This window comes from Rhodococcus sp. 66b (assembly GCF_002076325.1).
Lineage (GTDB): Bacteria > Actinomycetota > Actinomycetes > Mycobacteriales > Mycobacteriaceae > Rhodococcus_F > Rhodococcus_F erythropolis.
The window spans coordinates 519,043-576,713 of record NZ_MUZB01000001.1; the positions used below are offsets into that span (position 1 = coordinate 519,043).

The 57,671-nt window shown below is 64.0% G+C and carries 50 protein-coding genes, 2 pseudogenes and 1 riboswitch (2 of these 53 only partly in view); of the genes and pseudogenes, 25 read left to right on the forward strand and 27 right to left on the reverse strand.

Annotated elements, in window-relative coordinates; genetic code table 11:
* The 4 genes in view from B0E55_RS02320 to B0E55_RS02335 are tightly spaced (at most 28 nt apart) and all read left to right on the forward strand, a layout consistent with a single transcriptional unit that may run on beyond the window.
* Positions 1 to 83, forward strand: partial view of an AI-2E family transporter gene (locus B0E55_RS02320; protein WP_019747101.1) — the 3' portion only. The gene continues 1,096 nt to the left of window position 1, outside the view; only the last 83 of its 1,179 coding nucleotides appear in the window; its start codon lies off the left edge, out of view; its stop codon occupies positions 81 to 83.
* Positions 76 to 1,299, forward strand: coding sequence for a MacS family sensor histidine kinase (gene macS / locus B0E55_RS02325; protein WP_003945490.1), 1,224 nt, complete (start codon positions 76 to 78; stop codon positions 1,297 to 1,299). The genes B0E55_RS02320 and macS overlap by 8 nt, the downstream gene beginning before the upstream one ends.
* Before the next feature lie 28 nt (positions 1,300 to 1,327).
* Entirely contained in the window at positions 1,328 to 1,960 is a 633-nt protein-coding gene (locus tag B0E55_RS02330; protein WP_047269712.1) for a response regulator, read from the forward strand.
* Between the two features lie 17 nt (positions 1,961 to 1,977).
* The gene (locus B0E55_RS02335; protein ID WP_042950911.1) at positions 1,978 to 2,697 is read left to right on the forward strand and encodes a DUF1707 SHOCT-like domain-containing protein; all 720 of its coding nucleotides are present in this window, start codon (positions 1,978 to 1,980) and stop codon (positions 2,695 to 2,697) included.
* 4 nt (positions 2,698 to 2,701) lie between these two features.
* On the opposite strand, the gene B0E55_RS02340 is transcribed toward B0E55_RS02335, so the two are convergent.
* Both B0E55_RS02340 and B0E55_RS02345 read right to left on the reverse strand, forming a co-directional pair.
* Positions 2,702 to 3,154 carry a MaoC family dehydratase gene (locus tag B0E55_RS02340; RefSeq protein WP_019747104.1) on the reverse strand — a complete coding sequence of 151 codons (453 nt, stop codon included), beginning with the start codon at positions 3,152 to 3,154 and terminating at the stop codon, positions 2,702 to 2,704.
* 35 nt (positions 3,155 to 3,189) lie between these two features.
* The gene (locus B0E55_RS02345) at positions 3,190 to 3,717 is read right to left on the reverse strand and encodes a cupin domain-containing protein (RefSeq protein WP_020968577.1); all 528 of its coding nucleotides are present in this window, start codon (positions 3,715 to 3,717) and stop codon (positions 3,190 to 3,192) included.
* A 150-nt stretch (positions 3,718 to 3,867) separates the two neighbouring features.
* Between B0E55_RS02345 and B0E55_RS02350 the strand changes: the two genes are divergently transcribed.
* Positions 3,868 to 4,440 (forward strand): TetR/AcrR family transcriptional regulator, encoded by a 573-nt coding sequence (locus B0E55_RS02350; RefSeq protein WP_019747106.1) that lies wholly within the window; start codon positions 3,868 to 3,870, stop codon positions 4,438 to 4,440.
* 137 nt (positions 4,441 to 4,577) lie between these two features.
* The gene (locus tag B0E55_RS02355) at positions 4,578 to 6,425 is read left to right on the forward strand and encodes a DUF2339 domain-containing protein (RefSeq protein WP_080909007.1); all 1,848 of its coding nucleotides are present in this window, start codon (positions 4,578 to 4,580) and stop codon (positions 6,423 to 6,425) included.
* Here B0E55_RS02355 and B0E55_RS02360 read toward each other — a convergent pair.
* From B0E55_RS02360 to trmB, 3 genes are read right to left on the reverse strand one after another with little or no spacing between them, the layout of a single operon-like run.
* Positions 6,400 to 9,321: an MMPL family transporter gene (locus B0E55_RS02360; protein WP_021343022.1), complete on the reverse strand. Its 2,922-nt coding sequence runs from the start codon at positions 9,319 to 9,321 to the stop codon at positions 6,400 to 6,402. The two genes, B0E55_RS02355 and B0E55_RS02360, sit on opposite strands and share 26 nt — an antisense overlap.
* A 10-nt stretch (positions 9,322 to 9,331) precedes the next feature.
* The gene (locus B0E55_RS02365) at positions 9,332 to 10,039 is read right to left on the reverse strand and encodes an NYN domain-containing protein (RefSeq protein WP_003945733.1); all 708 of its coding nucleotides are present in this window, start codon (positions 10,037 to 10,039) and stop codon (positions 9,332 to 9,334) included.
* Entirely contained in the window at positions 10,036 to 10,794 is a 759-nt protein-coding gene (gene trmB, locus B0E55_RS02370) for a tRNA (guanosine(46)-N7)-methyltransferase TrmB (RefSeq protein ID WP_019747110.1), read from the reverse strand. The genes B0E55_RS02365 and trmB overlap by 4 nt, the downstream gene beginning before the upstream one ends.
* Before the next feature lie 199 nt (positions 10,795 to 10,993).
* Here trmB and B0E55_RS02375 point away from each other — a divergent pair, with 199 nt between their 5' ends.
* The 6 genes from B0E55_RS02375 (at position 10,994) to epsC (ending at position 17,503) form a co-directional block, all read left to right on the forward strand.
* The gene (locus B0E55_RS02375; RefSeq protein ID WP_070386327.1) at positions 10,994 to 11,890 is read left to right on the forward strand and encodes a GTPase domain-containing protein; all 897 of its coding nucleotides are present in this window, start codon (positions 10,994 to 10,996) and stop codon (positions 11,888 to 11,890) included.
* 181 nt (positions 11,891 to 12,071) lie between these two features.
* Positions 12,072 to 13,223, forward strand: coding sequence for a hypothetical protein (locus tag B0E55_RS02380; RefSeq protein ID WP_241895989.1), 1,152 nt, complete (start codon positions 12,072 to 12,074; stop codon positions 13,221 to 13,223).
* A 133-nt stretch (positions 13,224 to 13,356) separates the two neighbouring features.
* Positions 13,357 to 13,695: a DUF6802 family protein gene (locus B0E55_RS02385; protein ID WP_080909009.1), complete on the forward strand. Its 339-nt coding sequence runs from the start codon at positions 13,357 to 13,359 to the stop codon at positions 13,693 to 13,695.
* Between the two features lie 277 nt (positions 13,696 to 13,972).
* A complete protein-coding gene (locus B0E55_RS02390; RefSeq protein WP_080909060.1) occupies positions 13,973 to 15,802 on the forward strand; it encodes a phosphoenolpyruvate carboxykinase (GTP) in 1,830 nt (609 codons plus the stop codon).
* A 181-nt stretch (positions 15,803 to 15,983) separates the two neighbouring features.
* Positions 15,984 to 16,919 carry a cysteine synthase A gene (gene cysK / locus B0E55_RS02395; RefSeq protein ID WP_019747115.1) on the forward strand — a complete coding sequence of 312 codons (936 nt, stop codon included), beginning with the start codon at positions 15,984 to 15,986 and terminating at the stop codon, positions 16,917 to 16,919.
* A 5-nt stretch (positions 16,920 to 16,924) separates the two neighbouring features.
* Complete coding sequence (gene epsC / locus B0E55_RS02400; protein ID WP_019747116.1) at positions 16,925 to 17,503, forward strand: serine O-acetyltransferase EpsC; 579 nt, start codon at positions 16,925 to 16,927, stop codon at positions 17,501 to 17,503.
* A 58-nt stretch (positions 17,504 to 17,561) separates the two neighbouring features.
* Here the strand turns inward: epsC and B0E55_RS02405 are convergent, their stop codons facing one another.
* The 3 genes from B0E55_RS02405 to B0E55_RS02415 are packed head-to-tail and all read right to left on the reverse strand — an operon-like array spanning position 17,562 to position 19,801.
* Complete coding sequence (locus tag B0E55_RS02405) at positions 17,562 to 17,864, reverse strand: hypothetical protein (protein ID WP_020906413.1); 303 nt, start codon at positions 17,862 to 17,864, stop codon at positions 17,562 to 17,564.
* Between the two features lie 28 nt (positions 17,865 to 17,892).
* Positions 17,893 to 18,852 (reverse strand): cation diffusion facilitator family transporter, encoded by a 960-nt coding sequence (locus tag B0E55_RS02410; protein ID WP_019747118.1) that lies wholly within the window; start codon positions 18,850 to 18,852, stop codon positions 17,893 to 17,895.
* A 10-nt stretch (positions 18,853 to 18,862) separates the two neighbouring features.
* On the reverse strand, positions 18,863 to 19,801 hold the full coding sequence (locus tag B0E55_RS02415; protein WP_021333143.1) for an alpha/beta hydrolase: 939 nt from the start codon (positions 19,799 to 19,801) through the stop codon (positions 18,863 to 18,865).
* Positions 19,802 to 19,949: 148 nt separating this feature from the next.
* Between B0E55_RS02415 and B0E55_RS02420 the strand changes: the two genes are divergently transcribed.
* From B0E55_RS02420 to B0E55_RS02440, 5 genes are all read left to right on the forward strand, one after another.
* The gene (locus B0E55_RS02420) at positions 19,950 to 20,462 is read left to right on the forward strand and encodes a TetR/AcrR family transcriptional regulator (RefSeq protein ID WP_021333144.1); all 513 of its coding nucleotides are present in this window, start codon (positions 19,950 to 19,952) and stop codon (positions 20,460 to 20,462) included.
* Positions 20,463 to 20,478: 16 nt separating this feature from the next.
* Positions 20,479 to 20,614: riboswitch (cobalamin riboswitch) on the forward strand.
* 117 nt (positions 20,615 to 20,731) lie between these two features.
* On the forward strand, positions 20,732 to 21,739 hold the full coding sequence (locus tag B0E55_RS02425; protein WP_003945625.1) for a FecCD family ABC transporter permease: 1,008 nt from the start codon (positions 20,732 to 20,734) through the stop codon (positions 21,737 to 21,739).
* Positions 21,736 to 22,554 carry an ABC transporter ATP-binding protein gene (locus tag B0E55_RS02430; RefSeq protein WP_019747122.1) on the forward strand — a complete coding sequence of 273 codons (819 nt, stop codon included), beginning with the start codon at positions 21,736 to 21,738 and terminating at the stop codon, positions 22,552 to 22,554. The genes B0E55_RS02425 and B0E55_RS02430 overlap by 4 nt, the downstream gene beginning before the upstream one ends.
* Positions 22,551 to 23,612 (forward strand): ABC transporter substrate-binding protein, encoded by a 1,062-nt coding sequence (locus B0E55_RS02435; protein WP_080909011.1) that lies wholly within the window; start codon positions 22,551 to 22,553, stop codon positions 23,610 to 23,612. The genes B0E55_RS02430 and B0E55_RS02435 overlap by 4 nt, the downstream gene beginning before the upstream one ends.
* A complete protein-coding gene (locus B0E55_RS02440) occupies positions 23,609 to 24,310 on the forward strand; it encodes a (2Fe-2S) ferredoxin domain-containing protein (RefSeq protein WP_046378019.1) in 702 nt (233 codons plus the stop codon). The genes B0E55_RS02435 and B0E55_RS02440 overlap by 4 nt, the downstream gene beginning before the upstream one ends.
* Before the next feature lie 330 nt (positions 24,311 to 24,640).
* Here the strand turns inward: B0E55_RS02440 and B0E55_RS02450 are convergent, their stop codons facing one another.
* The 5 genes and pseudogenes from B0E55_RS02450 to B0E55_RS02470 form a co-directional block, all read right to left on the reverse strand.
* Positions 24,641 to 26,086, reverse strand: coding sequence for an aldehyde dehydrogenase (locus B0E55_RS02450; protein WP_080909012.1), 1,446 nt, complete (start codon positions 26,084 to 26,086; stop codon positions 24,641 to 24,643).
* A gap of 4 nt (positions 26,087 to 26,090) precedes the next feature.
* A pseudogene (locus B0E55_RS02455) lies at positions 26,091 to 27,261 on the reverse strand (hypothetical protein).
* Between the two features lies 1 nt (position 27,262).
* A complete protein-coding gene (locus tag B0E55_RS02460) occupies positions 27,263 to 28,450 on the reverse strand; it encodes a phosphotransferase family protein (RefSeq protein ID WP_029537623.1) in 1,188 nt (395 codons plus the stop codon).
* 139 nt (positions 28,451 to 28,589) lie between these two features.
* Positions 28,590 to 29,477 carry an ROK family protein gene (locus B0E55_RS02465; RefSeq protein WP_080909013.1) on the reverse strand — a complete coding sequence of 296 codons (888 nt, stop codon included), beginning with the start codon at positions 29,475 to 29,477 and terminating at the stop codon, positions 28,590 to 28,592.
* A gap of 4 nt (positions 29,478 to 29,481) precedes the next feature.
* Positions 29,482 to 30,252, reverse strand: coding sequence for a class I SAM-dependent methyltransferase (locus B0E55_RS02470; RefSeq protein WP_003945692.1), 771 nt, complete (start codon positions 30,250 to 30,252; stop codon positions 29,482 to 29,484).
* Between the two features lie 173 nt (positions 30,253 to 30,425).
* Between B0E55_RS02470 and B0E55_RS02475 the strand changes: the two genes are divergently transcribed.
* Positions 30,426 to 31,640, forward strand: a complete 1,215-nt coding sequence (locus B0E55_RS02475; protein ID WP_019747129.1) for a glycosyltransferase family 4 protein — start codon at positions 30,426 to 30,428, stop codon at positions 31,638 to 31,640.
* Here B0E55_RS02475 and B0E55_RS02480 read toward each other — a convergent pair.
* Positions 31,587 to 33,326: a hypothetical protein gene (locus B0E55_RS02480; protein WP_080909014.1), complete on the reverse strand. Its 1,740-nt coding sequence runs from the start codon at positions 33,324 to 33,326 to the stop codon at positions 31,587 to 31,589. The two genes, B0E55_RS02475 and B0E55_RS02480, sit on opposite strands and share 54 nt — an antisense overlap.
* 33 nt (positions 33,327 to 33,359) lie before the next feature.
* Here B0E55_RS02480 and B0E55_RS02485 point away from each other — a divergent pair, with 33 nt between their 5' ends.
* Entirely contained in the window at positions 33,360 to 34,586 is a 1,227-nt protein-coding gene (locus B0E55_RS02485) for a lipopolysaccharide biosynthesis protein (protein ID WP_031331334.1), read from the forward strand.
* On the opposite strand, the gene B0E55_RS02490 is transcribed toward B0E55_RS02485, so the two are convergent.
* Positions 34,567 to 35,523 (reverse strand): ABC transporter substrate-binding protein, encoded by a 957-nt coding sequence (locus tag B0E55_RS02490; RefSeq protein WP_029254588.1) that lies wholly within the window; start codon positions 35,521 to 35,523, stop codon positions 34,567 to 34,569. The genes B0E55_RS02485 and B0E55_RS02490 overlap by 20 nt on opposite strands.
* Positions 35,524 to 35,692: 169 nt before the next feature.
* Entirely contained in the window at positions 35,693 to 36,826 is a 1,134-nt protein-coding gene (locus tag B0E55_RS02495) for a DUF3068 domain-containing protein (protein ID WP_019747133.1), read from the reverse strand.
* Between the two features lie 216 nt (positions 36,827 to 37,042).
* Here B0E55_RS02495 and B0E55_RS02500 point away from each other — a divergent pair.
* A pseudogene (locus tag B0E55_RS02500) lies at positions 37,043 to 38,092 on the forward strand (acyltransferase family protein); the annotation flags it as partial.
* A gap of 23 nt (positions 38,093 to 38,115) precedes the next feature.
* Here the strand turns inward: B0E55_RS02500 and B0E55_RS32525 are convergent.
* The 4 genes from B0E55_RS32525 to B0E55_RS02520 all read right to left on the reverse strand — a co-directional run bounded on the left by B0E55_RS32525 (position 38,116) and on the right by B0E55_RS02520 (position 44,398).
* Positions 38,116 to 42,450, reverse strand: coding sequence for an alpha-(1->3)-arabinofuranosyltransferase (locus tag B0E55_RS32525; protein WP_080909015.1), 4,335 nt, complete (start codon positions 42,448 to 42,450; stop codon positions 38,116 to 38,118).
* A gap of 43 nt (positions 42,451 to 42,493) precedes the next feature.
* Entirely contained in the window at positions 42,494 to 42,667 is a 174-nt protein-coding gene (locus tag B0E55_RS02510) for a DUF2613 domain-containing protein (RefSeq protein ID WP_003945488.1), read from the reverse strand.
* A gap of 129 nt (positions 42,668 to 42,796) precedes the next feature.
* Complete coding sequence (locus B0E55_RS02515) at positions 42,797 to 43,885, reverse strand: isochorismate synthase (protein WP_080909016.1); 1,089 nt, start codon at positions 43,883 to 43,885, stop codon at positions 42,797 to 42,799.
* Between the two features lie 45 nt (positions 43,886 to 43,930).
* Positions 43,931 to 44,398 (reverse strand): universal stress protein, encoded by a 468-nt coding sequence (locus tag B0E55_RS02520; RefSeq protein WP_003945900.1) that lies wholly within the window; start codon positions 44,396 to 44,398, stop codon positions 43,931 to 43,933.
* 101 nt (positions 44,399 to 44,499) lie between these two features.
* Here B0E55_RS02520 and B0E55_RS02525 point away from each other — a divergent pair, with 101 nt between their 5' ends.
* Positions 44,500 to 45,678 (forward strand): glycoside hydrolase family 3 N-terminal domain-containing protein, encoded by a 1,179-nt coding sequence (locus B0E55_RS02525; protein ID WP_019747138.1) that lies wholly within the window; start codon positions 44,500 to 44,502, stop codon positions 45,676 to 45,678.
* A 72-nt stretch (positions 45,679 to 45,750) separates the two neighbouring features.
* A complete protein-coding gene (locus B0E55_RS02530; RefSeq protein WP_003945885.1) occupies positions 45,751 to 46,350 on the forward strand; it encodes a TetR/AcrR family transcriptional regulator in 600 nt (199 codons plus the stop codon).
* A gap of 101 nt (positions 46,351 to 46,451) precedes the next feature.
* Here the strand turns inward: B0E55_RS02530 and B0E55_RS02535 are convergent, their stop codons facing one another.
* Positions 46,452 to 47,315 carry a MaoC/PaaZ C-terminal domain-containing protein gene (locus B0E55_RS02535; RefSeq protein ID WP_030534637.1) on the reverse strand — a complete coding sequence of 288 codons (864 nt, stop codon included), beginning with the start codon at positions 47,313 to 47,315 and terminating at the stop codon, positions 46,452 to 46,454.
* Positions 47,315 to 48,661: a 3-oxoacyl-ACP reductase gene (locus tag B0E55_RS02540; protein WP_003945596.1), complete on the reverse strand. Its 1,347-nt coding sequence runs from the start codon at positions 48,659 to 48,661 to the stop codon at positions 47,315 to 47,317. The genes B0E55_RS02535 and B0E55_RS02540 overlap by 1 nt, the downstream gene beginning before the upstream one ends.
* A gap of 130 nt (positions 48,662 to 48,791) precedes the next feature.
* On the opposite strand from B0E55_RS02540, the gene B0E55_RS02545 reads away from it, so the two are divergent.
* On the forward strand, positions 48,792 to 50,147 hold the full coding sequence (locus tag B0E55_RS02545; RefSeq protein ID WP_019747140.1) for an acetyl-CoA C-acetyltransferase: 1,356 nt from the start codon (positions 48,792 to 48,794) through the stop codon (positions 50,145 to 50,147).
* Positions 50,148 to 50,441: 294 nt separating this feature from the next.
* A complete protein-coding gene (locus tag B0E55_RS02550; RefSeq protein ID WP_080909017.1) occupies positions 50,442 to 52,751 on the forward strand; it encodes a VanW family protein in 2,310 nt (769 codons plus the stop codon).
* A 4-nt stretch (positions 52,752 to 52,755) separates the two neighbouring features.
* On the opposite strand, the gene B0E55_RS02555 is transcribed toward B0E55_RS02550, so the two are convergent.
* The 3 genes from B0E55_RS02555 to B0E55_RS02565 form a co-directional block, all read right to left on the reverse strand.
* On the reverse strand, positions 52,756 to 53,739 hold the full coding sequence (locus B0E55_RS02555) for an LLM class F420-dependent oxidoreductase (protein WP_197941691.1): 984 nt from the start codon (positions 53,737 to 53,739) through the stop codon (positions 52,756 to 52,758).
* Positions 53,740 to 53,824: 85 nt separating this feature from the next.
* Positions 53,825 to 54,313, reverse strand: a complete 489-nt coding sequence (locus tag B0E55_RS02560) for a hypothetical protein (RefSeq protein WP_019747143.1) — start codon at positions 54,311 to 54,313, stop codon at positions 53,825 to 53,827.
* The gene (locus tag B0E55_RS02565; RefSeq protein ID WP_019747144.1) at positions 54,310 to 54,555 is read right to left on the reverse strand and encodes a helix-turn-helix transcriptional regulator; all 246 of its coding nucleotides are present in this window, start codon (positions 54,553 to 54,555) and stop codon (positions 54,310 to 54,312) included. The genes B0E55_RS02560 and B0E55_RS02565 overlap by 4 nt, the downstream gene beginning before the upstream one ends.
* A gap of 65 nt (positions 54,556 to 54,620) precedes the next feature.
* Between B0E55_RS02565 and B0E55_RS02570 the strand changes: the two genes are divergently transcribed.
* Complete coding sequence (locus tag B0E55_RS02570) at positions 54,621 to 55,199, forward strand: nucleotidyltransferase family protein (protein WP_020968602.1); 579 nt, start codon at positions 54,621 to 54,623, stop codon at positions 55,197 to 55,199.
* On the opposite strand, the gene B0E55_RS02575 is transcribed toward B0E55_RS02570, so the two are convergent.
* Together B0E55_RS02575 and B0E55_RS02580 are read right to left on the reverse strand one after the other, a co-directional pair.
* Positions 55,196 to 57,208 carry a YhgE/Pip domain-containing protein gene (locus B0E55_RS02575; RefSeq protein ID WP_019747146.1) on the reverse strand — a complete coding sequence of 671 codons (2,013 nt, stop codon included), beginning with the start codon at positions 57,206 to 57,208 and terminating at the stop codon, positions 55,196 to 55,198. The genes B0E55_RS02570 and B0E55_RS02575 overlap by 4 nt on opposite strands.
* Before the next feature lie 5 nt (positions 57,209 to 57,213).
* Positions 57,214 to 57,671, reverse strand: partial view of an ATP-binding cassette domain-containing protein gene (locus B0E55_RS02580; protein ID WP_019747147.1) — the 3' portion only. 265 nt of this gene lie beyond the right edge of the window; 458 of the gene's 723 nt are visible here — the last part of the coding sequence; its start codon lies off the right edge, out of view; the stop codon is at positions 57,214 to 57,216.

Sequence of the window (57,671 nt, forward strand, 5' to 3'; positions counted from 1 at the left end):
CGGAGACCCCACTGTTCCCCGCCGAACCCGACGAGCCGCGCGCCGAGCCTCGCATCGTGAACCCCACTCCTCCCGATGACTGAGCCCACCCGCCGTCGTCGGCTGCACTATCAGCCGACCGTTCGCGAGGCGTCGGGCGTCGACACCGACCCTGATGCCCCGCTGTGGCGGGCGGCGCAGGCATTTCGCCTCGTCACGCTGGTGTACGCGATCAGCTACCAGTTCGCTTCGGCCTCCGACTACACCAACTCCCGGCTCAGCTGGTTCTTCGTCGCTCTGATGGCCGTGTGGACCGGGGTGTCGGCGCTGTTGCTCGGAACTTCCGGTGCTCTGTTCGGTAAGAAGCTGCCGAGGTACCAGGTGGTGATCGCCGATCAGGTGGTCGTCATCTTGCTGATGGCGTCGACGAGGCTGGTCTCCGACCACGAGTGGTATCAGAATCACCAGACGCTCCCCACCACGCTGTGGGCCACCAACGCGGTCATCTCCGCGGCAATTCTCGGCGGGCCGTGGCTCGGTATGGCGTCCGGAGTTGTCATTTCGGCGGCCAGCGCGATCATCCGCGATCAGGTCAACCTGGATCTCTGGCGCGATGCGACGGCTCCCGTTCTCGTATCGGTCGGTCTGGCGTTGGGCTTGGCCACCACCACCGCTCGGCGCTCGCATCGGCAACTCGAACAAGCCGTACGTCTGGCCGCGGCAACGGAAGAGCGCGAACGCTTGGCACGCGAAGTACACGACGGCGTTCTGCAGGTGCTGGCGATGGTGCGCCGGCGAGGAGCCGCACTCGGCGGCGAGGCAGCTGAGCTGGCCGCTCTGGCCGGCGAGCAGGAGGTCGCGTTGAGAATGCTGATTTCCGAGCAGGTTTCGGGTGCCGCGGCAGATGTCGGCGGACAGACAGTGGATCTGTGTCCGCTGCTGACCACGCAGGCCAGCACGTCGGTGTCGGTGTCGACGCCCGCGCATCCGGTCGTGATCGAGCGCGATCGAGCAATCGAACTGGCAGCCATCGTCGACAATGCCCTGTCCAATGTCGGGCTGCACGCCGGTCCTGCGGCGAAGGCGTACGTATTGCTCGAAGATCTGCCGGACGAGGTGATCGTCAGTGTCCGCGACGACGGCGTCGGAATCCCCGAAGGTCGCTTGGCGCAGGCCGAGGCCGAAGGCCGCATGGGAGTATCGAAGTCCATTCTCGGTCGAGTACAGGTGCTCGGCGGAACTGCAGTCCTGCAAACCGGGCCGGGGGAGGGCACCGAATGGGAGATCAACGTTCCGAAGGGGAAGAGTGAGCGTGGCTGACGAAAAGGGCGAGAATCCGGTGACGGTGATGGTCGTCGACGATCACCCGATGTGGCGCGACGGTGTCTCCCGGGACCTCGAAGCCGCCGGCTTCACCGTGAGCGCCACGGCGGAGGGCGTCGAGAGTGCGCGCCGCCGAGCCGCCGCCGTGCAACCGGCCGTGGTTCTGATGGACATGAACCTGCCGGACGGAAACGGTGCCGACGCCACCACCGCAGTGCTCGAGGTTTCGCCGAAGAGCAAGGTACTGGTGCTTTCGGCCTCCGCCGAGCGTGACGACGTCCTCGACGCGGTCAAAGCCGGAGCGTCGGGTTACCTGGTCAAGAGTGCTTCGGTGGCGGAACTACTCGAGGCCGTGCGAGCGACTTTCGACGGACAAGCTGTCTTCACACCCGGCCTCGCCGGATTGGTGCTCGGCGAGTACCGCCGGATGTCGACGGCACCGGCCGACGATCGCGCACCCGAGCTGCCTCGGCTCACCGACCGTGAGACCGAAGTGCTCCGTCTTGTCGCCAAGGGGCTGAGCGCAAAACAGATCGCCACGAGGCTCTCGCTCAGCCACCGGACCGTCGAAAACCATGTGCAGGCAACGCTTCGGAAGCTTCAGTTGGCCAATCGCGTCGAGCTCACGCGATACGCGATAGAACAAGGTCTCGAATAACGTTTATCCTGGAAATCATGGAGGCCAGGAATTTACGCGTATCCGATGCCGAACGAGAGCACGTCGGCGAGCTGCTGCAGAAAGCTGTCGGTCAAGGGATGCTCTCGCTCGGTGAGTTCACCGAGCGCATGGACACTGCCTTGGCTGCAAAGACGCGAGGTGAGCTCAACTCGGTTCTCGCCGATCTTCCGGGCATCACGCTGATCTCCGACTACGACCCACCCGCGTATCCCAATGCAGGTCAGCCGATGTACCAAGGCCAGCCGTATCCTGCGCCGACGTACCAACCCCAACCGCCGCCGGTTCACCCGAGCCTGCCTTACCGCGCACCCGTCGGGGCTCCGGTAGTCGGTAACTACGGAACGGCAAATGCTGCCGTAATCCGTGGACGAATGGCGACGGTGACGCGAAACGGCGCATGGATCGTTCCTCCCTCTGTCGTGGTCGATACCAGAATGTCCAGTGTGACTATCGATTTCACGCGCGCTGTGATGCAGACGCAGGTCGTGAACATCTCGATCGACGACTACGCCAGTTCGATTTCACTGATCGTTCCCGAAGAGGCGACGGTGGACATGAACGGTGTCGAAGCAGTCGGAGGAAGCGCGTCGAACAAGGTTCGTTCCGGCCCGCAGATGGGCCCGCTGCATCTGGTGGTGCACGGCAAGGTGCGATTCGGCAGTGTCACCGCGAAGCATCCCTTCGGTACCACGATCCGAAAGATGTTCGGCTCCTGACCTTTCAGTGATACGCGCGGGTCAACATCTCGGCGACGCACACGGGTTTGTCACCGTGTTCTCGTTCGAATGTCTGCGTCACCGTGATCTGGACGCCGCCATTGATCGGTTCGACTTTGCTCAACGTTGCACGCATGCGGACGCGAGAGCCAACCGGAAGCGGAGCAGGCAACCTGACCTTGTCGAATCCGCAGTTGAGAGCAAACGCAAAACCCTCGAGCGAGAACATCGCATACGAGAACATGGGTCCGAGTGAGAGCGTGTAGTTGCCGTGCGCGATCGTTCCACCGAACGGTGACTCCTTCGCGCGATCCACATCGACGTGAATCCACTGATCGTCGCCGGTGACCCGGGCGAACTCGTCGATGGACTCCTGCGTGACATCGTGCCAGTCGCTGACGCCCAACTCTTGGTTCAGGTTGGCGCTGAGGTCTTCTGCTCCGGTGAGTACAAGCATGAATCTTCCTTTGATCGGTAGGTGCTGGCAGTCGGTCAGTGACTTTCGATGCCGAATCCCACACCGTGCGTCTGTGCGATCTCGGCGGTGGCAACGAGATCGAATTCGATCCCGAAATCTGCTTCTACCCGCGCTGCAACCGATTCCGCGGCGGAACCTGCTTCGGCCAGAAGTTTCGGCATCAGTTCGAACAGGTCTTCCATCCCTCCGGGCGTGATGATTTCGAGAATCCGTGCTGGAGCGTCGTCGGGATTCCACACGGCGTGCCACTGGCCACGCGGTTTGAAGATCATGGCGCCAGTCTCCGCGTAGACGACCTCGTCTCCGACCATCGCTGCGACGCGGCCACTTTGAACCACCGTGTACTCGTCTTCGCGGCTGTGGCGATGGACCGGTGAGGTCATCGAATGCGGAGCGATGCGGTGTTGTACAAGAGAGAATCCTCCCTCGGTTTGTTTGCTTCGAACCATCATCCGGACGCCGGTGGCCGCGAGAGTCCCGGCAAGATCTACGTCCGGTCCGAGGACGGTCGTCGTGGTGTGGTTTGCGGAATTCGGTGACATCGATTTGGTCCTTTGCCGTCGTGAGCGTCGTTGGCTGCGCTCCGGTTTCAATTCTCGAATCATGTACCAATCGGTCTAGTGATGCAAGGTTTTGGCGATTTATGCACTTCAAGTGTTGTTGATATGTGTACTGATCGGTATGTTGAACTTATGTCTACGAGGGATTTGTTGGTCGATGCCGCTGCCGACTTGTTGCAGCGGAAGGGGTACGCGGGAACGGGTGTGTCGGAAGTGCTCTCGGCGAGCGCGACCACCAAGGGGTCCTTGTACTTTCACTTTCCCGGTGGCAAGGAAGAACTCGCAGGCGAGGCTCTGAGGCGACGCGGTGAGGCAATGGCCGATTTCATCCGGCATCTCCTGGAGAGCTCACCCGATGCCGCCACCGCGATCTCGGCATTTGCTGCCGCACTGGCTGCGCGTTTGTCGGATTCGGACTACGAACGTGGATGCGCCCTGGCCACGGCAACACTGGATGCCGCAACCGAATCCGAGGTCATCCGTGGTGCTTGTGCGGACGGGTACAACTCGTGGCTGGGGCTGCTGGCTCAGCGCCTCGAAGCCGACGGTTGGTCCCGCGAAGACGCAGAGTCCGAGGCAATTCTCGCTCTGTCCGCACTCGAGGGCGCGCTTGTCCTCGCTCGGGCGCGTCAGGATCCCGCTCCGCTTCACACTTCGGGTCGGTTGCTCTCCGAACGATTGCGGAATGCAGCGCCTCGGCGATAGTTCCCTGTCGGTCGATGATGCAGTCGGTCGATGGTGCCGTCAGTCGAAGGTGTCCTCAGTTGAATACGAGAACTCCCCAGGCTGATCGAGTAGTACTACTCATCTGATCGGTTCGGCCACGCAGCAAGCTCGTAGCCATGACCACACCGAGCTCTTCCGCCGTCGATCCGCGACTGGTGACCGCCCTGTCAGCCGAGTGCGACAGCATCGGCCGGCAGTTGCGCCACATGGGCCAGAACCTGTCGATCCTGCAGACTCAGCTGGCCTCGGCTACTGTGCCCCCGCCCATGCCGGTAGTTCCGGCACCCGCAGCTCCGGCGCCACAGATGCCGCCAATGCGTCCTCAGCAGAACGTGCCCACCTGGCAGCCGCCGACGTATCCGGTTGCCGCACCTCGCCAGCCCTGGTGGCAACGCGACGGTGTCATCAGTCGACTCCTGGCCGCCGCCGGTGTAGCCGTCACACTGATCGGCGTCGTGATGCTGCTGGTACTTGCAGCGCAGGCCGGATTCTTCGGACCGCCGCTGCGGGTGCTCGGTGGCGCACTCCTTTCCGGCGCCTTGGTGTTTGCCGGAGTACGGGTCCACGGACGACCAGGTGGCAAAGTGGGAGCGATTGCTCTGGCTGCCACCGGTTTTGCGGGAATGTACCTCGACGTCGTCGCTGCCTCTGTTCTCTACGGTTGGGTGACGACGCCGCTCGCGGTGGTGATTGCCTTCGGGATTGCCGCGGCCGGCGTTGCTTTGGGGGTGAAATGGGATTCCGAATCACTGGCGCTCATGATCGTTCTGGGCGCAGCGGTGCTGGCTCCCGTGTTGACGTCGGGAATATCGTTGACTCTCATCGGTTTCCTCTTCGCGATCCAGTCGGCGACGTTCTCCGCCCAACTCGGTCGTGACTGGAAGTACCTGGGCATGGCGCGCACAGTACCGGTGGTTCTCGCGCTGCTCGTAGCGATAGCGTCGGAGTCCATCTTCAGCGAATCCGGTAACAGTGCAGTGCAATTGGTGATCAGTGCCGGCGTGGTTGCAATAGTGGGCGCGGGCTGCGCGATGGCTATGCAGTGGACGGGTTCGCCCTCGCGCGGCGGAGTTGCAGGGGCGTGGTCCACCGCTACCTTTGTTGTCTCGTCCCTTCCGCTGATGAGCGTCGGGACCGTGCTCGGGCGCACCGAATCCGCAGTGCTGTACGGAATTGCAGCGCTACTACTACTTTCCGCTGCAGCGGCAGCCAAGCCTTTGCCGACGCAACTGCGATTCGGACTGGGCGCAACCGGCGCTCTTGCATTGTTGCTGTGCTGCTTGTCCGGGGCGACGGAATCTCTGGTCGTACCGCTGGTCCTCACCGTCGGCATGATCTTCCTCGGAGTCTCGCTGTATGCGGGTTCGCGCTTCGTCTTCGCCCTCGGAACCGCCTTTGCGGCAATCGGATCGATCGGATACCTCACGACGGTTCCGCCGGAAGCGTTGACGACTGCCCGTGCCGCATCCATGCAACTCGGTGCGATCACGGCACTCTCGAGCCTGACGGCGATAGGTGCACTGGTGATGCTGGTGTGGGCGATTCACCGACTGAAGTTGATCGCCGATTCGAATGCAGCGGTTCTATGGGCGGCCGCAGGGTTCGGTGTCCTCTACGCGGTGACGTGTGCGCTCGTCTCGTCCGGCGTCGAAATCTTCGACAGTGCAACCGGATTTGTTGCCGGGCACAGCGTTGCAACCATCGTCTGGATGCTTGCCGCCACGTCAGCGCTGGTGCTCGGATTGAACAACCGTCAGCATGCTCGCGTTTTGCTCGGAGCTGGTCTTGCTCTCACCAGCGCGGCAGTGGCCAAGCTGTTCCTCTTCGACCTGGCCACGCTCAGTGGGCTGGTGCGCAGCGCTGCCTTCCTGGTGGTCGGCTTGCTGCTCCTGCTGGTCGGGACTCGTTATGCACGAGCCTTCGCCAAGCAGGAGCAGGTCAGCTCCGCTTCTGGCGAGCGATGAGCTCGCTGACACTGATGGCGCCTGCGTCGTCAGGTCGGTGCCTGCCGGTGGCGTTGTCGTCGCCGTCAGAGGCATCCGAGACTCGGGGCTCGGTGGGACGACGCTCCGGAGCGATCGGTGGAGGCGGCGACTGGGGGGTCGCCTCCACCGAGGTCGGGGCCGAGCCGTTTGTTGCAGCGCCGTTTGTTGCAGCGCCATTTGTTGCAGAACCGTTGGTAGCACCGTTTGCAGAGCCATTCCGGCTCGAGCCGTTGGTACCTGAACCGCTGCTTGCCGAACCGTTAGTACGCGAAGGCGTCCGCACCACCGGCAGCGGCCGTGAGGCCGGGGGAGTCTGTTCCCGAGCCCGCAGGTCCGACAACCAACTCTCGATGGGACGCTCGGCCGGCGCAGCGGGCGTCGGGTTTCTCCGCTTGTCGGTGGTGTTCGGTTGCGGTCGGTACGAAGGATTGGGGACCGGTGCCTCGATCAAGTTCTGGGGCGCGCTGGCTGCACTCCCGATATCGAGACGACGTCGCGGTGCCGGCTTCTCCGCGGCAGGTGTATCCGTGTTCGGTGCCTTGATCGTCATTTCGCTGAGCGGAATGGGCTCGGTGAGAGGATCGGGAACACGAGGTCCGCTTTCCGGCTGTGCAGCCGGGGCAGGCGGCGGCATGACCCGCGAGGCCGCTTCGATCTTGCGCGGCTGACCCGGTCCGGCGATCGCACCGACAGGCGCGATCTGCGGGACGTTTGCGAGCACAAGTTCGTTGTCGAGGATCGGCTCACCCAGCCCGATCTTCTGCTGGATCCGCTTCATCCAGGCCGGGGCCCACCAGCAGTCGTCGCCGAGCAGTTTCATGGTCGCGGGGACCAGGAACATTCGGATCAGTGTGGCGTCGATGATCAGCGCGGAGATCATGCCGTACGAGATGTACTTCATCATCACCAGATCGGACAGGCCGAATGCACCGGTGACCACGATCAGAATCAGTGCGGCAGCGGTGATGATCCGGCCGGTATGTGCCGTGCCGATTCGGATGGATTCGGTAGTACTTGCGCCCTGCGCTCGCGCTTCGACCATGCGGGAGAGCAGGAACACTTCGTAGTCGGTCGACAGGCCGTAGACGATCGCGATGATCAACACCAGGACGGGAGACATGATCGGTCCCGGCGTGAAGTTCAACAGACCGGAACCGTGCCCGTCGATGAAGATCCAGGTCAAGATTCCGAGCGTCGAACCCAGGCCGAGCGCGCTCATCAACGCAGCCTTGATGGGCAGGACGAGCGAACCGAACGTCAAGAACATCAGCAGCGTCGTCAGCAGGATGACCGATACGACCATCAGCGGCAGACGGTCGAGCAACGCATCGACGCTGTCCTGCTCGATGGCCGGAGTGCCGCCGACGAGCACAGTTGTGCCCTCGGGCCAATCCGCGGATCGCAGATAGTCGATGGTGGGACGTGCCTCGTTGCGCTCGGTCAGACCGGCTTTGAGGACGTTGACCCCGTCCTTGGTCGCAACCTCCGGGGTGAACTTCTCGACCAGACCCGGCGCAGCGTTTGCGGTCTTGGAAATCTGACCGAGAGTGGTGTTGTCCGCTCCCTCGATGACGAGTCGAACGGGCTCGGTGCGATTGCCGGGGAAGAGCTCGTCGAACTGCGCCTGCGCGACACGCGTGGGGCTGTCCGGGGGCAGGTACGTCTCGTTGATACCGCCGAACTTGATGCCCGTCAGCGGAATGATCATCAGCAGTAGAGCCGCGACGATCGGGACCGCGACCTTGAGCGGATGCTGCATGACCCAGCGGGTGAGCTTGCCCCAGAAACCGTTCTCGATTTCCTCGTTGGTCTTGGTCTGGCGCAGCTTCTTGAAGGTCAGCGCGTCGATCCGTTTGCCGAGAATGCCGAGAATAGCGGGAAGAATCGTGATGGACGAGATCGCGGCAAGCATGACGGCAGCAATGGCGCCGTAGGCCACCGATTTGAGGAAGCCCTGCGGGAACAACAGCAGACCGCCGAGGCTGACGGCAACCATGGTCGCCGAGAACATGACCGTTCTACCCGCCGTCATGACCGTTCGGCGTACTGCGGTCGGGGTGTCGTACCCCTCGGCTATCTCTTCTCGGAAACGGCTGACGATGAACAGTCCGTAGTCGATCGCGAGACCCAGGCCGACCAGAGAGACCACGGGCGCAACAAACGCGTTGACCTCGGTGAAGTTGGTGATCAGTCGAATGATGCCGTTGGCGCCGATGACGGTCAGACCGCCGACGATCAACGGGAGGGCTGCAGCGACGACGCCACCGAAGACGAAGAACAGCAGGACACCGACGGCGGGAATCGCGAGCATTTCCATGCGCTTGATGTCGTTGGCCATCGTGTCGTTGAGCGAATTCGCGACAGGTTGCAGGCCGGCGAGTTGCACGTCGACGCCGTCGATGTAGAACTGCGACTCGACGTCGCGGAAGTTGTTGGACACCGCGGTGTCGTTGTCGCCGGCGATCGCGATGCTGGTGACCGCGTGTTGCTTGGTCTTGTCCGCCAGGGCCGCCACCGAGAGACCGTTGTCGACCTTGAAGTACGAGCCGTTGATCTTCATGATCTGGTCGGGGTTGTCGGCGACGAGCCGCTGCAGATTGTCGATGACCTTCGCTTGGAACTCGGGGTCGTCGACGGTCTTGCCCTCCGGCGCCGTGTACAGCGCCAGAACGTCACCCGTCGTGCTGCGTCCGAACGTGCCGTCAGCGAGTTTTGCAGCCTCTACCGATTCCGACCCCGGATCGTCCCAGCCGCTCTGGCTGAGATGATCCTGCAGGCTCAGGCCGTACGCAGCGAGCCCGAGGAGCCCCGCCACCATGACAGCGATGACGGTGAAGCGGGCTCGATAGACGATGCTTCCCCAGCTGGCGAACACTGATCAACTCCTACTCGGCAACACTTTTTCGCCCGATGAGCAGGGCAGAAAGCGGTCGGAACGGCTGCAACCAGGCGCCCTCGTCGGGCAGGGTGTCCAGGCTTACCCGTGGTAGAGGCTCACGGAAGACACCTGGGATGTCCTCGAGATCGACGAAGTCCAAGATATCGGACGACACAGCCCAGCTGGCGTGTTCACGGAACCCGAGAACCTGGACCGGGATACCGGTTGCTGCGATGTCCTCGAGAGGTTCGCGGAACGCTTGGCCGTCGGCTGACGCGACCATGATTCCGGCGAGGCCCTCGCCGTACCGGAGCGCGATGTGCTCGAGCATGTCCGAATCGACATCGCTGTCTTCATCGACCTTCGGCTTGGCGAACACCGCGAAACCCACGTTACGCAAGGCTTCGACCCAAGGACGAACGACGTCGGCGCTGCCGGACGCGATGTTGGTGAAGACGGTCGCTTCAGGCTCGAGCGTGCCGCTGTTCTGTGCGGACAGTTCGGCGGTGCGAGAGAGCAGCCAACGACCCAAAGCGTCGAATCGTGGCCGGTAGGCGGCGGTAGGCCGGCCACCGAGGATGGCGCCGAGGCCCATGTCGAGGTTGGGGGCGTCCCAGACCAGAAGCACCCGCTTGGGGTGGCGGGAGTCACGACCGAAGTCGAGAGGAGATTCCGACGACGTCACGTCGTCGGATAGCTGTTCGCTGACGCTCATGCTCTGATCTTCCCCCATATAAGCTCGGTGATTGCACTACCGACCTTATGGGCTTTGTCCTCGAACTTGGTGACCGGACGCTCGTGGGTCATCGGAGACTCCCAGTCGAGTGCGGTCAGCAGTGGCTCGGCATTGCCGGCTTCTTCGATCCATTCGGCGTACTCGGCGTGATCGGTTGCCACGTGCAGGACTCCGCCGGGCTTGAGGCGGTTGGCGATCAGCGCGAACGTCGGCCCCTGCAGGAGGCGACGCTTGTGATGGCGGGCCTTGGGCCACGGGTCCGGGAAGAACACCCGGACGCCCGTCAGGGACTCGGGGGCGACCATGTTCTCGAGTACGTCCATCGCGTCACCGCGTAGTACGCGGACGTTGGGAATCTCTTCACGCTCGACCTGCTGGAGAAGTTGCGCGAGCCCCGGGCGGTACACCTCGATCGCGATCAGGTTCACGTGCGGTTCCGCCTTGGCCATAGCGGCCGTCGCGGTGCCGGTACCCGAACCGATCTCGATGATCAGGGGTGCCTCGCGTCCGAACCAGGCGTTCGCGTCGAGCGGTGTGTCCGAGACGTCGGCGCCGATGAGCGGCCACTGACGGTCCCATGCCTGCTGCTGCGCGTCGGTCAGCGCACCCCGGCGAGAGCGAAAGCTGGTCACTCTCGGATGGAGACGGGACCCCTTGGCGTGGTCCGTCTGCCCCGTGTCAGGGGTCTGCGGTGCATGCTGATCGGCTTCGTTCACGAACCCATTGTCACGCATGACCCCCGTTTAGCGCAGACGGGTCTGAAGTTTGAGTTGAGACTTTCTGCGGAAAGTCCTGAAACAGCCGACTTCGGACAGCCAGCGAAAGAGTGGTGTCACCTGCCGTCCTTGCCGAGAACCTGACAGAATCTCACCGACACGATGGGGACGTGGGGTGGGGATGAACACAGGATTTGCATGCAGTAATTGGTCACGAATGTTGCCCGCAGAATCGATCGACGACGCCTGCGCGGAGCCGATCGACCACTTGCGCGCTCTGGCATATCGGCTGACGTCGATCGATTCGGGAGCCGCAGAGGCGGTTCACTCGGTGCTCGGATCGCTGAGCGCGCCGCTCGAATTGGTGGTCGCCGGGCGAGCCGGGGTGGGGCGGTCGTCGTTGGCGCGGATCCTGGGGCGCGACGACAGGTTCTCGCACAGAGTCGTCGGCGCACCGGTTGTGGTGACCGAGTCACGCGCGTTCGACGTCCCTGGAACGTCGAACCCCGATCTGGGTCGTCGTTGCGTTGTCTACGTGGTGGTCGACGCGGTCCGCGACGTCGACGGCCGAGCCATTGCCCGAGTTTCCGATCGTGTGGTCGTCGCTGCGAACAAGGCTGACTTGTTCGGTCCGCGCTGGGACGAGGCGCTGGGACGGGCCGCGGAGATCTCGGAGACCGTCGGCGCGCCCACGGTTCCGGTGGAGACACTGACCGGGCGCGGCGTCGAAGAATTGTTCGCGGCTCTCGGACCTGTTCTGGAGGCGCAGTGGTGGAGCCGGGTCGAGCAGATCGGCCCGGCGCTGAGGCGGTCTGCCTCGCGCAGCGCTGCGGGCAGGGACGAGATCGAGTTGTATCTGAGTTCGGACTCCGCGGTGTTGTTCGGCGCCGCGGCGGCGATGATGAGCCCCGAAATTCGAGCCCTGCGTCAAGGCGAGCCTCCCGATCCTCGTACCGCCGACGACGCGGGCACATGCAGCCGGTGGTGGGGCGAGCTCGTGGACGAGTCGGAACAGGCTCCGCAACAAAGGGTCTCACTGATTCGCCGCGGGTATGTGCGTCGGTGGGCGCAGCTCGGGGGCGATCGCTCCGCTCCGGCGGTGACCGATGGATAGCGTTTCGGTACTTCCGGATTCGGTGCTGCGCGTGGTGCAGCGATGGAATCCGGCATCCGATCCGGGTCGCCAGGTCGTCGCCGAAACATCCAGTGGCACTAGAATTTACGTTGTCGGCCCACCGAGGTGTGGACGGGAAGACGTCGCCCGGATGTTCAATGCTTCGGATGACTGTTCGACAGTGACACGCGAGGTGGACGCCGACGTCGTACTTCTGGTCGTCGACGCCGCCAGTGTGATCGGACGCGAGGATCTTCTTCTTCTCGACGACGCTGCAGAGAGCGGAATCCCGGTGGTGGTCGCGCTGACCCGCATCGACGTCTACCGAGACTGGCAGGCGGTGCGCCGGCGTGATGCCGAGATTCTCGCGTCGCACTGCACCGCTTTTGCTCAGGCCCCGGTGGTCCCGATTGCGCCCGGTCAAGAGCAGTCGCTCGTTGCGGTCGTGAGCCGGGCGGCACGGGAGAGGGAAGCAGGCGGTTCGGATTCCGGTGTCATCGCGCAGACGCGCCGGATGATCGAGATAGAGATCCGGAATCTGCGTGACAGCGTTCCTGGTGCCGAACTGCGGGCCGAGCGATCACAGCTGCTCGCAGACCGCGACGGCCGGCGAGGCGAACGCCTGGTGCAGGTGCGAAGCCGACTGCAACGAGCGCGCGGGGATCTGTCACAACAAATCGCCGAGGCAACCCGGGCGACGGTCGCCGGGGCACGTGCCTGGGTCGACGCGGCCTCGCGAGCCGAATTGGGCAGCGTGCCGACGCGACTGCAGCACGAGGTCGACCACCACACCCGGGTGTTCGATGCCGCGATGGCGGCAGCGGTGGAAGTGGCGGGCACGACCGGATACATGCCTTCCCCACGGATTCCGGAGGGCCCGCCGCGCCGTCAGCGCGGAAACGAGGACCGGGTGACAATTCTTGTCGGCGCGTCCGCGGGTCTCGGCCTCGGCCGTATCGCGGTGACTCCGCTGGAGATGATTCCGGCCCTGGAGTTCGCGAGTATCCCCGTGACGTTGGTTCTGGGTGGCGCCGCGGCGTGGTGGTTGGCGCGAACTCGCGGGCTGACGGCGGATCGTGCCTACTCGAGGTCGTGGATCGTCGAATCGATGTCGACGGTTCGCGCACAGTGGGAGCAGCGAGTCCAGAGTGTTCTGCTCGAGGCCGAGGCGGATCTGGGAGCGGCGATCATGGCGGAGAGCCGCGAGCAGGTGGCGTCGGCGCAGGCCCGAATCGTGGAGATCGACGGTGAACTTCGTGAGCTTGCCGCGGCCAGATCAGGGCAACTGGCGTCGTGCGAGCGCGACCTCGCCGTTTTGAACGCCGCCTACTGACATTCCGCGAGTGCAGAGTTCTCCACAGCGCCGCAATTTCGGCCTCGACTGATCGTCGGGGTCTGGTAATACTGAGCGGACGGTTTCGGTAGGGGTTGCCGAAGCGGTAGGTCACCATCCAGTAGGGGGAGTAATGGACGCATTTCTGATCACGGCCGGACACATCGACGGGCACGAAGCCGAAGCGCTCGATCCTGGGCGTATCGACCCCGAGACCTTCGGGCCCTCGTCGGGACCGGTCGATGCCGGCGACCTGAACTTCGACGCCTTCGACTTGGACGGTGACGGAACGGTCGACAGCCGTGTCGTCCACTCCGACGACGACGTCGTGATCGTGTCCGATTTCGATCGCGACGGTAGCGCCGATCGCCTCACGATGATCGAGTCGGACGGCGACTACTCGGCCTGGGAATGCAGTCGAGACGACGAAGGCGCCCTCGTGTGGCAGAAAATCGATGCCGGAGCGCTCTGAAAAGGTTCCGTTTATGTGCTCTGAGCGCCGGGTAGGCACCTGAACACACCAACTGAATCGTTTCTGTGACATTTCTGACCGCACCCGATTACCTGCAGGTGAACAGCCAGCGTTAACCTCAATACATAGGACACCCGGCGTCCGTGAAATCCACGTGAGTGGATGACGCGGCTGGACCCCGTCGAGAGGGGGACACCGGGATCGACTGGTATCGGGGCGCTGCAGTTTGCATCCGGTGTCACGAGAACCCGGTTCCGGCTCACCCCAGGAGAGTTTGATGACCTCAGCGACCATTCCCGGTCTCAATGGAACTGACGGCACGCCCCCCACGCAGCACAAGGAACTGCTTGCATGGGTGCAAGAGGTTGCCGAACTCACCCAGCCTGATCGCGTCGTCTTCGCAGACGGCTCGGACGAAGAATGGGACCGACTGACAACGAAGTTGGTCGAGGCAGGAACCTTCACCCGCCTCAACGACGAGAAGAAGCCGAACTCTTTCCTCGGCAACTCCGATCCGTCCGATGTCGCGCGAGTCGAATCGCGTACGTACATCTGCTCGAAGGAAGAAATCGACGCAGGTCCCACCAACAACTGGATGGACCCGGCGGAGATGCGCACCCTCATGGGTGACCTGTACCGCGGTTGCATGCGTGGACGCACCATGTACGTCGTGCCGTTCTGCATGGGCCCCCTCGACGCCGAGGATCCGAAGCTGGGCGTCGAGCTCACCGATTCCGAGTACGTCGTCGTCTCCATGCGCGTCATGACCCGCATGGGCGGCAAGGTTCTCGACAAGCTCGGCACCGACGGATTCTTCGTCAAGGCGCTGCACTCGCTGGGCGCTCCGCTGGCCGATGGCCAGGAAGATGTCGCGTGGCCGTGCAACGACACCAAGTACATCACCCACTTCCCCGAGGATCGTGAGATCTGGAGCTTCGGTTCCGGCTACGGCGGAAACGCTCTCCTGGGCAAGAAGTGCTACTCGCTGCGTATCGCTTCGGCAATGGCACACGACGAGGGCTGGCTGGCCGAGCACATGCTCATCCTCAAGCTCATCTCGCCCGAGGACAAGGCCTACTACATCGCGGCGGCATTCCCCTCCGCTTGTGGCAAGACCAACCTCGCGATGATCCAGCCGACCATCCCCGGATGGCGCGCCGAGACCCTCGGCGACGACATTGCCTGGATGCGTTTCGGTGAGGACGGACAGCTCTACGCCGTCAACCCGGAATTCGGTTTCTTCGGCGTGGCTCCCGGCACCAACTGGTCGTCGAACCCCAACGCCATGCGCACCATCGACCAGGGCAACACGGTCTTCACCAACGTCGCTCTGACCGACGACGGTGACGTCTGGTGGGAAGGCCTCGAAGGCGACCCGCAGCACCTGATCGACTGGAAGGGCAACGAGTGGACGCCCGAGTCGGGCACCCATGCGGCTCATCCCAACTCGCGTTACTGCACCCCGATGTCGCAGTGCCCGATCATGGCTCCCGAGTGGGACGACCCGAAGGGCGTGCCGATCTCGGCAATCCTGTTCGGTGGACGCCGCAAGACGACGGTTCCGCTGGTCACCGAGGCTCGCGACTGGCAGCACGGCGTCTTCATGGGTGCAACGGTCGGCTCCGAGCAGACCGCAGCAGCCGAAGGCCAGGTCGGTACGGTTCGCCGCGATCCGATGGCAATGCTGCCGTTCCTCGGCTACAACGTCGGTGACTACTTCCAGCACTGGATCGACCTCGGCAAGTCCGCGGACGCGTCCAAGCTCCCCAAGGTCTTCTACGTCAACTGGTTCCGCCGTGGCGATGACGGACGCTTCCTGTGGCCAGGCTTCGGCGAGAACTCTCGCGTCCTGAAGTGGATCGTCGAGCGCATCGAGCACAAGGCTGCCGGCATCGACACCCCGATCGGCGTCGTTCCCACCGGATCGGCACTCGACATCGAAGGCCTGGACGTGTCGGACGCCGACATCACCGAGGCCCTCGCGGTCAACATCGACGAGTGGAAGGCCGAGATCCCGCTCATCGAAGAGTGGTTCGACTTCGTCGGCGAGAAGCTGCCGACCGGCATTCGTGACGAGTTCGAAGCTCTGAAGCAGCGGTTGGCCTGATAAACCGCCCCCGTATGTAGTGGCCTGATGCCGCATTGGTTCAATTTGATGAACCGATGCGGCATCGGTCGTCTGTATGCCCTTGCCTGTAGCCGTTAAGCAGTTCAGCCGTTATGCAGTTCAGCCGTAAAGCAGTGATCAGCGAGCGGGTCGACACACTCGATCCTCAGGAGGACCAGATATGAGCGGGATCTACAACAACGTGACCGAATTGGTCGGGCGCACCCCGATCGTGCGGCTCAACCGTCTGACCGAGGGCCTGGACGCACAGGTCGCCGTCAAGCTCGAGTTCTACAACCCGGCCAACAGCGTCAAGGACCGGATCGGCGTGGCAATCATCGACGCCGCCGAGAAGTCCGGTGCACTCAAGCCCGGCGGAACCATCGTCGAGGGCACCAGTGGTAACACCGGTATCGCACTCGCCATGGTCGGTGCTGCTCGCGGCTACAAGGTCATCCTGACCATGCCGGAGACCATGTCCACCGAGCGTCGCGTGATGCTGCGTGCTTACGGCGCCGAGATCGTGCTGACCCCGGGCTCCGAGGGCATGGCCGGTGCAGTCGCCAAGGCCAAGGAAATCGTCGAGCAGACCGAGAACGCTGTCTCGGCCAGCCAGTTCGCGAACCCGGCCAACCCGGCCATCCACGAGGCAACGACGGGCGAAGAGGTCTGGGCCGACACCGACGGCGCCGTCGACATCTTCGTGTCCGGCATCGGCACCGGCGGCACCATCACCGGCGTCGGACGCACCCTTCGCAAGTACAAGCCCGAGGTCAAGATCGTGGGCGTCGAGCCCATCGACTCGCCGATCCTCAACGGTGGCCAGCCCGGTCCCCACAAGATCCAGGGAATCGGCGCGAACTTCGTGCCCGACGTCCTCGATCGCGAGATCTACGACGAGATCATCGACGTCTCGTTCCCCGATTCCATCGAGGTCGCTCGCGCACTCGGAACCCAGGAAGGCATCCTGGGCGGCATCTCGTCCGGTGCCATCGTCTGGGCCGCACTCGAGTTGGCGAAGCGTCCGGAAAACGCCGGCAAGCTGATCGTGGCTGTCGTGTGTGACTTCGGCGAGCGTTACATCTCCACCCCGCTGTTCGAACACATCCGGGACTGAGACTTGTGAGTATCCTCGGGACAATTCGCGAGGACCTGCAGGCTGCGCGCGGTCAGGATCCTGCCGCGCGCAGCAATGTGGAGAACGCGCTCGTTTATTCAGGGCTGCATGCCATTTGGGCGCATCGGGTTGCGCATCGCATGTGGGTCGTCCCTGCGCTACGCGGCCCGGCGCGAGTGCTCTCGCAGCTGACACGCTTCGTTACCGGCATCGAGATTCACCCCGGTGCCACCATCGGTCGACGGTTCTTCATCGACCACGGCATGGGCGTCGTGATCGGGGAGACGGCCGAGGTCGGTAACGACGTGATGCTCTATCACGGCGTCACCCTGGGTGGTCGCTCGCTCGAGCAGGTCAAGCGTCACCCGACGCTCGGAGACCGGGTCACCGTCGGCGCTGGTGCCAAGATCCTCGGACCTGTCGTCATCGGTGAAGGTAGCGCTATCGGCGCCAATGCCGTTGTCACCAGAGATGTTCCGGCCGAATCCATCGCGACGGGTATCCCGGCGGTGGCGCGGCCACGGACCACCAAGGAAAAGCTGGTGGACCCGAACAGTTACATCGATCCTGCGATGTACATCTGAAGCATTCCTTCTTCGATGGCCACCCTCGTGTAGACGGCGGGTGGCCATCGGCGTCTGTTCAGGCTCGCGTCAGGTGCCACCCGCGACGTCCCAGTACGACGGCCGTCGCTGCGCCCAGTGCCGCCCCGATCAGGGGATAGCAGGCCAGGACGAGCCAGCGCGGTCCGTCTAAGGGTTCGTAGGCGGTGGCTATCGTCGATTCGGTGTCCCGAGCCATCTGCATGTCCCGAAATGGTACGTAGGAACCCTGATAGACGATGGTCTTGTCTTGACTGGTCATCACGTCGATCAGACTGCCCACCAGGGGAATTCCCCCGACGACAAATCCCAGAACCGCCAGAATCACGATCAGTGCGCGCATCGAACGAGCCTATCGCCCGGCCGGAAGTTCAGACTGCGATCGACGGTTCTTCGGGCGTCGAGAGGGTCAGGATCGCCCGCACGACGCGTGGACTCTGCTCGAGTGAGCGTTCGAGTTCGCGCAACGTGTGGGCCACTCGGGATTCCGCGTAGTCACCGACCAGATCGACGCTAGCCACCAGGTAGACCTGCCGCGGCCCGAGGTATTCCATGCGTAGGAACGTGATTCGGTTGATCTCGGGTAGTTGGGTGAGAGCTTCGACGGCTGCTGCCCGCAGCGTCGGTGAGGCCTCTTCGCCGACCAGGAATCGGCGGTTGCGGTCGATCAGGATGATCGCGATGACTCCGAGAAGTATGCCGACGAAGATGGAGCCGAGGGCGTCGGGGATCGGTGAACCGGTGATCTGGTGCAGTAGGACGCCGACGAATGCGATGACCAAACCGATCAGTGCTGCAGCATCTTCGGCGAACACGGCCCGGGTCGTCGGGTCGGATGTGTTGAGCGCCTGGGCCATGACGTCGCGGTTCACGGCGGACGCTTCGGTTCGGAGTTGCTTGTACGCCTGCCGGAACGAGATGCCTTCGAGGATGAACGAGACGCCGAGGACTGCGTAGGCGACACCGAAGTCGGTGGCCGGTTCGGAATGGAACAGTTCCTGGATGCCGTGGGTGATCGACACACCTGCGCCGAGCGCGAAGAGTCCGAGGGCGGCGAACATCGACCAGATGTAGGCCTCCCGGCCGTACCCGAGTGGCTGGTCTCGGTCGGGAACCCTTTTCGAGCGGCGGTTCGCGATCAGCAACAGCACTTCGTTGCCGGTATCGGCCCAGGAGTGGGTGGCCTCGGCGACCATCGATGCAGATCCGGTGACGATGGCGGCCGCCGTCTTGGCCCCGGCGATCAGCGCGTTAGCCGCAAACGCCAGTACGACTGTCGTGGTGCTCTCGTCGCCGTTTCCCGTCGGCTCGGCCTTGGGTTCGATGCTCACGAACTTCAGGCTAGGCGGGTGGCGACGGTTTCGTGCGGTGACGCTCGGCGACGGAGCGCAGCAGTGTGTCGACGGCGTCGTGGAACTGCGTCAGGCCCGGCTCTTCGACGGGAAAGTGCCCGCACCCGTCCAGCATCACGAATTCGGTGGGTGCGTTGATGCGGCGGAGGAACTGCAGGCTCAGTTCGGGTGGCGTCCATCGGTCGTCGGCCGGGTGGGTGAGCAGAACGGGCGTCGTCCGAAATGCTTCGGGTGCGGTGTGCTCGAACGAGAAGTAGCTGCTGAGGAATCCGAGTGGCACCCGAACACCGCCACCGCGCGGATCGGTTGCGCACAGCGTCGCGAGTTCACGGTTGCTGCTCATGTTCGCGACGTCGGCGACCCAACGGATGGGCACGCGGATACGGCCCACCAGTCGTTCGGTGCGGCGCATCAGGGGAGCGCCGTAGACACCCATCGGGCCGAACCGCGCCGCGGCAGCTCTGGCCGACGGATTCGAGGGATCGAGCAGACAGGTAGCGACGACGGCGTCGGCCAGACCGGTCCGCGCGGCTACTTCGTAGGCCAGCAGACCGCCGATGCTGGCGCCCAACAACACCAGCGGCCGATCGTCGGCTGCCTTCTCGGCCCGGACGAGATCGCAGAGGAGATCGACCCACTGCTCGTACCGGACGCCGGCGGGATCGGCTACGACGGTGTCGCCGTACAGCGGAAGATCGGGGAAGAGGACTTCGGCTCCGAGTTTCACGCCGATCCCGGCGAACGGCCACAACGCGCCCGAGTAGCCGCCGGCGCCGTGGATGCCGAGAACACGAACCGGCGCGTCTGGAGCCACTGCCCGTGCGACGTGGACGGTGTTGCCGTTCCGCTCCCACCACGTCGGGGTCGGCGCCGGCATGTGGTCGGTGTACCGGTCGGGCATAAACTTCGAGTAATCGGCGCTGGTCACCTACACAATTCTCGGTACCGGCGTCGCGGCTGACAACTCGCATCGGAGGACCGTGTCGACTCGGCGGAAAAGGCCCTCCCAGCAGCGCTCGAGGGCTACCTACGACGCGATCCTGGAGGCAGCTACTCGCGTTTTCGCGTCGGAGGGCATGGCAGCGACCACCAACCGGATCGCTGACGAGGCAGGGGTGTCGGTGGGCTCGCTCTACCAGTATTTCGGCGACAAGTACGAGATCCTCGCGGAGTTGGCGAACCGTCACGTGAGTGCTGCGCGGGAGAGTTTTGCGCTCTGCCTTGCCGACATCGTCGAGCGTGAGCTCACCCCGGACGAGGCCGTCCGGATGTTGGTGGAGTGCGCGGTCGAAGTGAACAGTAAGCCGCGAGAGTTCTTTCACCTGCTCTACGATCAGGTTCCGCGTACGCGTGAGCTCATCGCGCAGGTCGAAGGAATGAATCGGCAACTGGTACTGGGTTTTTCGGAGTACTTGCAGAGCCGCGGTTTCAGTGCGGACGATGCGTTGTTGACGTCGCGGCTGACTGTGACTGCCGTGGACAGCCAGGTGCATCGGGTTGTGCTGGAATCGGATTCACCCGAAGACCTTCGAGTGCGAACGGAAGCCGTCGTGCGGCAGGCGAGATCGATGATCGCGTCGGAATCCTGATCCGGTGTGCGGAATGGTGACCACAGTCCGTTATGGTTCTGACGTCATCATCGAGGTAATGGGAAGTCGGTGCAATTCCGGCGCGGTCCCGCCACTGTGAGGTCGTCCATGCGTCGACCGTAGCCAGATACCACCCTCGTTGACGTTGTGTCATGCCACGAGGATGGATCGGTCACACCATGAATGCTGTTGGCGGAGCTCTGTCTCCACCTACCCACCTGCCTTCGCCGAAGGCTGGTGCGCCTCGCGGACGGCTCAGTCCGGGTATCGTGCTGCCCGCTCTGCTGGTCGTCACCGTGCTCTCTGCTGTGTGCGCGTTGGCATTCGGATCCGAGATGCTCCCCGTGTCCACTGTGGTGGACGTGGTGCACTCGCGCTTCGGAGGCCCACCCGTCACGCGTTCCGAACTTGCGATCGTGTGGGGGATCAGAGCACCTCGGGTACTGCTCGGTCTGGCCGTCGGCGCTGGTCTTGCCGTCGCCGGCGCGGTGGTGCAAACCCTCGTCCGCAACGCTCTCGCCGATCCCCACTTGCTGGGAGTGTCGTCCGGCGCGAGTGTAGGTGCCACCGCCGTCATCACCACCGGACTGTTCGCCGGCGCGGGAGTGTGGGCGCTCAGTTTCGGCGCGATGATCGGGGCGTTGGGAGCTGCGATTCTCGTCTTCACCATCGCGACGCTGCAAGGCGGTATCACTCCACTGCGATTGGTTCTGACCGGCACCGTTACCGCATCCGCCCTGTCGGCGATCGCGAGTTTTCTGGTGCTGCGTACCAATGATTCCCAGGCCGCGCAGTCCGTATTGTTCTGGCTCCTGGGAAGTTTGGCCGGGGCATCTTGGGACAAGTTGTGGGCGCCGGTCATCGTAGTGTTCCTGCTGACGGCAGCGGTGTTCGCCCTGCACGGTTGGCTGGATGCGCTGGCGGCCGGACCGGACGTCGCGGCTTCGCTCGGTATTCCCATCCGAACCCTGCGAAACGTGCTGTTCGGCGTGCTGGCAGCGTTGGTCGGCACGATGGTTGCAGTGTCCGGCGCGATTGCCTTCGTAGGCTTGGTCATACCGCACGTCACACGCATGCTTGTCGGAGCCAGACATCGAGTGGTGTTGCCGGCGGCAGCGCTGATCGGCGCGTCGTTCCTGGTGTGGGTCGACGTCGTGGCGCGGACCTCGTTGCGGCCGACCGAGATCCCGCTGAGCGTGGTGACCGGGGTGATCGGTGCCCCGCTGTTTCTCCTGCTTCTCGGCCGTCGGCGCTACCGATTCGGTGGCAGTTCGTGAGCGCCCGCGCCCTGGCGGTGACCGCGTCCGGAGTCGTTGTCCGCATCGACCGCCGAACCGTCGTCAAGGGCGTCGACATCGCGGCGGACGCCGGTGCAGTAGTAGGCGTCGTCGGTCCGAACGGATCGGGCAAGTCGACTTTGTTGCGTGCGCTTGCCGGTCTCGGACCGATCGCTGACGGTGACGTCCGCGTCGGCGGCGAGTCCGTGCACGCGATGTCCGCGCGTTCGCGGGCCAAAGCCATTTCTTTTGTGGCGCAGGAAGAGCAGAGTCCCGCCGATTTGTTGGTTCACGAGTACGTGACTCTGGGGCGCACGCCACATACAAAGCCCTGGAGTGTCGGCGGAAAGCACGAGAATGCCGTCGTTGATCGTGCTCTGGGCGAGGTCGGAATGATCGAGCACAGGCTCTCTTCGATGGACACGCTTTCCGGCGGCGAGCGTCGGCGGGTATTTCTCGCCCGAGGTCTCGCGCAGGACGCCGGCGTGCTCATCCTCGACGAGCCGACCAATCATCTCGACATCCGGCATCAACTCGAACTGCTCGATCTGGTCCGGTCGTTGGACCGGACGGTGATCATGGCACTGCACGACCTCGATTTGGCTGCGGCAGTGTGCGATCGGGTGCTCGTGCTCGCGGATGGAGTGGCCAGGGCGTTCGGACATCCATCCGACGTACTCACCACCTCGGTGGTGGCAACTGTCTTCGGCGTCGAGACTTTCGAGCTCGTGAACCCCGCGACAGGCCGTTCACACCTCGTATTCGAATCACGAAATTCTCAACTACAACAATCATTTTCGGAGAGTGCACTTTGATACATGTCAAGACTCGAGCGTCGTTCGGTGCGGTTGTAGCCGCGACAGCGTTGTTGACAGTTGCCGGCTGCTCGGCAACCGCGCCCGTCGACGAAGCTGCAGACAAGACTTCGGTGACATTCGAGAACTGCGGGACCGAAAGCACTTTCCAGCTTCCGATCGAGAACGTCGTTGCGACAAGCAATGCGGCCAATATCGGCACCATTCTCCGAGTCGGCGGTTTGGATCGTCTCGCGGCCGTCGTGTTGAACACGAACAACGACGCGGTCATGGAGTCGATGTTCGGCCCTGGAATTGCGGACGTCCCACACCTGGACGGAACGATCACGATGGAGACGATTCTGGGTAAGCAGGCGGACCTGGTGGTCGGCTCCTACAGTGGCTTGTTCAAGGGAGCCTCCGGTGTGACGCCGGAATCGCTGCAGAGCAACAACATCGATGCATATGTGATCTCCGATAGTTGTAGGCAGAGCGCCGCAGCGGATTCCGCGCTCGGCACGATGGGTCCGTGGGATGCCCTTCGTGCGGACGTGACCAATTACGGAAAGCTGTTCGGAACCGAGGACACTGCCGCCGAGGCATTGACCGAATTGGATTCACGTTTGGCACGTCTGGAGTCCGCGCCAGATGCCGCCGACAAGCCGAAGGTTTTGATCTACGACAGCGGTGAAGAAGATCTGTACACCAGCGGAGGCAACGGAGCCCCCAACGGAATCATCGACGTCGCCGGGGGAACCAACGTGTTCGCCGACGTCGACAACACCTGGTTCAAAGCGAGCTGGGAGACCGTCGCGAAGTCAGAACCCGACGTCATCGTGATCATGGACTACAAGAAGAGCGCTGACGAAGTACAGGGCAAGATCGACGCGATCAAGAGCCGAGAAGGCCTACGCGATCTCGACGCCGTCAAGCAGAACCGCTTCGTCGTACTCCCGCTCGCGATGTTCACCAGCGGATTCCCCAACGTCTACGGCGCGGAAGAGCTGCGCGCGAAGATCGAAGAGTTCGGACTTGCTCCGTCGAGCGGGATCGACTGGACAACCGCGCCGTCGGCATGAGTGTCGACAGTGGTTCGCATCGGGTGATCGTCGTACTACGGCCGACCGTCAGCGGCCTCGACGAGTCGGCCGCGCGACGGATGTTCGACGCTGTTCGGGCCGGCACCGACGCCGACGTTCGTATTGCGTACCTCGATGTCGCGTCGCCGAGCCTTCACGAGGAACTCGATCGAGCGCATACCGATGACGTGGGCAAGGTCGTGTTGATTCCAGTTGCGGTGCCAAGGGATCGGTACCTGCTCACGTGGACCAGCAAGGCGGTTGCGAACTGGCGCGAAACCCGGATCGGTGCCGAACTGGAAGTCTCGCTCCACGAATCGGAAACGCTCGAAGGTGCTGTGGCCGCGCAGGTGATCGATGAACTCGGCGCGGCCGGAAAGCCGATCACTGCCAGTCCGGCGTCGTATCGCAGTCCGGCTTGGTCGGTGATCGAGCAGCACGATACACATCTGTTGGTGTGCAAGGGGCCCCGCTGCATGGCGTACGGAGCAGGGCCTCTCCACCGGGCCATGAGTGCGGCGGCCAAAGGCACTTCGGCAAAGGTGACGGGAACCGGTTGTCTGAGCCCGTGCAACCTGGGCCCGTTGGTGATCGCGAACCCCGGTGGCACCTGGTTCGGTCATGTGGACGCCGGTGACGCTGAAGCATTGGTCGCAGGTCAGGAGAATCAATTGGTGGATCACGTCCTGGACCGGTAGATACAGGTCGGCGAAACAGAGAACCCGCTGAGCGCGAAGTGCGCTCAGCGGGTTCTGTGGTCCTGTCTCAGGAGCCGAAGGGAAGGGTTCCCGGCGGGATCTGGTATCCACTGCTGCCGACGGAGGCGCTGCCCCAGAGTGCGAGGAAAGCGTTGATGGCGTTGGTGAGCATATGAATGTCCTTTGTGAGATGACTGATTCGTTTTCGACGGTACCGGGTGGATCTGTGGATTCGCTGGGAGTTGGCACCCATTTCATGGGGCTGGCACCCGTTCCGGCAGGTCGGAACGGGTGCCAACTGTCAGCAAAGGGTGCCAACTCCCGGGTGGGTCAGCCCACGTAGCCGGGCGGCATGAGTACGGACTTGGTCTCGCAGAAGGCTTCGAGGCCCTCAGGTCCGTTCTCGCGTCCGATACCGGAGTTCTTGTAACCACCGAACGGTGATCCGGGATCGAAGGCGTACCAGTTGATCGCGTAGGTACCAGTGCGGATCTGCGCGGCAACTTCGAGTCCGTGATCGATGTCGGTGGTCCACACCGATCCGGCGAGGCCGTAATCCGAATCGTTGGCGATCTTGATGGCCTCGTCCTCGGAGTCGTACGGGATCACCGAGAGGACGGGTCCGAAGATCTCCTCGCGTGCGATGGTCATCGAGTTGTCCACGTCGGCGAAGATCGTCGGCTCGACGTACCAGCCCTTGTCCAGGCCGGCGGGACGTCCACCACCGAGTACGACGCGCGCGCCTTCTTCCTTGCCCTTGGCGATATAGCCCTCGACGCGCTCGCGCTGCTTCTCGGAGATCAGCGGGCCGAGTTGTGCTGCGGGATCGGACGGATCGCCGACGGTCATGAAGCCTGCCGCGGTCTTCATTCCCTCGATGACCTCGTCGTAACGCGAACGGGGAGCGAGGATTCGGGTCTGAGCGACACAGGCCTGGCCGGTGTTCATCAGGCCGGACATGACGAGCATCGGCATTCCGGCGGCGATGTCGGCGTCCTCGAGGATGATCGCGGCGGACTTGCCACCCAGTTCGAGGGAGCAGCGCTTGAGGTTCTGCGCGGCGATGGCACCGATCTTGCGGCCGACGGCACTGGATCCGGTGAACGTGATCTTGTCGATGCCCGCATGAGAGACCAGGTATTCGCCGGTCTCGGCTCCGCCGGGGAGCACGGAGATGACGCCTTCGGGAACGCCTGCCTCGGTGAAGATCTCGGCGATCACGTGGACGGAGAGAGGGGATTCGGGTGCGGGCTTGAGCAGTACGGTGCAGCCGGCGAGCAGCGCGGGGGCCAGCTTGTTGATCGCCAGGAACAGCGGGACGTTCCAGGCCAGCACGGCGGCGACGACGCCGACGGGCTCACGGGTCACCTTGGTCTGCCCGAACGCACCGGAGCGCTTCTCTTCCCACGCGAACTTGTCGGCCAGCTCGGCGTAGTAGCCCAGCGTCGCCATCGATGGGGTCTGCTGCATCATGCCGACCATGGCGGGCGGCTGGCCCATCTCGTTGGAGATGAGCTGGTTGATTTCCGCGCTGCGCTCTTCGATCAGCTTGGCGGCCTTGGCGAGGATCGCGCCGCGCTCGGCGGGGGTGGTGCGTGACCACGGTCCCTCGAACGCCGCGCGGGCTGCGGACACGGCCGCGTCGATGTCTGCCGGTGCTGCGATGGGACAGCTGCCGACGCGCTCCTCCGTTGCGGGAGAGAACACTTCGAGTACCTGGTCGGTGGCCGGGGCCACCCATGCTCCACCGATGTAGAGCTTGTCGTAGTCAGTCATCAATTCATTCCTCGGTGTTGTCGGTCGCCGCGAGGGCATACGCGTCGTCTGCCTGTGCGGTGTCGGTGAAACTGGTGAATCCGTATTTCTCGTGCGGTCCGATGGCGGCTACCTCGAAAAGACCGGTGCCGGTGTTGGTGTTCGTGCCTTCGGTGAGCGTGAAGGACGCGAGGTTGTCGACGGGGGAGAACATGCGTTGGAACGGTTCGATCTCGTGGACCTTGTGGCGGAGCCCTTGTACGACGAGTTCGCCCTGCCACATTCCGTGACGCCAGTCCTGTTCGAGCCCGTAGCCGGTGCCGATTCCGATGTAGTTGGCCAGCAGCAGTTCGCAGGCGACGGTGAGGACTTCACCGCCTGGCCGGTGGAAGGTGATGGTCGCTCCGGTGACGTCGCGGGTGTCGGGGCAGAACGTCAGTTCGTGTTCGGGTCGGCCGAGCCATTCGTTGTCCCTGGCTTCGTCCGGCCACACTCGCATGGCTTCTTCGACGATGCGCCTGCCCTGCTCGTCTTCCTGCATGATCACCGAGATCGTGAACTCGTCGAACTGCATGACCGCGTAGATCCAGAAGAAGTTCTGGATTCCGTCGACGGCGCGTCTGCCTTGCGGTTCGGCTTCACCGACCGGACGCACACCCCACGAGCGGTCGCGGTTACCTCGCCACGTCTTCGGGTCGATCGCGAAGTCCCCCCCCGTCGACGGTGAGCGATCCGGTCCACGTGCCGGTCTGCAGGAAGCGTGAGGTGTCGAACGTGACTCGTTCGAGTTGACGGCGAAAGTGCTTGGGCTCGAGCGCCGCGGGGATGGTGGCATCGAAGGTGATGTCGAAGGAGAGATCGTATTCGCTGCCCGGTTCGAGTACGACGCGGAGCTTCTGCAGCCCTTCGAGCACTTCGACGCGCAGAGGTCCGACGGTGGTGTCGGTACGGTCGGCACCCAGCGCCTTCGACATGCGAGCAACGATGTGGTCGTCACCGCGGCGAAGGACAGCGAATGCGTCCATGACGCCGAGGTTGGGGTACTGGCCGAGTCCGACGATGAGGAACACGTCGGGGGATTCGGTGGGGTAGCAATTGAAGTAGTAGCGGTCGTAGAAGTTTCGATCCGAGGTGGCTACGTGACGGATCGGTTCGGCGATCTGGTGAACGGGATAGTCGTCCATCGGTGAGAGCATGTCAGGCCAACCTCTCCCAGTAGGTACCGTCGAGCATCGCGGCGAGCGAAGCGCGGTGCATGATCATGTCGTCGGGGTCTTCGGGTCGCTGCGACTGGCCGAAAGCTATGGCGCGGGCCTGGATTCGCCACATGATGACCGCCTGACGCAGTGCGGCATAGGTAACGTAGAACTCCAGATCGTGTGGGGTGTGGCCGGTGATCTCGGCGTAGGTCTGCGCGAGATCCGGCAGTCGAAGGAAGTCGGGAAGACCGGGTAGGTTCGCCAGTCCGGCGATGTCCTCGAAGAACCTGTGCAGGAATGCCATCCAGCCCAGATCCATCTCTCGCGGGCCGAGAGTTGCCATTTCCCAGTCGAGTACGGCTACCGGCGCGAAGTCCTGGTACATGACGTTGCCGATGCGCGAGTCGCCCCAACAGAGCACCGCCGGAGAATCGTCCGCGGGATTGTTCTCCTCGATCCAGTCGAGGGCACGTTCGATGAGCGGTGATCTGATGCCGTCGGAGACCACCCACTCGTAGTACGCGCGCTGCTCGGCGATGTGCGCCGTGAATGCGTCTCGTGCAGTCGTTCCCGAATTCGGGAGTCGGAGGAAGTCGAAACGCTCGCACGGCTTGTCGATGGCGTGCAATTGAGCCAGGACGTCGACCGAGTTCTGTTGGAGGGTTTTTCGCTGCTCGGGGGACGCTTCGGTGACCCACGATCCGAAGTTGTACGGCATGACGTCTGGCGGCACGTCGCCGGAGATTCGTTCCATCACGAAGAACGGCGCACCCAACGCGTCCGGGTCGGATTCTGACCAGTACACCGCGGGTACGGGCACCGCCGAGTGCTCGCGCACCTGAGCCATGGTGCGGAACTGGGATTCGAGGTCGTAGGTCGGAAACACCGGCATGGTCGATTCCGTCGGTGCCACCCGAGCGACCAAGGGATGATGATCGCCGTCCCAGGTGGCGTCGAAGAGGATGGTTTCGCTGGACATGCCGTTGGCTGCTGGCAAGGTGACGTCGGCGACGGTCACAGTGGATCCGCTCGGCACCTTGCCGGCCATCCACCGTTCCAGGCGCTCACGGAGGTCTTCGGTGTCGCGGAGGGAATCGCTCGGTCGGGCGACCTGGGCGTGATGCTCGGTTTCATCGGTCGAAGAAGCAGTCGAGGCAACGTCAGATGAGGAAGCGTCTGGGCTCACGGTCACCTCCTTCCCGTAGGCGTCACGTGCAATGCCCGTAACGGTGTGAGTCAGAACACTAAAACACGTTACAGAAATTGGGAACAGGTGGCACCCGTTTAGTGGGACTCCCTGCGGATTTATCGGGGAAGAACGCGTGTCAGATAACGGCGGTGAGCGCGAGCAAGCCCGCACCGGTCAGAGTTCCGGCGCCACCCAGCTCGGCGGGAACGATCCGGAGCCCGGCGATGAACGACAAACGGGCATGTCGGGCAGCCGCGTCGAGCATCGGTTCCCACAGCGGTGCACCCGACTGGGCGAAACCGCCGCCGATCACCGCGAGGTCCACGTCCAGGAGGGCAGCCGCCGAGGCGATGGCACCACCGAGCGCCGTGCCTGCGCGGTGGAGCGCGTCCACGGCGATCGCGTCGCCGCTGCGTGCACCCTCGGCTAGTTCACGGCCGGTGTTTCCCGACCAGCTCTGGCTACGAGCCCATCGCACCGCGGACGGTCCACTGGCCACCGTCTCGAGGCAGCCGACGCCCCCGCAGCTGCACGGTTCGGAAGATCCTGGAACGACGAGGTGGCCGATGTGACCGGCGTTCCCCGTGCGACCCCGAGCAATCTCACCGCCGAGGACGATTCCTCCGCCGATTCCCGTCGAGACGACCAGGCTCAGGAGGTTCGGGGTTCCGCGTCCGGCGCCGTGGTGGAACTCCGCCAATGCCGCTGCGGCTCCGTCCATGGCGAGGGCAGTTCCGGCATCGGGAAAGACGCTGCGGACGCCCGCTACGAGCTCGAATCCCTGTGCCCACTCGGTGATGTTGATGGGGGCCACGACGCCGGCGACGGTGTCCACCGGCCCGGCGCAAGCGATGCCCACACCGTCGACGTCGCGGCCGTCTGCGACTCGTTCGAGCAGCGCCGCACACGCTCCCCACGGGTCGGTCTGCGGCGTCGGCACACTGTCGAACACGGGAACGCGGCCGTCCTCGGACACGACGCCGGCCGCCACCTTGGTGCCACCGATATCGAGTGCGAGGCGCATGTCGCTATCGCTTTTCGAGAACCACGACGAGGTTGCTCACCAGGAACTCCCGAAGACCGGGGACTCGGACCATCCACCACGCCCACGACGGGTGGTAGCGCGGGATCGCGGCGAGCAACGTGCCCTGGCTGGTTCCACGGGCCCAGCGTAGGCCGTCGGTGGCGCCGACTTTGAACAACGACACCCCGAATCTGTTCTTCGGTTCGCGTCCGGTCTTGCGGAGGTACCGCTTGGCTGCGTACTCGCCCCCCAGCGCGTGCCACGGTCCGGTTTCGTGGCCGCCGAACGGACCCCACCACAGGGTGTACGAGAGAACCATCAAGCCGCCGGGCTTGGTCACGCGCAGCATTTCCTCGGCCATCAGCCACGGCTCGCTGACGTGTTCGGCCACGTTGGAGGAGAAGCAGATGTCCACGGACGAGTCCAGGAACGGCAGTGCCAAACCGGATCCACGCACCGCGCCGCCCACGGTCAGACCCGCGGCGTGCATCTCCGACGGATCGGGTTCGACGGGAATGTAGCGGGCACCTGCGGCCTGGAAGACCTCCGCGAAATAGCCCGGACCGCCGCCGACGTCGAGGACAGTGAGACCGTCGAGGGATCGTCCGGTGTGACCTTCGTGCAGGTCCGAGATCAATTCGACGGAGTCGCGCGCAAGCGCGCCGTAGAAGATGTCGGGCGCGGACTGCTCGTGGCGGAAGTCGCTGAGCAGGCCGAACGAGCGTTTCAGGGTTGCCCGTCGGCCGAAAATGCGGGTCACTGCGGGCTTGGTCACGGGTAGCAACTTTAGCCACTGGGTCGCCCGGTCCACGAACACCGTCAGGAGCGCGGCAATACGGACGCTCGAACAGTTAGGGTGTTCGGCAGGGTTACCGGCCGGTCAGGCGGGGCATCCCGCAGGATCGCCCGAACCGGGGTGGCCACCGACCGACTCAGGGAGTAACGCACGTGCGCGAGGTTCTGTTGCTCTGCTGGCGCGATACCGGGCATCCCCAGGGCGGTGGAAGCGAGCGTTACCTCGAGCAGGTCGGATCCCAGTTGGCCGAGCGCGGTATCAAGGTGACGCTGCGGACGGCGTCGTATCCCGGGGCGCCCGCGTCGGAGGTTCGAGACGGCATCACGATCAGCCGAGCCGGTGGACGTTTCAGCGTGTACCCCCGCGCTCTGGCTGCCATTGCCGCCGGACGTCTGGGTTTCGGATCGCTCAAGGGCATTCGCCCCGACGCGGTGATCGACACCCAGAACGGCATCCCCTTCTTCTCGAAGACCGTGGCGGGTGCGCCGGTCACGCTTCTGGTCCATCACTGCCATCGTGAACAATGGCCGGTGGCAGGCAAGCTCGTCGGCCGGATCGGCTGGTGGGTCGAATCGCGATTGTCACCGCGCACCCATCGACGTAGTCAGTATCTGACGGTTTCGCTTCCTTCGGCCGAAGAATTGGTGGACCTCGGTGTCGAGCGCGAACGAATTGCCGTGGTGCGCAACGGTGCCGATCGGCTCCCCGTCGGCGTCGACGCGGGTGGATCGATCACCAGGGCCGAGCGTCCCACCATCTCGGTTCTCTCACGACTGGTGCCGCACAAGCAGATCGAGGACGCACTCGAGGCCGTCGCAGCCCTGCGTCCGACGCTTCCGGACATCCATCTCGACGTCATCGGTGGTGGTTGGTGGGAGCAGAACCTGCGAGATCGCGCCGCCGAGTTGGGAATCGGTGACGCCGTCTCGTTCTACGGTCACGTCGACGAGGCTCGTAAACATGAACTCCTTGCGCAGTCGTGGATTCACCTCATGCCTTCGCGGAAGGAAGGGTGGGGCCTGGCGGTCATCGAGGCTGCGCAGCACGGTGTTCCGACGATCGGTTACCGCAGTTCCAAGGGCTTGACCGATTCGATCGTCGACGGAGTGACCGGGCTGTTGGTCGGCGGTGAGCACGCCGGCGACGGCGACATCGCTGATCTGACGCAGGCAGCAGGCACCCTGCTCCGCGACCACGAACTCCGCACGGTGCTCGGTGAGAAAGCTCGGGTGTGGTCGGGCGAGTTCTCCTGGGAGCAGACCGGCACCGGAGTGCTCGAGGTGCTGACCGCGCACAAGGACGGTCGGTGGGTCTCAGGACTGGCCGCGCCTCGCGAGTCGAATTCGGTTCTGGTTCAGTCCGACTGAGATCAGCGCGATCACGCCCATCAGTATCCAGGCGAGATGCGCAGCGATGACGGCAGTTCGGGCACCGGTCGACGCTTCCTGCGCGGCAACATCTCCGGGTACCCGGTAGAGCTCGAGATCGTTGTCGGCAAAGACCTGTTCCAACCCGTCGAGTGTCGCTGCCGCCTTGCCGAGCTGGCCTGGTGTCTCACGCTCGATCAGTACCCATCCGACTCCGAGATCGGCCAACTGCGTAGGACTCCCGCCGGCAAGCAGCAGATCCTCGACCTGGGTGGCCCGGGTTCCTTCACCGCCGACAGCACCACCGGCAACCACCAGTTGGCCGGTCTGCAGCACGTCGAGGGGTAGGAAGCGTGGTGCTGGATCGAGTACCGGCGCATCACCGCTGTAGGGGAAGGCGCGGAACATCCCAGCGGGAAGCACTGCAACGTCACCGGTTTCGTCTCGTAGTTGCTCGGCCACCACGGTCCAGGACCCGGGATAGTGCACGGGTTTCAACGCGCCGCCGACACCCCACACCAGATCCGGTAGCGCCACGATCGTCACCACGACGGCGGCGATCGAGAATGTCGGGTGGGGAAGGGAGAACCGATTGCCCGCCCACATCACCGCGGCGGCGGCAGCGAGTGCGTAGAACGGTACGGCCAGCGCGACCCACTTCTGCGCGTCACGCAGTAGACCGGCGCCGGTGAACACCTCGACCGACCATCGGCCGACGTCGAGCCCCCACGGAGTAGCGCCCAGGGTCAGAGCGAGCACCGCGAACAGGGCCAGCGCGCCGAGTCCACTGACAACGGGGTTCCGGCGTCGGCGCCATAGAGCGGGCACACCGGCAAACACCACGACAAGCAGAAGAACTGTTCCGGCCAACGCGAAGAGTGTTGTGCGCGTGGACGGTACCGCTGCCGAGTTCCAGATACCGCCGAGACCGGCGAGGCTGCCGAGCGTCGCGAGTCCCGGTTCTGCTCGGGCGGCAAAGGCGGCGACTCCCGCCGGATCGGAACCGTCGCCTGCTGCTCCGGATACGAAGGTGGCGACCAACCACGGCGAGGCGGCGACGAGGAAGAGCCCGATAGTGCCGCAGACACGCCGCATGGCCGAGGTTCGGCCCCCTGGGGTGGCAACCACCACCAGCGCGGCCGTCAGAGCGAGCAGAGCGCCGGTAGGTGTCAGGCCCGCGAATGCCAGTGACGCGGCCAACGCCCACCAGGACCCGGGCGTGGCTCGGCGAACTCCGATTCCGGCACACACGATCCACGGCAGTGCGGCATAACCGGTCAGCAGGCTCCAATGTCCTTGCAACAGGCGCTCGGCCACGTAGGGGTTCCAGAGCATCACCGTCGACGCGACCAGTTGTGGACCGAGACCGGCCGTCGGCAGCAGGACGGCGACCATGCGCGCCGCACCCCAACCGGCGAGCCAGAGCGCCACGAGCAGGATGAACTTGACCACCAGTCCGCCGTCGATCACGGTGCTCAACGCTGCGATCAGCGCGTCCTGGGGAACGGCGCGGGCTGCGGCGTCGGTGAGTCCGAGGGCGGAGTCGGTCAAGTACGAGCGCGGCGTGCTGACGGCGTCGCGCAGCAGGAGGTAGCCGGGGCCTAGCAGCGGTCCGAGGATCAACAGTGCCAGCGCCAGGCTGTACGCCGCAGGCAGGTAACGGCGGTATCCGGCTTGCACTGTCATGACGCGCACGATACGTGGTGCATCATTACTGCCATGCCTCGCCAACCACTCGATCGCGCCGCCGCGGCCGGGGTCGGCATGGTTTTGGTGGGATCGATGACGGCCAATGTCGCGTCGTACCTGTTGGCATGGTTGGCCAGCCGATGGTTGGGTCCGGTCGGCTACGGAGAGTTCGCGAGTCTGCTTGCCGCCCAGTTGGTACTTGCGGTTCCGGCTTTGGCGTTGCAGACGGTGGTCGCCCGCGAGGCGGTGCGTGGCAAGAGCACAGATGCGTTGCGGTCGTTGGGGTATCGATGCACCGCGATCGTCGCCGTCCTCGCGGTTGCGCTCGCTCCGGCGATGGCGTGGCTGCTCGACACCGGAATCGTGGCGTCGTTCTCGGCATTGGTGACCGCGCCCATGTTGGTTCTACTGGCAACGGAGCAGGGGTTGTTGCAGGGTCACGGTCGATTCGGCACTCTCAGCGCCGTGCTGGCCGGAGCCGGGGTGATGAAAGTCCTTCCGGCAGTGATCGTTCTGGCTTTCGGTGGCGGGGCAGGCGCGGCATTGGTCGCGGGCGCGGCCGGAACTGCGTTGCTGGTGGCGATAGTTCGAGTGGTCGACCGAACCGTCTCGGTGAGCGAGGACCGTGCGGTGCGTATCGGCGTCGTCTCCGTGCTCGCGGCGTCACAAGTCCAGCTTGCGTTGATCGCGTTGTCTTCGCTGGACCTGCTGATCGTCCGCGTCGTCCTCAGCGAGTACGACGCCGGTGTCTACGCACTCGGCGCCGTCGCGACGAAGGTGGCGTTCTGGCTGCCACAGGCAGTGGGCGTCGTGCTGTACCCGAAGATGGCGAATCCGGCGCACTCGGCGCAAGCGGTTCGCTCGGCGTTGGCGGTGCTCGTCGGTATCGGCGCCGTGTTGGTTCTGGGGGCGGCGGTTGCCGGCCCGCTGGTGCCGATGCTCGTGGGCGACGCGTACGCCGCCGTGGCTCCGATGCTGTGGGCCTTCGCCCTGCACGGTGCAGCGCTGGCGGTACTCCAGGGTGCTTTGCTGTCCGCAATCGCGTCAGAACGCACGCGAGTGGCCCTTCTTGCGTGGGCGGGACTGGTTGTGGAGGCGACGGTCATGCTGGTGTGGGCGAAGACGCCGGGAGAGCTGATCGGCGTCGCGGTGGTGGTTGCGTCGACGACGGCCTTGGCGGTGTCCGTCGCCGCAGTGCGAAGTGCCGACCGCGCCCGGCCGGCACCTCACAGCGACGTCAGTTCTCCAGACGCGTGAACAAATCGTCGAAGTAGTCGAGCGTACGCATCGCGGTGTAGACGGATCCGTAGTTGATGTTCCCACCCGTGTAGACGACGTTGTCGCCTTGTACTGCGCGGATACGGTTCCACATCGCGCGGTCGTCGGTGACGGGATCCACGCCGGGCGCGGTGGTGACGATCATTCCGTCGGCCGAGTCGAGGGAAGTCACCAGGTTTTCGGTAGAGATCTCCTTCTGTCCCTCGACGGGCCACTGGAGCTGGACGCCGAGGTCTTCGGCCACCTGCGTGGAGATGCCCTTTCGGTTGACGCCGTTGACCTTCTGATTCACGTAGTTCAGCAGCACGATCTGCTTGCTCGCCAAACTCCGGGCGTGGCGTTCCTTCAATCCGGCTGCCTTGTCCTCGTACGCTCCGATGACCTGACGGACTTCGGGGTTCTCGGTGCGATCCAGCCAACTTGCCAACTGGTCGATGTTCTCGCGCCACGGACGGGTGAAGTCCATCGGAAGCACAGGAGCCGTCTGGCTCAACTGCTGCAGCGGCCACATGTCGGAGGCCTCACCGATGTCGGTGCAGATGATCAGGTCCGGTTCCAGCGCGAGAATTGCCTCGACGTTGACCGGTGCCTCGAACACCTGCGCCGTGGGATCGGCTGGAACCCACGGCTCGGCGGCGTCGAAGCTGTACGCGATGACCGGCAGGCCCATCGCAACGGCTGGTTCGAGGTCGAGTCGGGAGTCGATGGCGACGACGCGCTTCGGTGTCACCGGAATGTCGTAGGTTCCGAGCGAGGTCGTGACCGTGCGCATCCCGGACGCATCGCCCTCGGTACCGGCGGACCTTGCGCAACCGGCGGCGAACAGCCCGGAGAATGCAGCACTGCCGACAACAAATCTCCGACGTGTCAGATCGCTGACACAGATGTGCGAACCCAGAACTGTTGATGCGGGCATGTGGCTCCTCGTGTTCGGGGTGGTCTGGACTTCCAGAAAACGCTAAGCCCGCGACCACGCGGAGGGAACGACCCGTTGCGCCAATCCGTACGCCGATCCGGCAACAAAGTCCCGAAATGCAGCAGAGCGCCCCTTCCGTGTGGAAGGGGCGCTCTGCTAACTGCCTGAATCAGTCCTTGCGCAGATCCGGACGCGGGATCACCTGAGTGTCGTCCGAGGTCCAGTCGTGCTCACCCGGAGCCGGCTCGGGCGAACCCTGGCCGCTGGGATTCTGGTTCGTTCCGCCGTGTGCAGCGCGGGCCGGAGTTCCGCCCTTGCCGCCGCGAAGGCCGAGGAAGATACCGGCGATCAGCGCGATGACTCCGAGGACACCTGCCACGATCGGGACGGTGCGGCCGAACAGCGAGAGCTTGTCCATGCCGTCACGCGCCTGCTGGACCTGGTACTCGATGGTCGCCTCGTCGAAGGGCAGCGTGACCTTGAGAACCTCGACGTCGACGGCATCCTTGTTGCGGCCGTAGTACTGGTGCAACTGCTCCTGGCCCTTGACGACGACACCGGTCTTGGGCTCGACCCACAGGTCACGGACGTTGGTGTACCAACGCGTCATCGTGATCGGGGTTGCGCCGCCGGGAACGCCCCAGGTGTCAGCGGGAAGGCTCAGCTTGTTGGTGGGGGAGTTGACGACCTTCGACAGGTCGACGGGATCGATCGTCTGCTGGAAGTGGTACACCTTCAGACCGTTGATCTCGGTCTCTTCGACGAAGTCGATGTCCTTCGTGGCGCGAGCGTTCAGGTCGAAGTAGGGGTAGCTCTTCTGTTCCGTGTTGAACGGGAACTTGTACTGCAGACCGTCGCGGGAAACTTCTTCGGCGGGCTGGTCGCTGGACGTCTGGACGGTTCCGACCGGATCGTTGGTCGGCATCGAGCTGACGCGATCGAGCGTGACGCGGTCCAGGGTTGCGGTCAGCAGTCCGGTATCGCCCTGCTTGTCGGTACGACGGACCGTCTGGCCGGCTTCGACGGTGATGATGTCGGCGTCGGACGGGTCCTGCGTGGTGACGTAGCGCTGAGCGACGATCGGCACGTTGGTGTCGACCTGTGCCTTTCCGCCGAGGAGGGCCGCCGAGTTGAGGACGCTACCGGTGCCTGTGGCGACGGTGGTCACCTCGAGGTCGAGTGGCGTCTTCTCCAGCTTGCCTACCGTGTAGGTAGGAATGAGGATGGCGATGGCCAAAAGGAAGGCACCGAGGCCCACCAGAATGCAAGGAAGTATCCGGCTCGGCCCTGAGCGTTCCGCCATGCTGTGACTCCTAACCCGTTAAGTCTTTCGAGGTTCCCCAACCGGCACAATATGAGCTGCGCAGATCGCATGGGGCCCCCGATGGACACCATGTGTGGCAGAACACTAACAGTCCACCGGCCCGGTTTGTCGCATGAGGGCATGAATTGGCCAGGCATTTTGTTGTGAGTCCCTGGTGGTTTCCCTCAATCGGCCTGGGGTGCACACTTATCCGTGATGATCAGTTCCACGAATTCCTCTCAGACGGTCCCGCCACAGGCTCGGGGCTTCGTTCCGGCTTTGGACGGTATGCGTGGATTGGCCGCGCTCGGCGTCCTCGTCACCCATGTCGCGTTCCAGACCGGTGAAGCGCAGTCCGGTGCGATCGGGCGCGCGTTCGGTCGACTCGATCTCGCCGTAGCGGTGTTCTTTGCCTTGTCCGGATTTCTCCTGTGGCGCCCCCACGCGGCAAAGGCTCGCGGAATCGGGCAGCCGCAGTCGACCGTCCGGTACTGGATCTCCCGCGCGACGCGCATTCTGCCGGCGTACTGGGTGGCAGTGGTCCTGATCCTGCTGTTCCTGCCCGGAGCCGGCGGGGGCTACCAAGTGTGGCTGGCGAATCTCGGGTTGGCGCAGGTCTTCGTGCCGTTGACACTCACCGAGGGCCTCACGCAGATGTGGAGCCTGTCGGTCGAGGTGGCGTTCTATGTTCTGCTGCCGCTTTTCGCGTATCTGATGGTCCGACTACGAGGAAACTCGGTCCGGTTCCGGCTGCCGCTTCTGCTCGGGGTGTCGGTCTTGGCCTTGACGTGGGCATTCATTCCGATTCCGACGCCGGACGCTATCCACCACGACAACTGGTTGCCGGGCTACCTGCCGTGGTTCGGCGCCGGCATGGTGCTGGCCGAGCTGGCAGTGGGCCCGTCGACATGGGTGCATCGCCTCGCGCACCGTCGGGTACTCCTGACCCTGATTGCCTTTATCGCCTTCGTTCTCTCGTGCACTGATCTGGCCGGGCCCGAAGGTCTGGTGCGGCCTGAGCCGTGGCAGTACGCGATCAAGATTGCACTCGGTGCGATCATCAGCTTCTCGTTGATCGCGCCACTGGTTCTGCGCGATCAATCGCAGCATCGGTTCCTGGCCAGTCCATTGGCGCTGGCAATCGGACGCTGGTCCTACGGCCTGTTCATCTGGCACCTGGCCGTACTGAACGCTGTGTTCCCCGTATTCGGCATAGTTCCGTTCTCGGGCAGCTTCTTCTACGTCCTGGCCCTCACGGTCGTCCTGAGCGTCGCTGTGGCCTCGGCCAGTTACGCCTTGGTGGAGGAACCGGCGCGCGTCGCGGTCACGCGGTGGGAGAAGCGCCGCCACATCGGTGAACCGGCAAAGGGCAACGCGGCCAACCCGGTCACGACCAAGGCCACCAACATCGAGAACTGAATCGCGAACGAATCGCCCACATAGCCGCCCGGTGCCCGCCACGGTCCGGTCGAGAGCAGCGTGATGCCGATCATCGCGGCCACGCCGGCGGTGCCGACGAGAATGCGTGCGGTCCGAGCCGGGCCGAAGATTCGCAGCGCGGCAAGTCCGAGGATCGAGCACACAACTGCGATCGCCGCTCCCACTCCGCCGCCGATGACGGTGGCCGCCGCGAGCACGCCCACCCATCCTGCCGCGACGCTGCGCCACGGTCGGGGTGGTGTGCGGGGCTTGGGCTCTCGGCGAGTGGGGACAAGAGCCGCGAACAGCAGCGGGATCAGCAACACGAGCCCGCCGAAGATGCCGAGGCGGTACCAACGGTCGCTGGGGAAGTCGATGGTGACGGTTCCCGCGGTGCCTGCCGGCACGATCCAGCCCTGCTGCCAACCGTTCACGACCACCGGCGTCAGCTCGGAACCGTCCGGCGCCGTGGCGATCCAACCGATGCTGGTGCTCTCGGGATTGACGATCAGCTGATCGGCGGACGAGCTCGTGACGGTGAGTTCGCGGTGATTCGCCGTCCACGCGGTCGATTCGAGCGGTGTATTCCGTTGCGCGGCTGAAGGACCGACCGCCGTCAGATCGAGATTGTCGACCGAGAATGCGGGGCCTGGTTCGACGACCACTTCAGGCTGTCCCGCCGGCAAAGTCGCCGAAGCGTCCAGACCGCACACACGTGCCTCGACGGGTGCGCCGGTCCGAAGTTGCGTCGCCGTCGCCGTGATCGAGGTGGGGAATTGCTGTCCGGCAACCGAAATGGTCGGGCCGTCGCCACAGGTGACGGTGACGGTGCGGTTGTCGAATGATTCTGCGCCCTGCGCTCCGGAACCGGCGATCGGGGTTCCGTCGGCACCGACGACGCCGACCTCGGCGAGGCCGGTGGGCTGCGCCTGGGCGAAGCCGAGCGCCGTCTGATCGAGGACCGGTTCCCAAGCGGTGATGCTCAGGACGATCTTGTCGGTGACGAAGGGGGCGAGGGTAACTCGACTGGTTCGAGGCGTGTCGTCCGAGGGTTCGGGCAGCTCTCGCACCTGCGGCCCGTTGCCGAGATTCACCGCGACACTGGTCGGCAGCGACGGCAGAGTGCCAAGTCCCCGGGTGATGTCCAGGCCGGTGACCAGGGTGGGCTCGGGAAGATTGAGAGTCAGCGTCGGTTTCGGGCCGCCCGGTTCTGTGGTGCTCTGCGGCGCCGACCACGTGGTGCGTGCGTCGCCGTCGGTGGCAGCGAAGGCAGACCCGCGTGTGTCGCCGATGTCGCTCGAACCCGAAGCCGTGATTCGGCCGGGGACGGAAAGCAGATCTTCGAGGGCGTTGCCCTGACGCGCTCGGACAGTCAGTGTCGGTGCAACGACTGTGTTTTCGGGCACCGTGAGCGTGCGCTGGAAGCGGCTCGGCTCTTCGGGTATCGCCATGAATGCATTGCTGCACCGCACGCGGTCCGTCGAGTCGGCGCAGGCGTTGCGGCCGGGGAACTCCTGGCTCAGGTTCCACGCGTTCACAGATGCGCCCGTCGGCGTGCTCGGCAGGACTGTGTCGAAACGGATCGGTACGGTCTTCGGCGCGCTGCGATCGGAGAAGTCTTCGACGGAGAGTTCGCTGATGCCGAACTGTGTTCCAGGCGATCCGTTTTCGGTGTGAGTCGCTGTGATGCGTACCCACGGAGTGTTGCCGCCCGGGATCGAGACGGTGATGGGCTCACCGGGACGCTCCACCTTCACCGCCGTGCTGCCGTTCGGTGTCGAGACCTCGAGCCATTTGACGGGAGCTCCGATTGCCGCGGCACTGGTGGTCAGATGAAGCAGCCCACTGGAAATCGGTGTGTCGAAGTCGATCTGCAACCACTGGCCCAGCGCGCGCTCGATGCCGTTGCTGAACCAGCCGGTGGCCGGATCGCCGTCGACCGTCGACGCGGGACTGCTCGACGGTGAAGTGCCGCCCAGCTGGGTGGCGTCGGAGGCGGCGCTGGAAACGGTGATCGAAGCGCCGCTCCAAAGGCCTTCCACGAGAGGCGTGTTCGCAACCGGGTAGTCGGGCACCAGATTGTAGGTACGACGAGCGTCGTCGGGGGTGCGCAGGGCGGAACTGTGGTTGTCGACCTGACCGAAATCGGTTTCCCGATCGCGCGGTGTGTCGGTGACGGTGACAGAATCGACGGGCAGTCCCGCAGCTTCGGCGTCGGCGGCAAGAATCATCGGCCCGGTCCCTGGAACCAGCCCGCTTTCGTGAAGTCGTACAGACGATTCCGGCCCACCTTGTACACGCGGAACCTGGTTCAGGTCGACGGAGTACGGGCCACTGACCGCCGGGGTGCCGTCGGGCGGGGTGACCTCGAAGATTTCGATGGCCGGGTAACCGGGACGCAGATCGCTGTCCGCGACCAGCCCTTCGATCTGCTCGGGGCTGTCGTCTTCACCGAAGTGGGCGACTCGCTCGATCCCCGGCGAGCCTTCGACCGCCTGGTGCACGAGTATCGGCCTTGCCGATCGCGACGTTTCGCCGTCGAGGTCGTTGCGCATCACCAGGTAGTGGATGCCCTGCCCAAGCAAGGTCTGCGCGAGGCCGTCCGACGGCCGTCCGTCGGCGATGAGACGTTGCACGGAATCGAGCGCTCGGATGGCGCCGGGAGGGGTCAGCGGGACCGAGTCACGCACCGCCCACGGCGTACTCGCCAAAGCCTGAAGCGGTTCGTCACGCGTCAGACCCCAGACCTGGCTGCCGAAGGGCGCTCCCGGGACGACCAGGGCACGTTCGGCTTCCGATCCGGGGGAGGTGTTGTCCTCGAGCCACTGCGCTGCTTCGTTCCAGTACGAGGGAACGTCCGGGTAAGCGCCGCGGGGAGCGAGCTTTCCCGTCCAGGCCAAGGCAGTCGAGAGGGTGAGGGCAACGAGGATCAGGCTGGTCAGTGCGACCATCGGTTCGCGCTCGGGATGGGCGAACGCGCGGCGCCATCGGGCGAGTGGAACCGATCCCGGTAGTGGCACTTTGGCCAGCAGGTGTGCGAGTCCGAGCACCAGCGGCAGACGGACCAACGGCTCGAGCTTGTGGACGTTGCGCAGCGGAGCACCCGCCGAGTCGAGGAACAGGCGTACCGACTCCGACACCGGCGAGCTGAGTTCACCAACGTATCCCGCGGCCAGGCCGGTGATACCGACGAACAGGACGAGTGTCAGCCGGCCGCGAGCAGGCATGGACCGCATGCAGAGCCCGGCGAGGCCGGCGGCGGCAACCAGACCTGTGGCGACAACTGCTGCGGGCTGGGTGACCAGGACGGCGCCGGCAATGCGTTCGGGGGAGACGAACGGGGTCCAACTGTCCGTGCCGCGAAGTATCTCGGCCAGCGACGCCCACTGCGTGGTGACACCGGCGGACTCGATGTAGTCGAGGAACGGTGGGCTGATCTTGCCGAGCAGAAGCAGCGGCACGATCCACCAGAGTGTGCCGAGAGCGACGAACAGCGCCCACCACGCGGTGAACGTCAGCCATGTTCGGTTGGGTTTGTGCGAGAGCCACCAGATGATCGCGACCAGGCAGGCCGCGGCAGTGGCGACGGCATTGATCGAACCCATGAGCGCGACGGCAAGCGCGGATTGTGCGGCCAACCGCCTCAACCCCCGTGAGCGGTTAGGGAGTCCAGGGACTCCTTTTCCACGCACAGGGCCGAAGGCCAAAATCACCGGCAACAACACCCACGGCGCCAGCATCATCGGCAGGGTTTCCGAGGAAATCGAACCGAGCGTGGTCAGCACGCGGGGAGAAAGAACAAAGGCAACCGCTGCGATGACGCGCGAACTACGGCTGCCGATACCGAGAGCCTCGGCAATTCGGATGATGCCCCAGAATCCTGCGATCAGAAGCAGCGCCCACCAGATGCGCTGGGTGATCCACGGCGGAACGTTCGCCAACTCGCCGAGCGCGAAGAACGGCCCGTGCGGAAAGAAATATCCGTAGGCCTGGTTCTGAACCTGGCCGAGCGGGGCCTGACTACTCCACTGATGCGACGCGCGTTCGAGAAAACCGAACGGATTCTGCGTCAGGTCGTACTTGGTGTCAGCGGTGATCAGACCCGGCGATTGCAGAAAAGTGAGAAGAAACGCTACAACGGAGGCGCCGAACAGCCACCGCTTCGACAGGGGCTCTGCCGACGGGGCGGTGTCTACCGAAGACACCGCTGCGTCGGCGGAAGAACGGGAACTCGCGAGGCCTGCGCTCTCAGCGGCTGCCGTACTCAACCTGGTTCAGCACGGAAGAATCTGCGTTTCCGCTGCGGTCGATCTCGGGACGAGTGTTGTCCGACGCGGCGGCCGTGACACCGAAGATGACGCCGGCACCCAGAACGGCACCGATGACAGCGCTGGCCACACCGGGGACAAGGAACTTCGTCATCGCGGATCTCCCAATTGGTCGTTAGTCGGTCGTTCGCGGTCGGACGGACTTACCGGCCCGTACGAACTGCTCGGGTCAAGGTATCACCCGCACTCGAGAATCCGGACGATTACCCTCGTGACGTGCTGGTCAGTCGAGGGCTTCGGCACCGAGCGCGGTCAACAGAGTGCGCAGTTTCGTGGACGTCTCGTCGAGTTCGTCCTGCGGATCCGATTCGGCGACAATTCCACCACCCGCGCTGGCCCAGGCGTTGCGGCCGTCTGCACTGATCTCGGCGCAGCGGATGGCAACCACCCAATCGCCGTCACCGGCCTCGTCGCACCATCCCACGGCGCCGCCGTAGAAACGGCGAGGCTCCTCGGTCTCGCGGATGACTTTCAGTGCCGCGTCGGTGGGTGTTCCGCACAGCGCGGGCGTCGGATGCAGCGCGATGGCGAGGTCGAGCGCAGTGGTGTCGTTTCGCAGCGTGCCGCGGATCGGGCTGGCCAAGTGCCAGACCTCGTGAGTATTGGTCAGTTCGGGAGTTGCCGGTACCGACAGATCACTGCACATCGGTTGCAGGACCTCGCGGATCCACGCCGTCACGAAGGCGTGCTCGGCCAGATTCTTCGTCGAATGCAGAAGGCTTTCGCCTGCCTCGCGGTCTTGATCGGCGTCGGCGGATCGCTTTGTGGTCCCGGCCAACGGGCGACACGTCACGACGCGCCCGCGTCGACTGACCAATACTTCGGGCGTCGCGCCGACCAGGCTGTGGCCCTCGAATTCGGCTCCCGCAGCAGAGAGGTCGACGGCAAAGGTGTTGGCGACGGGATTGAGCGCCGCCATGCGAGCGGCGAGCGCGGTCGGGGAGATCGGGGTCTGCGTGCGAAGTTCCACAGTGCGAGCCGCGACAACCTTGTCGATCTCTCCACTGCGGAGGCGTCCGATCAACTTTTCCACTCGACGAAGATGCTCCGACGACGACGGGATCTCCCGGTCAACCCGGGTCGTGGGCAGGGCCTGGGGATCGAGCGGTTGCCACGGCCGCGACGCGATCGTCGCCTCGGCAGGTTCGTACAACGCCGTTGCGGCAGCGGGGTCGAAGGGGAGCGCTCCGACGATCAGCTTTGTCGTACCTGCCGACAGAGCGTGGGTGGCCGCGTCGGAGCTGTCGAAGCTGCGTCGTACGCCGCGGGTGACCACGCTGTGATCGGGGCGCGAGAGAACAAAACCGTCCATGGTGGTTTCGACACTAGTCGGCCACGGATCAGGAATGCGCGAAGGTCACTTCCCCGGAGGGACGATCAACACCGGCCGATGACTGTGACGCAGAACATGATCCGCGACGCTGCTCTGCAGTAGCGACCGCAAACCCGTAGTGCCACGGGTGCCGGTCACGATGATGTCGACGTCCAATTCGTCTGCGGTTTCGCAGATTGCAGACCAGATCGCGGATCGGCACTCGGCGCTTCTGCCTTCGACGGTCAGGCCTGCGGCCTCGGCCAGTGCGACGCCCTCGGCGAGGGTGACTTTGGCGTCGGTGTACGCGATGTCCTCGACGTCGTCGTCGGGAACCCACTCCGGTTGCATCACCCCGGACAGGCCGGACATGCGAGCGGCCTGGCGAACCATCGGCTCCCAGGCAGTGACGAGAACAGCACGATTGGCGGAGAGGAAACGCCCCGCATAGTCGACTGCACGCTTGGCGTTGTCGGAACCGTCGTACGCGATGAGCATCAGACCTTGTGGCATCACGACCTCCTCGTCAGCGGGGGAATCGGTTCTCTTCCAGGCTACCGTCCCGATGTGCCCGTGAGGGAGTGTATGGGTACCGGGTCCGTTACGGTCGAGGTATGCGGATCAAGTTTCTGAAGGCTGCGACGACCATTGCTTTATGCGGAGGGTTGGTTGCGGGATGCTCGGGCGAAAACGGGACCGCCGATCCGGTTTCGAGCGCCCCGACCAGCACCACCTCCGAGATCACGTCGACGCCTGCGGCATCCAGCTCCGCGCCCGTCGCCGCGTCGTGCGGTAGTGACCTTCTGGCTTCACTGTCCCTGCGTCAGAAACTTGCCCAGCTGCTCAACGTCGGCGTCACCGGGACCGACGACGCGTTGTCGATAGTGCAGAACGAGGAGATCGGCGGCATCTTCGTCGGAAGTTGGACCGATCAGTCGATGCTCACCAATCGCGAAGTGCCGCAGGTTGCTTCGGCGTCGAAGTTGCCGTTGATGGTGACGATCGACGAAGAAGGTGGACGAGTTTCCCGCGTCGCGGACATCCTCGGGCCCGATCCGTCGGCCAGGGAAACAGCGCAGACCATGACAGTGGAACAGACGTACCAGATGGCGCTCGAGCGTGGACGTGGGTTGAAGGATCTCGGGATCACCGTCAACTACGCCCCCGACGTCGACGTCAGCAGCCAACCCGACGACTCCGTGATCGGGGACCGCTCGTACTCCGACGACCCCCAGACCGTGGTTGCCTACGCCGGTGCGTACGCGCAGGGTATGCGCGATGCCGGAATCTTCCCGGTGATCAAGCACTTTCCCGGACATGGCAGCGCGTCGGGTGACTCGCACCGGGGTGAGGTGACAACGCCGCCCTTGCAGGATCTGATCGCGTCGGACCTGATTCCCTTCCGGGAGCTGTCGGGAACCGGAGTCGGCGTCATGATGGGTCACCTCGAGGTTCCCGGTCTGACCGAGCCCGGTACCCCTGCCAGCATCAGCCCCGCCGCCGTCGCGTTGCTTCGCGACGGAGTGGGTTACGGCGCAGCGCCGTTCACCGGCCCGGTATTCACCGACGACCTCAGCGGAATGCAGGCGATCACCGACCGATACGATATTGCCGACGCGGTTCAGGCTGCGCTGGTGGCTGGAGTCGATCAGGCATTGTGGCTGACAACCGACGACGTTCCGCGGGTGCTCGACCATCTCGAGCAGGCCGTCGCGTCCGGTGAGCTTCCGCAGGCGCGGGTCGATCAGGCCGTGGTCACAGTTGCCACTGCCAAAGGTGCCGTGACCTGCTGAGTCGAAGTCGGGATTCGACGCACAATCTTACCGTAGAGTAAGATCGACATTTACCCTGTGGTTGGAGGAAGCATGGCCGGCGGTACCAAGCGACTGCCACGCGCAGTGCGTGAGCAGCAGATGCTCGACGCGGCTGTGGACGTGTTCTCCGACAGGGGGTTTCACGAAACTTCGATGGACACCATCGCAGCCAAAGCCGAGATCTCGAAGCCGATGCTGTACCTGTACTACGGCTCGAAGGAAGAGTTGTTCGCGGCGTGCATTCATCGTGAAGGGCTCCGCTTCCTCGAAGCGCTCGCCCCGGCCGGTGCGCCGAACCTGACTCCGCGTGAACAATTGCGCGCCGCTCTCGAGGGCTTCCTCGGGTTCGTGGGCGCAAACCGCAAGTCGTGGATGGTGCTCTACCGTCAGGCCGTCGGGCAGCAGGCTTTTGCGGGAACCGTGCAGTCCAGCCGCGATCGGTTGATCGAGTTGACTGCGCATCTGCTCGAGTCCAGCACCAAGGATCCTGATGCCGCGCACGATTACGGGATCATCGCCATTGCGCTCGTCGGCGCCGGTGAGGCGGTAGCCGACCGGGTCGCGGGTGGGGAAATCGAAGTGGATGCCGCAGCGGATCTACTCGAATCCCTCGCGTGGCGCGGTCTGTCGGGCAAGAAGAAGTCCGAATAGCCCCCAAACCAATCTGAGCGAACGTACCTTTCAGCGCATCCAAGGCGCCGAAAGGTACGTTCGCTCAATTGGGGTGGGTGGGAAACCCGACAAAACTCAGGTCAGCGCAGCGTCGCCGTGACGTGCGGGTAGCCCTTCTTCGGGTGACGCAGTGACAGATCCCAGCCGCCGTCGGTGCGATCAGCGTAGGCATTCAGCGTCGCCGGTAGCAGAATCGGCTTGCCGAAACGCACGCTGTAGGTGACCTTGTCCGCGACGGACCCCTCGACGGTCCGCAGAACTGCCGCGGCACTCCACATTCCGTGAGCAATGGTCTTCGGGAAACCGAAAGCCTTGGCGCCCAGAGACGAGACGTGAATCGGATTGCGGTCGCCGGAGACGGCGGCGTACTTGCTGATCGTGGTCTGGTCGACGCGGATGGTGCTCATCGGCATCGGCGGGACCTCGTCGGCCTTGGGCTCCGGACCTGGCTGGCCGGACAGGGAGGTCTTCTGCTGGTTCAGGAAGCTCGAGGTCTGTCGCCAGACCAGTTCCCGTCCCACCCGAATTTCGGTGATCACGTCGATCAGCAGGCCCTTGCGGTGCTCACGCAGGTTCTCGGCATGCACCGAGAGGTCAAGCGGTTCGCTGACGGAGATGGGCCGCAGCGATTCGATGACGTTCTCGGCGTGAACGGAGCCGACGGCGGCGAAGGGGAAGTCCTTCGACACCATCAGCTTCATCACGGTCGGGAAAGCCAAGGTGAAGGGGTAAGTGATCGGCAGAGTGTCGCCGAATCGCAGTCCGGTCACGCGGCAGTACGCCGCCAGATTGTCGGTGTCGACCTTCAGTCCGGTGAGGGTGAAGGTCTGCTGTGGCACCGAGCGCGAGTTGGACTTGTTCCACGGCAACAATCCCAGTACCGCCCGGGAGTAGATGTCGAGGGTCTTCGGCTGCTCGGTGAGCGCGACGGTCTTTGTTGCCATCATGCGCCCAGGAGGCTCTGGCCGCAGACGCGAACGACCTGTCCCGTAACGGCATTGGAGGCCGGGCTGGCGAAGTATGCGACGGTCTCGGCGACGTCGACGGTCTCGCCGCCCTGCAGGAGCGAGCTCATGCGGCGGCCGGCTTCGCGGGTGGCGAAGGGGATGGCTGCGGTCATGGCGGTCTCGATGAAGCCCGGTGCGACGGCGTTGATGGTGATGTTCTTCTTCGCCAGGACGGGAGCTTCGGCGTGTACGAGGCCGATGACGCCGGCCTTGGAGGTGCCGTAGTTGGTCTGGCCGCGGTTGCCCGCGATGCCGGCGATGGAGGAGACGTCGACGACGCGGCCGCCTTCCTTGAGGGCGCCCTTCTCGACGAGGTGCTCGGTGATCTTCTGCGGTGCAAGAAGATTGACGTTCATGACCATGTTCCAGCGGCCCTCGTCCATGTTGGCGAGGGTCTTGTCGCGGGTGATGCCGGCGTTGTGGACGATGATGTCGGCTCCGCCGTGACGCTCGAGGAGGTGAGCTGCGAGGACCTCGGCTGCGTCGGCCGCCGTGACGTCGAGGGCGAGGGACGTGCCGCCGACCTTGTTTGCGGTCTCGGACAGTGCTTCGCCGGCGGCCGGGATGTCAGCGCAGACCACGTGTGCGCCGTCGCGGGCCAGGACCTCGGCGATTGTGGCACCGATGCCGCGGGCTGCGCCGGTGACGACGGCAACCTTTCCTTCGAGCGGCTTGTCCCAGCTTGCGGGCGCGACGGAATCTTCAGCACCGACGACGATGACCTGGCCGTCGACGAAGGCGGACTTTGCCGAAAGGAGAAAGCGCAGAGTCGATTCCACGCCGGACAGTCCGGTGGACGCCTTGGGGGAGACGTAGACCAGCTGAGCGGTGGAGCCGCGCTTGATCTCCTTGCCGACGCTGCGGGTGAAGCCTTCGAGCGCGCGCTGCGCGACATGCTCGTCGACGCTCGACGTTTCTTCCGGCGTCGTGCCGAGAACGACGACGCGAGCCGACGGTGCGAGGTTGCGGATCACGGGCTGGAAGAACTCGAACAGCTGCTCGAGCTCGCTGACCTGAGTGATTCCGGTGGCGTCGAACACGAGTCCGCCGAAGCTGCTGTCGTGTGCCTGAGCCGCCGGGTAGTCGGAGAGCAGTACGCGAAGTGGTTCTGCGAGCCGACCCTTGCCGCCGATGAGGACAGGTCCGGCGAGTGCGGGTTCCCCTGCTTTGTAGCGACGCAGGTTCTCGGGCCTGGGCAGGCCGGCCTTCGACGCGATGAATGCGCCGGGGGCGGACGAGAGGAACTGTGAATAGAGGTCGGGAGCTCCCTTGCTGGCTGCCACGGTCCTACCTTCTGTTGTGTTTCGGGTTGTCTCTCACCGGGCAATCGGAAGAATGCGGCGATAGACAAGTAACTTACTACTGAGTAAGAATAGTCTTCAACAGGTAATCGCACCATCCTTGGAGACGCAAGTGACAAGCAAAGCCCGTTCAAACGCAAAGCCCGCCGCACCGCGCACCGCACCGGCCGCAGCCGCTGCGAAGTCCGCAGGTCAGCGCCGTCCGGTTGCGATCGTCGGCGGAAATCGCATTCCGTTCGCACGCTCGGACAAGGCGTACGCACAGGCGTCCAACCAGGACATGTTCACTGCGACGCTCGACGGTCTGGTGAGCCGATTCAATCTGCAGGGCGAGAAGCTCGGCATGGTCGTCGGCGGTGCGGTGCTCAAGCACAGCCGTGATTTCAATCTCATTCGCGAGTCCGTTCTCGGCAGCGCGCTGAGCCCGTACACGTCGGCGTACGACCTTCAGCAGGCGTGTGGCACGGGACTGCAGTCGATCATCGCCGTCGGCGACGCCATTTCGGCCGGCCGCATCGATTCCGGCATCGGCGGCGGCACGGACACCACGTCCGACGCCCCGATCGGCGTCAACGATCAGGCGCGCGAGTTCCTGCTCTCCCTCAATCGCGCGAAGTCCACGGGCGACCGCATCAAGCTGCTCGGCAACGTGCGTGCGGGCATGCTCGGCCTCGAAATTCCGCGCAACGGCGAGCCTCGCACCGGCAAGTCGATGGGTGACCACGCTGCGATCACCGCCAAGGAATTCGGCATCAAGCGCGAGGACCAGGACGAACTTGCCGCTGCCAGCCACAAGAACATGGCAGCTGCCTACGACCGCGGTTTCTTCGACGACCTCGTCACCCCGTTCCTCGGCCTGACCCGCGACGACAACCTCCGTCCCGGTTCGACCGTCGAGAAGCTGTCGACGCTCAAGCCTGTCTTCGGTACCAAGCTCGGCGACGCGACGATGACGGCAGGCAACTCGACGCCGCTCACCGACGGCGCTTCTGCAGTGCTGCTCTCCACCGACGAGTGGGCAGCCGAGCGCAATCTTCCGGTTCTGGCGCACCTCGTCGATTCCGAAACCGCTGCCGTCGACTACGTCCACGGCAAAGACGGGTTGCTCATGGCTCCCACGTACGCGATTCCGCGTTTGCTGGCCCGCAACGGTCTGACCTTGCAGGACTTCGATTACTACGAGATCCACGAAGCCTTCGCTTCGGTGGTTCTGGCAACCCTGCAGGCCTTCGAGTCCGACGAGTACTGCAAGGAACGCCTCGGCCTCGACGGCGCGTTGGGATCGATCGACCGAAGCAAGCTCAATGTCAACGGATCGTCCTTGGCTGCAGGTCACCCGTTCGCGGCAACCGGCGGACGTATTGTGGCTTCCCTCGCAAAGATGCTCGCGGAGAAGGGTTCGGGCCGCGGTCTGATCTCGATCTGTGCGGCCGGCGGCCAGGGTGTCACGGCGATCATCGAGCGGTAACCGCTCCACAATCTCCCCACGCGACTGAAAACTGCGCTCACCTGCAGTGATCGTGGCGAGGGGATGCGTAATCGGGGATCCGGCCACGAGGGGTGGCCGGATCCCCGAACTCTTTGCAAACTTTTTCGCGCAGGCGTGTAACGCTGCAGAATAGCTACCGATATTCATGACAGCCCCGTGTTGCTGCCTGACCCCCGACCTGGCAGCAACACGGGGCTCTCGTATGTCCGGATATCCTGTATTGAGTTGTCGGTGAGCGCCGCAGCGACGGTTGATGCAGCGAGGAGCCAACAGGTGAGTGACGAAGAGGGTCCGTCCGTCGAGAAGACGAACAGCGAGGACTCGTCCCTCCCGGAACAGGAACTCGAGTCGGTCGAGGAACCTCAGGCGGTCGAAGAGACCGAGTCGGTCGAGGAACCCAAGACCCCTGAGGACACCGAGGCGGTTGTCGAGGCTGAATCAGTAGGACCTGAACCAGCCGAAGTACCAAGGCCTGTCGACGAAGACGCAATCGATTCCACAGAAGCGACAGTCGACGAAGCAGAAATCGAGCCGACCGACGTCGAGACAACATTCGACGAGCCGACAATCGACGAGCCGACAATCGTCGAGCCCACAATCGTCGAACCGGCCATCGACGAATCGGCAAACGAGGTCACCACCGTCATCCCAGTCGTCCCAGCGGAGGACGCACCGCCGACGGAAGTAGTCGACTCGGCTCCGGCGACAGAAACCATCGACGAGCAGACAGAGCAGTTCGAGCCCCCGGCAGTGGTGGTTCCCCCGAAGCCGCCGCGTCCCGAGTTCGTGCAGCAGTACGACACCCAGCAATTCGAACCCATCCAGCAGCAGTACGAGCCTGTTGTCCGCGAACCAGAGGCAGTTGCACCACCAGCACCGCAACAACAGCCAGAAGCGCCCGCTCCGGCTTCTTCCCGTAAGTGGGTCAAACCAGCGATAGCACTCGGCGCCATCTTTGCCGTCGCAGTGATTGCCTACGGAGTGGACATCTTCACGTCGTCGGGGAAGACACCACGCGGCACCCAGGTCGCCGGGGTGGACATCGGTGATCTCACGCCTGCCGACGCAGAGGCCACGCTGCGCGCCGAACTCGGCCCAAGGCTCGTCGAACCGGTAGCGGTACATGCCGGCGGCGTCGATGCCGAGATCGTTCCCGCATCTGCGGGTGTGGACGTCGACTGGTCGGCGACGCTCTCGGGCGTGAACGCTCAGCCGATCAACCCGATCACCCGCATCACGTCGTTCTTCGGCTCCCGCGAGGTGCCCGTGGTGTCGACGGTCGACCAGGGTGCGTTGGATGCCTCGATGTCGCAGCTTGCGGCGAACAGCGATCGTGCGCCCGTCGAAGGCGCAGTCGTGTTCGAGAGTGGGAAGGCGACGGGTGTTTCACCTGCCGCCGGGCAGGCTCTCGAAACGCAGCAGGCGGGCGCAACGTTCGCCGCGGAGTGGTCTGACGGTGGCGTCGTCGATCTTCCGGTCGACGAGGTGCCGGTGACGGTCACTCAGGCCGGTGTCGATCGCGCACTGCAGGAGATTGCCATTCCGGCTGCCTCGGGTGATGTCGTGGTCAACGGCCGTGACGGCAAGGTTGCGACGCTCGGCGTCGACCAGATCGGTGAGGTTCTGACCTTCACCCCTGACGGCTCGGGTGGGCTGACTCCGCAGTACAACACGGATGCTGCGATCAAGATTCTGACTCCGCAGTTGGTATCGACTGAAGTACAACCCAAGGACGCGTCGTTCACCTTCGCCGGTGGTAAGCCGTCGGTTGTGCCGGGTGTTGTCGGTGATCTGATCAACTGGCCGGACACGGTCAAGGAACTTCCGGTTCTGCTGGGCAGCACGGCGTCTCGGGCAACACCCGCCGTGTACGGACCGGTCCCGCCGGCGTTGACCACCGAAGCCGCGGATGCCCTCGGCATCAACGAGGTGATCGGCGAATTCACCACCGGTGGTTTCGAATACGCGTCTGGTGTGAATATCGGCCTGGCCGCGTCGGAGATCGACGGGGCCGTGATCAAGCCAGGGGATACGTTCTCGCTCAACGAGTACACGGGTCCGCGCGGTGCGGCTCAGGGATACGTCGAGTCGGGGATCATCAACAATGGTCGCCCGGACAAGGCTGTCGGCGGCGGTATCAGCCAGCTCGCGACGACGCTCTACAACGCGACGTATTTCGCAGGCATGGACGACGTCGCGCACACTGAGCACAGTTACTACATCTCGCGGTACCCCGAAGCGCGTGAGGCGACCATCTTCGATGGTGCGATCGACTTGCAGTTCCGTAATCCGGCGAAGACCGGCGTGATGATCGAGACGATTGCGACGTCGTCGAACATCACCGTTCGGATCTGGGGAACCAAAACCGTCGATGTCGCTTCGACGACCGGCCCGCGTACGTCGCCGACATCGCCGAACACCGTGACGTTGCCGGAGGGGCCTGGTTGTGTGGCTTCGAGCGGTGCGCCCGGATTCACGGTCAGCGACACCCGCGTGATCACCGACCACGCGAGTGGCGCCGAGATTTCCTCGAACACCCGGACCGTCAAGTACGACCCGGTGCCGATCGTGAAGTGCGAGTAGGGAACTACTTGCCGACGAGTGGGCCGAGGGTGCGGCCCGCGAGGTCGACGATGCCTGGCTCTTCGCCGTTGGTGATCAGGTTGATCACGACGCCGTCGATGCCGTGGTCGAGGATGCGCGTCTGAACCTGCTCGGCGACGTCGTCCGGGCTGCCGACGAAATGGCGTTCGGTGGCCTTGGCGACCACGTCTTCCGGCGCCGTGGTGATGTCGAGGCCACGCTCCGCGAGAAACGTTCGCTGATGCGCGCGAGCCTTGTCGCCGTCCTCGTCGATCATCATGAACGTGAGGAAGCTGGTCTCGAGGGTTGCGGGATCGCGACCGGCTTCGTCGCAGCGTGCCGCAAGTGCTTCCATCTTGCGCGGCAGTTCCGAGGGGTCGCAGATGATGTTGAGGTGATCCGCGAAGCGAGCGGCGAGGCTGAACGTCTTCTTCTCACCGCCACCGCCGAGCAGGATCGGCAGGTCGTCGCGGACTCGAGGCTCGTTGATGGCGTCCTTGACGTGGTACCACTTGCCGTCGAAGGTGGGGCGCTCACCGCGGAGCATCGGCGCGATGATCTGCAGTGCTTCGTCGAGTTTCTGGAAGCGCTCGGTGAACGTTCCGAACTCGTATCCGAACGAATTGTGTTCGAGTTCGAACCAACCGGCGCCGATGCCCAGGATGGCCCGACCGCCGCTCACCACGTCGAGGGTGGTGACGGTCTTGGCGAGCATGGGCGGATTGCGGTAGGTGTTTCCCGTGACCAGTGCAGACAACTGGATGGTCTCGGTGGCCGTCGCCAGCGCGGAGAGCGCGGAGTAGGCCTCGAGCATCGGGGCGTCCGGCGCTCCGATTCCGGGGAGTTGGTAGAAGTGATCCATCACGAATGCAGTGTCGAAGCCTGCGGCTTCGGCTTCGCGGGCCTGCGCTATGACGGTGGGGAAGAGGTCCTTGACCGGACCGCCGTAGCTGAAGTTGGGCATCTGGTATCCGAGGCGAGTGCTCACCGTTTCGACGTTACTCGCGATCGGTTGACCTGGCACGATTTTACCAACTCTATGGATTCCGTTGTGCCGGGCAGACTTCCGGAATTCAGAGAAGTTCTTCGGCCGCTTCGCGTCGCTTGGCGCGCTGCTGGTGAAGCTTGACTGCCGCGATTGCGACGCCGCCACCGACGATTCCGCCGACGAGAGCGCCGACCCACGTGGACGATTCTTCGTACGAATCGAATTTGAGGCGCGCCATGATGCCGACTGCGGCGACGAGGTACAGCGCGATGCTGATCACGACCCGGGGACGGTTGTAGTTGGACAACACGTAGACATCGACGTCGCGTCGAAGTGCATAGACAATCGTGACCACCGAGCCGAACAGCGCGACGATCAGCAGCGCGAGCGAGATCCACGCCCCTGTTCGGCCGGCGACCCAGGGCAGAATCGCCGAGCTGACGAAGACTGCCCAGAAGACACTCTGCAATCCCACCGCCGAGGCTTCGTTCCAGACGTCGCGCTGCCGCTCGTCCTTGTAGAAGTCGTCGTCCAGATCTCCGACGAACCGCATTGCCTTCATCATGGTGCTCATGCCGTCTCCTCTGGAATTTCTGCGGTGAGTGCCGATTCGGGTAAGGGGAAGAGCGCTTCGACGGTGGTCCCCAGTGCCAGTGCCAGGCGAAGTGCCAGGTAGACACTCGGTGCGTAGTCGCCGCGTTCGACGGAGACGATGCTCTGTCTGCTCACCTGACCTGCCGTGGCCAGTTGCGCCTGGGTGAGGCCGGCGAGGCGTCGGTGCTCCCGCACGTTGTTGTCGCCGGCCTTTCCAGTCATAGGAAAAGTAAAGAATACTTGTCACATGATGTCAAGTTTACTTGTCATATGAGAGGCTGACGAGCATGCGTGAACGATTTCTCGAGATCGCCCTGGCCAATCCAGTGGTCGCAACGATCGTGGATCGGGCGCCGAAGCTGGGATTGCCGGAGTGGTACCTGACGGCGGGTGGGCTCTTCCAAACCGTCTGGAATCACATCGACGGCCGTGACCTCGGCGCCGGAATCAAGGACTACGACCTCTTCTATTTCGACGCCGGCGATCTGAGCTACGACGCGGAGGACCGTGTGATTCGTTCGGCGGCAGAACTGTTCGCCGATGTGGATGCCGATGTCGAAGTACGCAACGAAGCCCGCGTGCACCTGTGGTACGAGCAGCATTTCGGGATTCCCGGCGTTCCGTTCACCAGTTGCCGCGACGCTATCGACCACTTCGCTTCCACAACTTGCTGTTTCGGGATCACCAAGGCCGCGGGCGGCACTGTGGACGTGTATGCCCCGCATGGATACGACGATCTTTTCGACATGATCGTCCGCCCCAACCCGGTGCTGGCGCCGAGAGAGGTTTACGAGGCCAAGGCGGCACGGTGGCGCAGGGAATGGCCTGCGCTGACCGTGGAGCCTTGGCCGGAGACCCTGACCTAGACTTCGATCGGCGGATGCAGCCTGTCCATGGTCCATTGCCGATTTCGGCGTGCAGCAAGTGAACTGGCCCCGAGTGAGGCGACGAGAAGGCCGCCGAGGACGGCGATCGAGACCCACAGTCTCGAGTCGATACCGCCGACGGTGAGTTGTCGTAGCCCGTTCACCGCGTAGGTCATCGGGTCGAAGGGGTGGATGATCTGGAACGGTTTCGCGGTGGTTTCGACGGGATAGATGCCGCCGGCCGAAACCAGTTGCAGCATCAGGAACGCCAGGGTGATGACGCGTCCGACGGATACTCCGAAGATGGCGTTGAATGCCTGGATCAACGCCATATACGTGGCAGTGATGAGCATCAGGAATCCGACGGTGCCGAGGGCGTGTGTGGGGTGCAGGCCGACGGCGAAGTGCACGACCAGGTACATCACGATCACCTGGCAGATGCCGATGAGCAATGCCGGCCAGTACGAGGCGAGGACCACTCGCAGCGCGCCGAGTCCGTTTGCGATGGGCCGGTTCTGGAGCGGCTTGAGCAGCATCCAGGTGATGATGCCGCCCACGAACAGCGCGAGGGGCAGGAAGAACGGAGCAAAACCGGTACCGAAGGTGCTTGCCCGGTTCTCGTAGGTCTCCTGTAGTTCGACCGGGCTGGAGAGGGTTTGAGCGGTTGCGGTTCGCTGCTGATCGGTCCAACTGGGAATCTGACCGGCGCCCTCGGTGAGTTTGGTCGCGAGTTCGGCAGACCCGGCACGGAGTTGCTCGGTGCCGTCGGCGAGTTTGGCTGCACCATCGGAGAGTTGGACGCTGCCGTCGGTGAGTTGAACCAGTCCACTGCTGAGGGTTTGCGCGCCGTCGTTGACTTGCTGACCGCCGTCACGCAGCTGCACCAGGCCGTTGCGGAGTTCACCGCCGCCGTTGGCCGCGGCATTCAGCCCGGCTCGGAAGGTGCTCGACGGATCGTCGAGTTGGTAAGCGAGTTGTTGTGCACCGCTCTTGAGTTCGCCCAGTTGGCCCATGGTCGCTTCACCGAAACCCTGAGTGCGCAGCATGTCCTGGGCAGGCGCGAGGGCATTGGCGATCTGTTGGCTGACAGGATCCGGGTTCAGCCGAAGGCTGGCCACCGCCTGCCCGACCAGTTGTGCAACGTCTGCCTGTGTGTTCCCGAGGACGCTCAGTTGGTCGACGACCTGGGTGACGCCACCACTGAGTTGGCTTGCGCCGTCGCCCAGTTGGACGGCTCCGAGATCGAGTTGCCCCAAACCGTCGGTCAGTGCGAGGACACCGTCCGTGGCGGTATTGATACCGGTCGAGAGTTGCGCTGTACCGCCGGCAAGAGTGGCTGCACCGTCACGTGCGGTAACCATGTTGTCTGCCAGAGTTTTCGAGCCCGACGCCAATTCGCCGGCTCCGGCATTGGCAGTGTTCACTCCGGCCGAGAGCTGGAGCGCTCCGTCGGCGGCCTGCTTCAAACCTGCACCCGCATCGGTCAATCCGACCAGAACCGTCTCGACGGACTGCGCGCCGATCTTGTCGCTGACTTGACTGAGAACCTGCTGGGCGGCATTTTGGCCGATGATGGTGCCGAGGTAGTTGTTGACGTCGTTGAAGGTGAACTGCAACTGAGCTTTGTGGGGGTCCTTGGACGTCGGGGAGGCAACGGCCTCGCTGAAATTCTCGGGCAGAGTGAGAGAGAAGTAGTACGTCCCGTCCGAGACTCCCTGTTCGGCTTCCTGCTGTGAGACCAGGTGGAGATCGAGCTCACCGGAATCGAGAAGTGCTTGGCTTACTTCGTCGCCAGCCTTGAGCTCTTGACCCTGCACCATTGCACCGCGGTCGGTGTTGACCAGTGCGACGGGGACCTTGTTGACCTCACCGAACGGATTCCAGAAGGCCCACAGGTACATTGCGCCGTACAGCAGTGGCATCAAGATGATGGTGACGAGTGCGATCCTGGGCATCGCGCCGCGGGAGAACCGCTTGAGTTCGGTTCCGAGAGACATTCCAGCGAGCATCGCGGTTACCTCGCCCCTTCTTGGTCGGGATTGGTGACTTCTTGGAGCAGGGCGACGGCATCGATGGGTGATCCGTCGGGCAGCGGGTTGACGGTCGACGCGATGATGGTCTGGTAGCTCCCCATCTCGACGAGTCGCTCGACGAGGTACGCGCGTTCGGAGTCGCGCCGCACCTGTTCGAGATCGTCGACGACGAGCAGGGCCGGCTTCTTCGTGTTCGCGACGGCGATACGCAGCAGGGTCGCCTCGAGTTCCCCGAGATCGCTGACGTACCGGCCGAGCGCAGGTAAGGGATGATCGCCGAAGACGGGAGCGCACACCGCTTCGAGTTCGCGGTCTCCGGCACGTCCGATGAGCTTGTACCAGGGCGCATCCCAGCGAATTTGTTCGGTGATCAGATCTCGGACGGTGACGGACTCGGCAAGCTCGTCGATGTCCTCGAACCCGGCGACCCCGGCGATCT

Coding starts and splice junctions, on each gene's coding strand:
- macS (WP_003945490.1), top strand. CDS start 76: ATGACTGAGCCCACCCGCCGTCGTCGGCTGCACTATCAGCCGACCGTT.
- B0E55_RS02330 (WP_047269712.1), top strand. CDS start 1,328: ATGGTCGTCGACGATCACCCGATGTGGCGCGACGGTGTCTCCCGGGAC.
- B0E55_RS02335 (WP_042950911.1), top strand. CDS start 1,978: ATGGAGGCCAGGAATTTACGCGTATCCGATGCCGAACGAGAGCACGTC.
- B0E55_RS02340 (WP_019747104.1), bottom strand. CDS start 3,154: ATGCTTGTACTCACCGGAGCAGAAGACCTCAGCGCCAACCTGAACCAA.
- B0E55_RS02345 (WP_020968577.1), bottom strand. CDS start 3,717: ATGTCACCGAATTCCGCAAACCACACCACGACGACCGTCCTCGGACCG.
- B0E55_RS02350 (WP_019747106.1), top strand. CDS start 3,868: ATGTCTACGAGGGATTTGTTGGTCGATGCCGCTGCCGACTTGTTGCAG.
- B0E55_RS02355 (WP_080909007.1), top strand. CDS start 4,578: ATGACCACACCGAGCTCTTCCGCCGTCGATCCGCGACTGGTGACCGCC.
- B0E55_RS02365 (WP_003945733.1), bottom strand. CDS start 10,039: ATGAGCGTCAGCGAACAGCTATCCGACGACGTGACGTCGTCGGAATCT.
- trmB (WP_019747110.1), bottom strand. CDS start 10,794: ATGCGTGACAATGGGTTCGTGAACGAAGCCGATCAGCATGCACCGCAG.
- B0E55_RS02375 (WP_070386327.1), top strand. CDS start 10,994: ATGTTGCCCGCAGAATCGATCGACGACGCCTGCGCGGAGCCGATCGAC.
- B0E55_RS02385 (WP_080909009.1), top strand. CDS start 13,357: ATGGACGCATTTCTGATCACGGCCGGACACATCGACGGGCACGAAGCC.
- B0E55_RS02390 (WP_080909060.1), top strand. CDS start 13,973: ATGACCTCAGCGACCATTCCCGGTCTCAATGGAACTGACGGCACGCCC.
- cysK (WP_019747115.1), top strand. CDS start 15,984: ATGAGCGGGATCTACAACAACGTGACCGAATTGGTCGGGCGCACCCCG.
- B0E55_RS02405 (WP_020906413.1), bottom strand. CDS start 17,864: ATGCGCGCACTGATCGTGATTCTGGCGGTTCTGGGATTTGTCGTCGGG.
- B0E55_RS02420 (WP_021333144.1), top strand. CDS start 19,950: ATGGCAGCGACCACCAACCGGATCGCTGACGAGGCAGGGGTGTCGGTG.
- B0E55_RS02440 (WP_046378019.1), top strand. CDS start 23,609: ATGAGTGTCGACAGTGGTTCGCATCGGGTGATCGTCGTACTACGGCCG.
- B0E55_RS02450 (WP_080909012.1), bottom strand. CDS start 26,086: ATGACTGACTACGACAAGCTCTACATCGGTGGAGCATGGGTGGCCCCG.
- B0E55_RS02465 (WP_080909013.1), bottom strand. CDS start 29,477: ATGCGCCTCGCACTCGATATCGGTGGCACCAAGGTGGCGGCCGGCGTC.
- B0E55_RS02480 (WP_080909014.1), bottom strand. CDS start 33,326: ATGACAGTGCAAGCCGGATACCGCCGTTACCTGCCTGCGGCGTACAGC.
- B0E55_RS02485 (WP_031331334.1), top strand. CDS start 33,360: ATGCCTCGCCAACCACTCGATCGCGCCGCCGCGGCCGGGGTCGGCATG.
- B0E55_RS02490 (WP_029254588.1), bottom strand. CDS start 35,523: ATGCCCGCATCAACAGTTCTGGGTTCGCACATCTGTGTCAGCGATCTG.
- B0E55_RS02495 (WP_019747133.1), bottom strand. CDS start 36,826: ATGGCGGAACGCTCAGGGCCGAGCCGGATACTTCCTTGCATTCTGGTG.
- B0E55_RS02510 (WP_003945488.1), bottom strand. CDS start 42,667: ATGACGAAGTTCCTTGTCCCCGGTGTGGCCAGCGCTGTCATCGGTGCC.
- B0E55_RS02515 (WP_080909016.1), bottom strand. CDS start 43,885: ATGGACGGTTTTGTTCTCTCGCGCCCCGATCACAGCGTGGTCACCCGC.
- B0E55_RS02520 (WP_003945900.1), bottom strand. CDS start 44,398: ATGCCACAAGGTCTGATGCTCATCGCGTACGACGGTTCCGACAACGCC.
- B0E55_RS02525 (WP_019747138.1), top strand. CDS start 44,500: ATGCGGATCAAGTTTCTGAAGGCTGCGACGACCATTGCTTTATGCGGA.
- B0E55_RS02530 (WP_003945885.1), top strand. CDS start 45,751: ATGGCCGGCGGTACCAAGCGACTGCCACGCGCAGTGCGTGAGCAGCAG.
- B0E55_RS02535 (WP_030534637.1), bottom strand. CDS start 47,315: ATGGCAACAAAGACCGTCGCGCTCACCGAGCAGCCGAAGACCCTCGAC.
- B0E55_RS02560 (WP_019747143.1), bottom strand. CDS start 54,313: ATGAGCACCATGATGAAGGCAATGCGGTTCGTCGGAGATCTGGACGAC.
- B0E55_RS02565 (WP_019747144.1), bottom strand. CDS start 54,555: ATGACTGGAAAGGCCGGCGACAACAACGTGCGGGAGCACCGACGCCTC.
- B0E55_RS02570 (WP_020968602.1), top strand. CDS start 54,621: ATGCGTGAACGATTTCTCGAGATCGCCCTGGCCAATCCAGTGGTCGCA.
- B0E55_RS02575 (WP_019747146.1), bottom strand. CDS start 57,208: ATGCTCGCTGGAATGTCTCTCGGAACCGAACTCAAGCGGTTCTCCCGC.